The 56995-nt window shown below is 54.0% G+C and carries 57 protein-coding genes and 1 tRNA gene (1 of these 58 running past the window's edge); 38 read left to right on the top strand and 20 right to left on the bottom strand.

Translation table 11 applies throughout. From position 1 onward, the window contains the following. On the bottom strand, window positions 1-704 hold the 5' portion of the coding sequence (gene nupC / locus ACQG03_RS15265; protein WP_022648934.1) for a nucleoside permease NupC. 484 nt of this gene lie to the left of the window's left edge; 704 of the gene's 1188 nt are visible here — the first part of the coding sequence; its start codon is at window positions 702-704; its stop codon lies beyond the left edge, outside the window. 345 nt (window positions 705-1049) lie between these two features. Between nupC and ACQG03_RS15260 the strand changes: the two genes are divergently transcribed. After that, on the top strand, window positions 1050-2288 hold the full coding sequence (locus ACQG03_RS15260) for an Nramp family divalent metal transporter (RefSeq protein ID WP_023300656.1): 1239 nt from the start codon (window positions 1050-1052) through the stop codon (window positions 2286-2288). 33 nt (window positions 2289-2321) lie between these two features. On the opposite strand, the gene ypeC is transcribed toward ACQG03_RS15260, so the two are convergent. Further along, on the bottom strand, window positions 2322-2669 hold the full coding sequence (gene ypeC, locus ACQG03_RS15255) for a DUF2502 domain-containing protein YpeC (protein ID WP_022648932.1): 348 nt from the start codon (window positions 2667-2669) through the stop codon (window positions 2322-2324). Window positions 2670-2795: 126 nt separating this feature from the next. Further along, complete coding sequence (mgrA, locus tag ACQG03_RS15250) at window positions 2796-3794, bottom strand: L-glyceraldehyde 3-phosphate reductase (protein WP_045308677.1); 999 nt, start codon at window positions 3792-3794, stop codon at window positions 2796-2798. 186 nt (window positions 3795-3980) lie between these two features. On the opposite strand from mgrA, the gene ipdC reads away from it, so the two are divergent. Further along, window positions 3981-5639, top strand: a complete 1659-nt coding sequence (ipdC, locus tag ACQG03_RS15245) for an indolepyruvate decarboxylase (RefSeq protein ID WP_022648930.1) — start codon at window positions 3981-3983, stop codon at window positions 5637-5639. On the opposite strand, the gene ACQG03_RS15240 is transcribed toward ipdC, so the two are convergent. After that, the gene (locus ACQG03_RS15240; protein ID WP_063147677.1) at window positions 5640-6875 is read right to left on the bottom strand and encodes an ion channel protein; all 1236 of its coding nucleotides are present in this window, start codon (window positions 6873-6875) and stop codon (window positions 5640-5642) included. Between the two features lie 205 nt (window positions 6876-7080). Between ACQG03_RS15240 and glk the strand changes: the two genes are divergently transcribed. After that, on the top strand, window positions 7081-8046 hold the full coding sequence (glk, locus tag ACQG03_RS15235) for a glucokinase (RefSeq protein ID WP_022648928.1): 966 nt from the start codon (window positions 7081-7083) through the stop codon (window positions 8044-8046). A 35-nt stretch (window positions 8047-8081) separates the two neighbouring features. Here glk and ACQG03_RS15230 read toward each other — a convergent pair whose 3' ends face one another. Together ACQG03_RS15230 and ACQG03_RS15225 are read right to left on the bottom strand one after the other, a co-directional pair. Then, window positions 8082-8813: a LytR/AlgR family response regulator transcription factor gene (locus ACQG03_RS15230; protein ID WP_032623833.1), complete on the bottom strand. Its 732-nt coding sequence runs from the start codon at window positions 8811-8813 to the stop codon at window positions 8082-8084. A 13-nt stretch (window positions 8814-8826) separates the two neighbouring features. Beyond that, window positions 8827-10524: a sensor histidine kinase gene (locus tag ACQG03_RS15225; protein ID WP_022648926.1), complete on the bottom strand. Its 1698-nt coding sequence runs from the start codon at window positions 10522-10524 to the stop codon at window positions 8827-8829. A 29-nt stretch (window positions 10525-10553) separates the two neighbouring features. On the opposite strand from ACQG03_RS15225, the gene ACQG03_RS15220 reads away from it, so the two are divergent. Together ACQG03_RS15220 and alaC are read left to right on the top strand one after the other, a co-directional pair. Continuing rightward, window positions 10554-10727 carry a hypothetical protein gene (locus ACQG03_RS15220; RefSeq protein ID WP_159426948.1) on the top strand — a complete coding sequence of 58 codons (174 nt, stop codon included), beginning with the start codon at window positions 10554-10556 and terminating at the stop codon, window positions 10725-10727. A 183-nt stretch (window positions 10728-10910) separates the two neighbouring features. Then, window positions 10911-12146: an alanine transaminase gene (gene alaC, locus ACQG03_RS15215; protein WP_023300650.1), complete on the top strand. Its 1236-nt coding sequence runs from the start codon at window positions 10911-10913 to the stop codon at window positions 12144-12146. Window positions 12147-12203: 57 nt separating this feature from the next. Here the strand turns inward: alaC and ypdK are convergent, their stop codons facing one another. From ypdK to ACQG03_RS15195, 4 genes are all read right to left on the bottom strand, one after another. Then, complete coding sequence (gene ypdK / locus ACQG03_RS15210; protein ID WP_099458937.1) at window positions 12204-12275, bottom strand: membrane protein YpdK; 72 nt, start codon at window positions 12273-12275, stop codon at window positions 12204-12206. Between the two features lie 359 nt (window positions 12276-12634). Further along, window positions 12635-13555 carry a kdo(2)-lipid IV(A) palmitoleoyltransferase gene (lpxP, locus tag ACQG03_RS15205; protein WP_168713920.1) on the bottom strand — a complete coding sequence of 307 codons (921 nt, stop codon included), beginning with the start codon at window positions 13553-13555 and terminating at the stop codon, window positions 12635-12637. Window positions 13556-13803: 248 nt separating this feature from the next. Next, window positions 13804-13875, bottom strand: a tRNA-Arg gene (locus ACQG03_RS15200). Between the two features lie 75 nt (window positions 13876-13950). Further along, on the bottom strand, window positions 13951-14880 hold the full coding sequence (locus ACQG03_RS15195; RefSeq protein ID WP_022648872.1) for a formate/nitrite transporter family protein: 930 nt from the start codon (window positions 14878-14880) through the stop codon (window positions 13951-13953). Between the two features lie 314 nt (window positions 14881-15194). On the opposite strand from ACQG03_RS15195, the gene mlaA reads away from it, so the two are divergent. After that, window positions 15195-15947, top strand: coding sequence for a phospholipid-binding lipoprotein MlaA (gene mlaA, locus ACQG03_RS15190; RefSeq protein ID WP_022648871.1), 753 nt, complete (start codon window positions 15195-15197; stop codon window positions 15945-15947). A gap of 44 nt (window positions 15948-15991) precedes the next feature. On the opposite strand, the gene fadL is transcribed toward mlaA, so the two are convergent. Beyond that, window positions 15992-17275: a long-chain fatty acid transporter FadL gene (gene fadL / locus ACQG03_RS15185; RefSeq protein WP_022648870.1), complete on the bottom strand. Its 1284-nt coding sequence runs from the start codon at window positions 17273-17275 to the stop codon at window positions 15992-15994. A gap of 372 nt (window positions 17276-17647) precedes the next feature. On the opposite strand from fadL, the gene ACQG03_RS15180 reads away from it, so the two are divergent. The 4 genes from ACQG03_RS15180 to sixA all read left to right on the top strand — a co-directional run bounded on the left by ACQG03_RS15180 (window position 17648) and on the right by sixA (window position 22322). Beyond that, a complete protein-coding gene (locus ACQG03_RS15180; protein WP_022648869.1) occupies window positions 17648-17932 on the top strand; it encodes a YfcZ/YiiS family protein in 285 nt (94 codons plus the stop codon). Between the two features lie 237 nt (window positions 17933-18169). Continuing rightward, a complete protein-coding gene (gene fadI / locus ACQG03_RS15175; RefSeq protein ID WP_023300649.1) occupies window positions 18170-19480 on the top strand; it encodes an acetyl-CoA C-acyltransferase FadI in 1311 nt (436 codons plus the stop codon). After that, window positions 19480-21627 (top strand): fatty acid oxidation complex subunit alpha FadJ, encoded by a 2148-nt coding sequence (gene fadJ, locus ACQG03_RS15170; RefSeq protein ID WP_058677690.1) that lies wholly within the window; start codon window positions 19480-19482, stop codon window positions 21625-21627. Before fadI ends, fadJ begins: the two co-directional genes overlap by 1 nt. A gap of 209 nt (window positions 21628-21836) precedes the next feature. Beyond that, a complete protein-coding gene (gene sixA / locus ACQG03_RS15165) occupies window positions 21837-22322 on the top strand; it encodes a phosphohistidine phosphatase SixA (RefSeq protein WP_003861375.1) in 486 nt (161 codons plus the stop codon). A 46-nt stretch (window positions 22323-22368) separates the two neighbouring features. Here the strand turns inward: sixA and smrB are convergent, their stop codons facing one another. Then, window positions 22369-22920, bottom strand: coding sequence for an endonuclease SmrB (gene smrB / locus ACQG03_RS15160; RefSeq protein WP_022648866.1), 552 nt, complete (start codon window positions 22918-22920; stop codon window positions 22369-22371). A 145-nt stretch (window positions 22921-23065) separates the two neighbouring features. Here smrB and prmB point away from each other — a divergent pair, with 145 nt between their 5' ends. The 6 genes from prmB to ACQG03_RS15130 are packed head-to-tail and all read left to right on the top strand — an operon-like array spanning window position 23066 to window position 27614. After that, the gene (prmB, locus tag ACQG03_RS15155) at window positions 23066-23998 is read left to right on the top strand and encodes a 50S ribosomal protein L3 N(5)-glutamine methyltransferase (RefSeq protein WP_063163605.1); all 933 of its coding nucleotides are present in this window, start codon (window positions 23066-23068) and stop codon (window positions 23996-23998) included. 60 nt (window positions 23999-24058) lie between these two features. Then, complete coding sequence (gene aroC / locus ACQG03_RS15150) at window positions 24059-25144, top strand: chorismate synthase (protein ID WP_023306656.1); 1086 nt, start codon at window positions 24059-24061, stop codon at window positions 25142-25144. Window positions 25145-25146: 2 nt separating this feature from the next. Further along, a complete protein-coding gene (gene mepA / locus ACQG03_RS15145) occupies window positions 25147-25971 on the top strand; it encodes a penicillin-insensitive murein endopeptidase (RefSeq protein ID WP_003861385.1) in 825 nt (274 codons plus the stop codon). Continuing rightward, window positions 25971-26780, top strand: coding sequence for a sulfite exporter TauE/SafE family protein (locus ACQG03_RS15140; RefSeq protein ID WP_022648863.1), 810 nt, complete (start codon window positions 25971-25973; stop codon window positions 26778-26780). Before mepA ends, ACQG03_RS15140 begins: the two co-directional genes overlap by 1 nt. After that, complete coding sequence (locus ACQG03_RS15135) at window positions 26780-27325, top strand: elongation factor P hydroxylase (protein WP_023300646.1); 546 nt, start codon at window positions 26780-26782, stop codon at window positions 27323-27325. The genes ACQG03_RS15140 and ACQG03_RS15135 overlap by 1 nt, the downstream gene beginning before the upstream one ends. A 13-nt stretch (window positions 27326-27338) precedes the next feature. Next, window positions 27339-27614: a YfcL family protein gene (locus ACQG03_RS15130; RefSeq protein ID WP_022648861.1), complete on the top strand. Its 276-nt coding sequence runs from the start codon at window positions 27339-27341 to the stop codon at window positions 27612-27614. Between the two features lie 65 nt (window positions 27615-27679). Here the strand turns inward: ACQG03_RS15130 and mnmC are convergent, their stop codons facing one another. Next, the gene (mnmC, locus tag ACQG03_RS15125) at window positions 27680-29677 is read right to left on the bottom strand and encodes a bifunctional tRNA (5-methylaminomethyl-2-thiouridine)(34)-methyltransferase MnmD/FAD-dependent 5-carboxymethylaminomethyl-2-thiouridine(34) oxidoreductase MnmC (protein WP_023300645.1); all 1998 of its coding nucleotides are present in this window, start codon (window positions 29675-29677) and stop codon (window positions 27680-27682) included. 158 nt (window positions 29678-29835) lie between these two features. Between mnmC and fabB the strand changes: the two genes are divergently transcribed. Both fabB and ACQG03_RS15115 read left to right on the top strand, forming a co-directional pair. After that, entirely contained in the window at window positions 29836-31053 is a 1218-nt protein-coding gene (gene fabB / locus ACQG03_RS15120; RefSeq protein ID WP_022648859.1) for a beta-ketoacyl-ACP synthase I, read from the top strand. 68 nt (window positions 31054-31121) lie between these two features. Then, entirely contained in the window at window positions 31122-32300 is a 1179-nt protein-coding gene (locus ACQG03_RS15115; RefSeq protein ID WP_063146674.1) for an MFS transporter, read from the top strand. Between the two features lie 84 nt (window positions 32301-32384). Here the strand turns inward: ACQG03_RS15115 and flk are convergent, their stop codons facing one another. Continuing rightward, window positions 32385-33389, bottom strand: coding sequence for a flagella biosynthesis regulator Flk (flk, locus tag ACQG03_RS15110; RefSeq protein WP_048965796.1), 1005 nt, complete (start codon window positions 33387-33389; stop codon window positions 32385-32387). 111 nt (window positions 33390-33500) lie between these two features. Between flk and pdxB the strand changes: the two genes are divergently transcribed. The 15 genes from pdxB (at window position 33501) to hisP (ending at window position 47593) form a co-directional block, all read left to right on the top strand. Further along, window positions 33501-34637: a 4-phosphoerythronate dehydrogenase PdxB gene (gene pdxB / locus ACQG03_RS15105; RefSeq protein ID WP_022648856.1), complete on the top strand. Its 1137-nt coding sequence runs from the start codon at window positions 33501-33503 to the stop codon at window positions 34635-34637. Between the two features lie 67 nt (window positions 34638-34704). After that, window positions 34705-35718, top strand: coding sequence for an aspartate-semialdehyde dehydrogenase (locus ACQG03_RS15100; RefSeq protein ID WP_023306649.1), 1014 nt, complete (start codon window positions 34705-34707; stop codon window positions 35716-35718). Beyond that, the gene (truA, locus tag ACQG03_RS15095) at window positions 35718-36530 is read left to right on the top strand and encodes a tRNA pseudouridine(38-40) synthase TruA (protein WP_001286071.1); all 813 of its coding nucleotides are present in this window, start codon (window positions 35718-35720) and stop codon (window positions 36528-36530) included. Before ACQG03_RS15100 ends, truA begins: the two co-directional genes overlap by 1 nt. Before the next feature lie 28 nt (window positions 36531-36558). Further along, entirely contained in the window at window positions 36559-37218 is a 660-nt protein-coding gene (locus tag ACQG03_RS15090; protein WP_006811410.1) for a DedA family protein, read from the top strand. 154 nt (window positions 37219-37372) lie between these two features. After that, window positions 37373-38278: an acetyl-CoA carboxylase, carboxyltransferase subunit beta gene (gene accD / locus ACQG03_RS15085; RefSeq protein WP_022648854.1), complete on the top strand. Its 906-nt coding sequence runs from the start codon at window positions 37373-37375 to the stop codon at window positions 38276-38278. 70 nt (window positions 38279-38348) lie between these two features. After that, on the top strand, window positions 38349-39617 hold the full coding sequence (folC, locus tag ACQG03_RS15080) for a bifunctional tetrahydrofolate synthase/dihydrofolate synthase (protein WP_063163606.1): 1269 nt from the start codon (window positions 38349-38351) through the stop codon (window positions 39615-39617). Further along, a complete protein-coding gene (dedD, locus tag ACQG03_RS15075) occupies window positions 39607-40293 on the top strand; it encodes a cell division protein DedD (RefSeq protein WP_023300639.1) in 687 nt (228 codons plus the stop codon). The genes folC and dedD overlap by 11 nt, the downstream gene beginning before the upstream one ends. 253 nt (window positions 40294-40546) lie before the next feature. Further along, on the top strand, window positions 40547-41035 hold the full coding sequence (cvpA, locus tag ACQG03_RS15070; protein WP_000262116.1) for a colicin V production protein: 489 nt from the start codon (window positions 40547-40549) through the stop codon (window positions 41033-41035). Window positions 41036-41068: 33 nt separating this feature from the next. After that, a complete protein-coding gene (gene purF / locus ACQG03_RS15065) occupies window positions 41069-42586 on the top strand; it encodes an amidophosphoribosyltransferase (RefSeq protein ID WP_008502595.1) in 1518 nt (505 codons plus the stop codon). Between the two features lie 89 nt (window positions 42587-42675). Continuing rightward, window positions 42676-43245, top strand: coding sequence for a UbiX family flavin prenyltransferase (locus ACQG03_RS15060; RefSeq protein ID WP_015572254.1), 570 nt, complete (start codon window positions 42676-42678; stop codon window positions 43243-43245). Window positions 43246-43535: 290 nt separating this feature from the next. Next, window positions 43536-44318, top strand: coding sequence for a lysine/arginine/ornithine ABC transporter substrate-binding protein ArgT (gene argT, locus ACQG03_RS15055; RefSeq protein ID WP_015572255.1), 783 nt, complete (start codon window positions 43536-43538; stop codon window positions 44316-44318). A gap of 224 nt (window positions 44319-44542) precedes the next feature. Continuing rightward, window positions 44543-45325, top strand: coding sequence for a histidine ABC transporter substrate-binding protein HisJ (hisJ, locus tag ACQG03_RS15050; protein ID WP_003861421.1), 783 nt, complete (start codon window positions 44543-44545; stop codon window positions 45323-45325). Window positions 45326-45413: 88 nt separating this feature from the next. Further along, the gene (locus tag ACQG03_RS15045) at window positions 45414-46100 is read left to right on the top strand and encodes a histidine ABC transporter permease HisQ (protein WP_006811404.1); all 687 of its coding nucleotides are present in this window, start codon (window positions 45414-45416) and stop codon (window positions 46098-46100) included. Continuing rightward, window positions 46097-46810 (top strand): ABC transporter permease, encoded by a 714-nt coding sequence (locus ACQG03_RS15040; protein WP_003861424.1) that lies wholly within the window; start codon window positions 46097-46099, stop codon window positions 46808-46810. Before ACQG03_RS15045 ends, ACQG03_RS15040 begins: the two co-directional genes overlap by 4 nt. Before the next feature lie 9 nt (window positions 46811-46819). Beyond that, window positions 46820-47593 (top strand): histidine ABC transporter ATP-binding protein HisP, encoded by a 774-nt coding sequence (hisP, locus tag ACQG03_RS15035; RefSeq protein WP_003861426.1) that lies wholly within the window; start codon window positions 46820-46822, stop codon window positions 47591-47593. A gap of 140 nt (window positions 47594-47733) precedes the next feature. On the opposite strand, the gene ACQG03_RS15030 is transcribed toward hisP, so the two are convergent. Both ACQG03_RS15030 and ACQG03_RS15025 read right to left on the bottom strand, forming a co-directional pair. Beyond that, on the bottom strand, window positions 47734-48243 hold the full coding sequence (locus ACQG03_RS15030; RefSeq protein ID WP_063163607.1) for a GNAT family N-acetyltransferase: 510 nt from the start codon (window positions 48241-48243) through the stop codon (window positions 47734-47736). 83 nt (window positions 48244-48326) lie between these two features. Continuing rightward, complete coding sequence (locus ACQG03_RS15025; RefSeq protein ID WP_022648846.1) at window positions 48327-48587, bottom strand: helix-turn-helix domain-containing protein; 261 nt, start codon at window positions 48585-48587, stop codon at window positions 48327-48329. A 122-nt stretch (window positions 48588-48709) separates the two neighbouring features. Here ACQG03_RS15025 and ACQG03_RS15020 point away from each other — a divergent pair, with 122 nt between their 5' ends. Next, the gene (locus ACQG03_RS15020; protein ID WP_022648845.1) at window positions 48710-48955 is read left to right on the top strand and encodes a helix-turn-helix transcriptional regulator; all 246 of its coding nucleotides are present in this window, start codon (window positions 48710-48712) and stop codon (window positions 48953-48955) included. Between the two features lie 74 nt (window positions 48956-49029). Continuing rightward, a complete protein-coding gene (locus ACQG03_RS15015; RefSeq protein ID WP_426726154.1) occupies window positions 49030-51756 on the top strand; it encodes an HD domain-containing protein in 2727 nt (908 codons plus the stop codon). A 61-nt stretch (window positions 51757-51817) separates the two neighbouring features. On the opposite strand, the gene ACQG03_RS15010 is transcribed toward ACQG03_RS15015, so the two are convergent. The 3 genes from ACQG03_RS15010 to yfcG all read right to left on the bottom strand — a co-directional run bounded on the left by ACQG03_RS15010 (window position 51818) and on the right by yfcG (window position 53795). Continuing rightward, on the bottom strand, window positions 51818-52708 hold the full coding sequence (locus ACQG03_RS15010; RefSeq protein WP_063163609.1) for a TIGR01777 family oxidoreductase: 891 nt from the start codon (window positions 52706-52708) through the stop codon (window positions 51818-51820). Between the two features lie 13 nt (window positions 52709-52721). Next, a complete protein-coding gene (folX, locus tag ACQG03_RS15005; RefSeq protein ID WP_003861432.1) occupies window positions 52722-53090 on the bottom strand; it encodes a dihydroneopterin triphosphate 2'-epimerase in 369 nt (122 codons plus the stop codon). A gap of 75 nt (window positions 53091-53165) precedes the next feature. Beyond that, window positions 53166-53795 (bottom strand): GSH-dependent disulfide bond oxidoreductase, encoded by a 630-nt coding sequence (yfcG, locus tag ACQG03_RS15000; RefSeq protein ID WP_063163610.1) that lies wholly within the window; start codon window positions 53793-53795, stop codon window positions 53166-53168. Window positions 53796-53935: 140 nt separating this feature from the next. Between yfcG and yfcF the strand changes: the two genes are divergently transcribed. Genes yfcF through yfcD form a run of 3 tightly spaced genes read left to right on the top strand, consistent with a single transcriptional unit; the run spans window position 53936 to window position 55810 of the window. Further along, a complete protein-coding gene (yfcF, locus tag ACQG03_RS14995; RefSeq protein WP_023300634.1) occupies window positions 53936-54580 on the top strand; it encodes a glutathione transferase in 645 nt (214 codons plus the stop codon). A gap of 56 nt (window positions 54581-54636) precedes the next feature. Next, a complete protein-coding gene (gene yfcE / locus ACQG03_RS14990; RefSeq protein ID WP_023300633.1) occupies window positions 54637-55188 on the top strand; it encodes a phosphodiesterase in 552 nt (183 codons plus the stop codon). A gap of 55 nt (window positions 55189-55243) precedes the next feature. Continuing rightward, on the top strand, window positions 55244-55810 hold the full coding sequence (yfcD, locus tag ACQG03_RS14985) for an NUDIX hydrolase YfcD (RefSeq protein ID WP_063163611.1): 567 nt from the start codon (window positions 55244-55246) through the stop codon (window positions 55808-55810). 3 nt (window positions 55811-55813) lie between these two features. On the opposite strand, the gene ACQG03_RS14980 is transcribed toward yfcD, so the two are convergent. Beyond that, entirely contained in the window at window positions 55814-56833 is a 1020-nt protein-coding gene (locus ACQG03_RS14980; RefSeq protein ID WP_003861441.1) for a LacI family DNA-binding transcriptional regulator, read from the bottom strand. Window positions 56834-56995 lie beyond the last annotated feature (162 nt).

Genomic DNA, 56995 nt, shown 5'->3' with positions numbered 1-56995 from the left:
AAGCTCTGTCCCTCGTGAAGGTTTGACATCTGAATGTTCTCTTCGCTGGCATCCACGCGGTACGGGTTAATCAGCGAAAGAACAATAAAGGTGCTGAACATATTCAGAACCAGCGCTGCAACCACGTATTTAGGTTCCAGCATAGTCATATACGCGCCCACGATAGACATGGAAACGGTAGACATTGCTGTCGCCGCCATGGTGTACATGCGGTTACGGGACATCTTGCCGAGGATATCTTTATACGCAATGAAGTTCTCAGACTGACCCAGGATCAGCGAGCTGACTGCGTTAAAGGATTCCAGCTTGCCCATGCCATTAACTTTCGATAACAGGAAGCCGATTGCACGGATAACCACCGGCAGAACACGAATGTGCTGGAGGATCCCGATCAGGGCAGAGATGAAGACGATAGGGCAGAGCACTTTCAGGAAGAAGAAGGCCAAACCCTGATCGTTCATGTTGCCAAAGACAAAGTTAGTCCCGTCGTTGGCAAATCCGAGCAGTTTTTCGAACATTTCGGAGAAGCCTTTCACGAAGCCGAGGCCTACGTTGGAGTTCAGGAAGAACCACGCAAGTAAAACTTCAATGACCAGCAGCTGGACAACATAGCGAATACGAATATTTTTGCGGTCAGTGCTGACCAGCAATGCGAGTGCAGTAACGACAACGAGTGCCAGGACAAAATGAAGGACGCGGTCCATATTTGCTCCAAATATGAGGCAGGTTTAATTTCCGTGCACATTCTATGTAACAAGCACAAAGAAAACGAGATCAAGCCCACACTATAGTTACATCCTGTGACGAGTCTCAAAAATAGTGATCAACAATACATTTTTGTTATGTTAGGTAAATGAGTGAAAAGTTAAGTTTGTGTGCTACGCTTCACAAATGTCTGCGCATTTTCACATTCTGTGACCTTGCTCCACCTGCCTGTCCATTGTCCCTGGCTATCAGAGTAATCATGTTAACCATTACAAATGAATTTGATAATCATTCTCATTTTGATAGCATAAAACATAGCACAGGCTATATTTCCAGAGGCAGAAATGACGAATAGTCGCGTAGAGAGTAGCAGCGGCAGGGCGGCACGCAAGCTGCGGTTCGCATTAATGGGACCTGCATTCATTGCCGCGATTGGCTACATCGATCCGGGTAATTTTGCGACCAATATTCAGGCCGGGGCCAGTTTCGGCTATAAGCTGCTGTGGGTTGTGGTGTGGGCCAACCTGATGGCGATGCTGATTCAGATGCTTTCCGCGAAGCTGGGTATTGCCACCGGGAAAAACCTGGCGGAGCAAATCCGCGATCACTATCCGCGTCCGGCGGTATGGTTTTACTGGGTCCAGGCGGAAATTATCGCCATGGCCACCGATCTCGCCGAGTTTATCGGGGCGGCGATCGGCTTTAAGCTTATTCTGGGCGTCTCCCTGCTACAGGGCGCCGTGCTGACCGGTATCGCCACGTTCCTTATTTTGATGCTCCAGAGGCGGGGACAAAAACCGCTGGAGAAAGTCATCGGCGGCCTGCTGCTGTTCGTCGCTGCCGCCTATATTGTTGAGTTGATTTTCTCCCAGCCGAATCTGGTGCAGTTGACGAAAGGGATGGTGATCCCGTCGTTACCCACCTCTGAAGCCGTATTTCTGGCCGCCGGGGTGCTGGGGGCGACCATTATGCCGCACGTAATTTATCTGCACTCTTCTTTAACCCAAAATCTACACGGCGGGACGAGTAAAGAGCGCTACTCCGCCTCGAAATGGGATGTGGCAATTGCGATGACCATTGCCGGATTTGTGAATCTGGCGATGATGGCGACTGCCGCCGCCGCGTTTCACTTTAACGGGCATACCGGGGTTGCCGATCTCGACCAGGCGTACCTGACGCTGGAGCCGTTGCTGAGCCATGCCGCTGCCACTATTTTTGGTTTAAGCCTGGTTGCTGCGGGACTTTCCTCTACGGTTGTGGGGACACTGGCCGGGCAGGTGGTGATGCAGGGGTTCGTACGTTTCCATATTCCACTGTGGGTTCGCCGTTCGGTAACGATGCTGCCTTCCTTTATTGTAATTCTGATGGGGCTGGATCCGACCCGCATTCTGGTGATGAGTCAGGTGCTGCTGAGTTTCGGTATTGCGCTGGCGCTGGTGCCGCTACTGATATTCACCAGCAACAAATCGCTGATGGGCGATCTGGTGAATTCGACGTGGGTGAAACGCGCCGGGTGGGCCATTGTGGTCGTGGTGGTGGCGTTAAACATGTGGTTGCTGATAGGCACAGCCGCAGGCCTGTAAAAGAAAAAGGAGCCGTGAGGCTCCTTTTAGCTGTTAATGGTGATGGCCGTGACCATGGCCTCTGCCTTTTCCGTGACCCCTGCCGCCACGGCGGTCGTCACGATCGTTCCAGCCTTCGCGGTAGCCGCGCTCGTAGGCCTTACGCTTATCCCAGCCACGGTGATAGCCGTTATCGTGTTTCCACCAGCGGTTTTTACGCCACTCATAATGTCGGTGCCAGTAGTCACGGTCGCGCCAGTAGCCACCGTCCCAGTATCTGCCGTAGTCATCACGATCGCCAATTTGTAATTTAATCGATGGCAACAGGGTGATTTCGCCCGCATTGGCGACCAGCGGGGCCGAAGCCAGTAGTACCGCTGCAAGAATCAGTGACCTGAACATACTCTTCTCCTTCACGATCGGGGCCGCTGTGCGACCTGTTAACGCAATTTTACGAGTTGGTAAACATTCGTTTCATCGCCTCAACTCCTAAATCATGAACGAGAGCACTTTTTGCTAAAAGTGTTTTTAATCTGAACTGGACAGGATCGCTTCTATCGTCTTCAGCTCTTCTGCGGAGAAATGACGATTTTCAAGCATGCCTGCAGCATCTTCAATTTGTCCGGTTTTGCTTGCGCCGATGAGCACGGATGTCACCGCATCGTGGCGCAGGATCCAGGCCAGTGCCATTTGCGAAAGCTTTTGCCCCCGTTTTTCCGCCAGCGCATTCAGCTTGCGTACCTTTTCCAGCTTTTTGTCGGTGACCTGTTCCGGATTAAGGAACTTACTGCCGCTTGCTGCGCGAGAATCTGCCGGGATGCCGTTCAGATAGCGATCGGTCAACTGTCCGCCCGCCAGGGGAGAGAAGGGGATACATCCCACCCCATTTTGCTGCAACACGTCCAGCAACCCCTCTTCAGGCGCACGTTCAAACATGGAGTACTTCGGCTGGTGGATTAGACAGGGCGTGCCCAGATCCTCCAGTATTTCAATCGCCTGCCGCGCCAGTTCCGCCGGGTAGTTGGACAGGCCGATGTACAGTGCTTTGCCCTGGCGCACCACATGGTCAAGCGCTTTCATCGTTTCACGCAGCGGCGTTTGTGGATCGGGGCGGTGATGATAGAAGATATCAACGTACTCCAGCCCCATACGCCTGAGGCTCTGGTCCAGGCTGGAAATCAGATATTTACGCGAGCCCCAGTCGCCGTAAGGCCCGTCCCACATGGTGTAGCCCGCTTTGGTGGAGATGATTAGCTCATCGCGCCAGGGCAGGAAATCCTCCTGCAGGATGCGCCCGAAGTTGCGTTCGGCTGAACCAGGAGGTGGGCCGTAATTATTGGCAAGGTCAAAATGTGTAATACCCAAATCGAAGGCGCGCTGTAAAAGTTGACGGCTGTTTTCGAGCAGCGTCGCGTCGCCAAAATTATGCCAAAGCCCCAGCGAGATGGCGGGAAGCTTGAGGCCGCTTTGTCCACAGCGGCGATATTGCATTGTCTGGTAACGATTTTTGTCAGGTTGATAACCCATGAGCGAGACCTCTGGCGCTGGAAAGAAAAATCAGTGTATGCGTTTACACTAACCTGAAGAAAATGAGCATAGCTCAGCTTTTTTCGTAAAGCATTCTTTCCAGCCCCTGATTGTAGCCAATTCTGGACACCCTTCACGCTTATTTAATACTCAGAGTGAGGTCAACGTCAGAAGGACACCTATAATATGCGTACCCCCTATTGCGTCGCCGATTACCTGCTGGACCGACTAACAGATTGCGGTGCCGATCATCTGTTTGGCGTGCCGGGCGACTATAACCTGCAGTTTCTCGACCATGTGATAGACAGCCCGGACATCTGCTGGGTGGGCTGTGCCAACGAGCTGAACGCGTCTTACGCCGCAGACGGCTATGCCCGCTGTAAGGGATTTGCCGCACTCCTGACGACTTTCGGCGTTGGGGAGTTAAGCGCCATGAACGGTGTGGCGGGCAGCTTTGCCGAACATGTCCCCGTGCTCCATATTGTGGGGGCTCCGGGTATGGCGGCGCAGCAGCGAGGAGAGTTACTGCACCACACCTTAGGCGACGGCGAGTTCCGCCATTTCTACCACATGAGCGAACCCATCACCGTTGCACAGGCGGTGCTTACCGAACAAAACGCCTGCTATGAAATTGACAGAGTTCTGACCACCATGCTGCGGGAGCGCCGTCCGGGCTACCTGATGCTGCCCGCCGATGTGGCGAAAAAAGCCGCTACGCCCCCTGTAAGCGCTCTCACTCTTAACTCCGCACCGGCCGATTCAGCCTGCATGCAAGCGTTCCGTGAGGCTGCCGAAAAGCGTTTGTCAACGAGCAAACGCACCGCGCTGTTAGCGGACTTCCTGGTGCTGCGCCACGGTTTGCGCGCGGCCCTTCAGACGTGGGTGAAAGAGGTGCCGATGGCACACGCCACCATGCTGATGGGCAAGGGCATTTTTGACGAACGACAGAGCGGTTTTTATGGCACCTACAGCGGATCGGCGAGCGCCGCGGCGGTCAAAGAGGCAATCGAGGGGGCTGATACAGTGCTGTGCATTGGCACGCGCTTTACCGATACGCTCACAGCCGGGTTTACCCACCAGCTGACGCCAGATCAGACGATAGAGGTTCAGCCCCACGCGTCCCGCGTCGGCGACGTCTGGTTTACGGGTATCCCGATGAGGGAGGCCATTGAAACGCTGACAGCGCTGTGCAAAACGCATGTACGTGATACGCGAGCGCCATCGGATCACAGCAGCTCTTCTTTCCCCACTATCGAAGGGGCGCTGACTCAGGAGAGCTTCTGGCGTACCCTGCAAACGTTTATTCGCCCCGGAGACATTATTCTGGCTGACCAGGGGACGTCTGCTTTCGGCGCTATCGATTTGCGTTTACCGGCAGACGTGAACTTTATCGTCCAGCCGCTTTGGGGATCGATCGGCTACACGCTCGCGGCGGCGTTTGGCGCGCAAACAGCGTGTCCGAACCGACGCGTGATTGTCCTGACGGGTGACGGTGCCGCGCAGTTGACCATTCAGGAGCTGGGATCGATGCTGCGCGACAAGCAGCGCCCGATTATTCTGGTGCTTAACAACGAGGGATACACGGTTGAGAGAGCCATCCACGGGCCGGAGCAGCGCTATAACGATATTGCCCTCTGGAACTGGACGCAGATCCCGCAGGCGCTGAGCCTGGCGCCAGAGGCAGAATGCTGGCGCGTCAGCGAAGCGGAAACACTGGCGGAGGTGCTGGATAAAGTAGCACACCACGAGCGACTATCGCTGATCGAGGTGATGCTGCCGAAAGCCGATATTCCGCCGCTGCTAAGCGCGCTGACCAAAGCGCTGGAGGCGCGCAATAACGCCTGATTACCTGTCGTTTCGCCATGCCATCAACATCGGTTTGCCCGCCAGCAGGAGCCAGGCGGGCAACATCACGATACAAAGGAGCGGCAGAAGCGTGGTATCCGGCACCACAACGGCCGCCATAAACAGACTCAGCCATGCATCGCGCGTTACCACCAGTACCAGCCCCAGAATGGAGCAGGAGACGGTAATCGCCGCAGGGACAGCGTCGACGTGCTCATGCAGCATCAGCCCCAGCGCGACGCCAACAAATACCGCCGGGAAGATCCGTCCTCCCCGGAAACCACAGGCCGCAGCGATCACCAGCGCCGCCAGTTTTACCACCGCGAACAGCAGATAATCGGAGACGCTAAAGACCTGGCTGAAGGCCAGCTGCTGCATCTCGTCCAGACCCTTAAACAGCGTAACCGTCCCGCCGATAGCGCCTAAAACGCCCAGAATAAATCCGCCCATACCCAGAATCAGCACCGGATGCTTCAGCCTGTGCATCAGACGATGCAGGCGCGGAAGACACCACACTGCGATCATTCCCAGCGCAATGGCTATCGCGACGACGACGGCACCGCTGACAATATCGGTGAGTTGCATCTGGCCATAGTGGGGGATGGGGAGTGAAAAATGAGGATGGAAAAACAGGCTGGTCGTGAGGGCCCCTGCTGCGGCGGCCATCAATGGCGCAAAGAGTTTATCCCACAGCGGCACATCATTGTCGCTGCTGAGCGTTTGCGAAAAGATGAGCGCAGCCGCTATTGGGGTACCAAACAGTGCCCCGATGGTACCGGCGGAAGCCAGAATCGTCCAGTCCAGCGCGCCAACGCGCGGGAAAAGACGCGCTCCCAGAAAGACCGCCAGCGCGATATTAACCGCCATAATGGGATGTTCAGGCCCGAGACTTACGCCGCCCGCAAGACCGATAATCAGCGCGATAACAAGCCCCGGCAGAGCAGAGGGAGATACTGGCGCACCAATCAAGGGTTCCAGTGCCGGGTCCGGCCCGGCATGGCCCGGGCTATAGCGGATCACCAGACCTACGGCAATTCCGGTCAGGGTCAGCATCATCATGATCCACCCTGGCGAGTCAGTGCTGATGCCAAGTTTAACCGGCAGCGCGGTCCATAAAATCGTTTGCAGCACTGCCGCTACTTTCATGACGACGATGAGCACCAGGCTCGACGCTACGCCAATAATTAGCGCCGGGACAGCCAATAACAGCATGGTTCTGGCTCGCGGATGGAGCATGATGATTTCCTTGTACAAAACGGCTTAACGTTACTTTGCACAATCAGCATTGTGGCAATAGTGCAAAAGGTGCTGAAACGGTAAAGTTATTATGTGACGAAGATCGATAATCCATGGGCAGTCACCTTCTGGTCGTTGTTGTTATCACGCCTTGAATTTACAGTGTCCCAAAGATTTATTCTGACTTTAGCGGAGCAGTAGAAGAATGACAAAGTATGCTTTGGTAGGTGATGTAGGCGGCACCAACGCGCGCCTTGCCCTGTGCGATGTAAACAGCGGTGAAATTTCTCAGGCGAAAACCTATTCAGGGCTGGATTACCCAAGCCTGGAAGCGGTAGTTCGCGTCTATCTTGAAGAGCATAAAGTGAGCGTTGAAGACGGTTGTATCGCCATCGCCTGTCCGATCACCGGCGACTGGGTGGCGATGACCAACCACACGTGGGCCTTTTCAATTGCCGAAATGCGGAAAAACCTCGGTTTCTCGCACCTTGAAATTATCAACGATTTCACTGCGGTTTCCATGGCTATCCCAATGCTTAAACCTGAGCATCTGATTCAGTTCGGCGGTACGGCCCCGGTTGAAGGCAAACCCATTGCTGTTTACGGCGCTGGAACCGGTCTGGGGGTGGCGCACCTGGTTCACGTCGACAAACGCTGGGTCAGCCTGCCGGGTGAGGGCGGTCACGTGGATTTTGCGCCAAACAGCGAAGAAGAGGGCATTATTCTTGAGGAGCTACGCGCCGAAATTGGTCACGTGTCGGCCGAGCGCGTGCTTTCTGGTCCGGGTCTGGTGAACCTGTATCGGGCGATTGTAAAATCAGACGGACGTCTGCCGGAAAATCTGCAGCCTAAAGATGTGACCGAACGCGCGCTGGCCGACAGCTGTATTGACTGCCGTCGTGCTTTGTCGTTGTTCTGCGTCATTATGGGGCGTTTCGGCGGCAACCTGGCCCTGAATCTCGGCACCTTTGGCGGGGTCTATATTGCGGGCGGGATCGTGCCGCGCTTCCTCGATTTCTTTACCGCCTCCGGTTTCCGTGGTGGCTTTGAAGACAAAGGCCGCTTCAAAAGTTACGTGCAGGACATTCCGGTTTACCTGATTGTCCACGACAATCCGGGCTTGCTTGGCTCCGGGGCGCATCTGCGTCAGGTACTTGGCCAGATCCTCTGACATCCGTCTCCCTCTCCTGCGGGAGAGGGAACGCGCTACAGGTGCATGAGCTGGCGGAACGCTTTCACTCTGCTGCGGCTTACCGGCACCTGAAAATCCAGATCCTTCAGACGCAAAATATAGGTGTTATTAAACCAGGGTTCGATCTCGCGGATCTTGTTCAGGTTGACGCAGAACGAGCGGTGGCAGCGGAAGAAGTGCGCTGCCGGGAGTTTGTTGCAAAATTCGGTGATGTTCATCGCCATTACGTAGGCCTCACGCCGCGTATAGACAAACGTCATTTTTTCGTGCGCTTCAGCATAGTAAATATCGTCGACAGGCGTGACGATGATCCGTTCGTCCTTCACCAGATTAATGGTGTCGTTTTCACGCGCTACCGGACTGGCACTGGTGGGCAGCGACTGCTGCTGCCATGCGGCTTCCAGCTTATGCAGCATGCTGATAATACGCGACTCCTGATACGGCTTGAGAATATAGTCAAACGCCTCCAGCTCGAAGGCTTCCACGGCATGCTCTTTCCACGCGGTGACAAACACAATAAACGGCTTGTGGGCGAACTGATTGATATTTTGCGCCAGCAGAACGCCGTCCAGAGACGGAATATTAATATCGAGAAAAATCGCGTCGACCCGGTTATGCTGCAAAAATTTCAGCACGTCCAGACCATCCTCAAAACAGCCAACAATCTCCATCTGGCTGTGGGTTTTGATAAGCCAGCTCAACTCTTGCTGAGCCAGAATTTCATCTTCTACGATGATGACTTTCATCTGTTACTCCGGCCTACGGCAACAAGGATATGGGGGCATTAACGGGCGTTCGTTCGTTCGGAACATAAAAAGCAATCTCGGTGCCCGGCTCAAGGCGGTGAATGTGCAGCCCGTCACCGTACAGCAGCTTGACCCGGTGGTGCACGTTCAGCAGCCCGATTTTATTTCCCGGCATTTCGTTTGATTCGACGCGCTCGATCACTTTTGGATCGATGCCGTGTCCGGTATCGCGCACGGCGATTCGCACGCGGTTACCGCTTTCCGTCACGCTAATCGTGACCACGCCTTTTCCTTTACACGGCTGAATGCCGTGAACAATGGCGTTTTCCACCAGCGGCTGGATCAGCAGGCTTGGGATCACGCAGTTGACCTCTTCATCAATATCGTAAATGACCGTCAGCTTATCGCCAAAGCGTGCCTGCTCAATCGCGATGTAATCCTTGATTTGATACAGCTCTTTTTTGATGTCGATCTGCTCGTCGTCTTTTAACTCAATGTTGTAGCGCAGATAGCGCGACAGATTAAAAATCAGCTGCCGCGCGGTATCCGGATTAAGACGAATGGAAGAGGATATAGCGTTCAGCGCGTTAAACAGGAAATGGGGATTGATCTTGCTTTGCAGGGCACGCAGCTCTGCCTTATTTGCCATCTCGCGCAACTGCTCCGCACGCGAAACTTCGAGTTGGGTGGAGATAATCTGCGACAGGCCAATCGCCATCTCCTGGAGCGAGGAGGTGATTTGGTGCGCATGGCAGTAGTAAATTTTCAGCGTCCCCGTGACCACGCCTTTTTCCCACAGCGGGATCACCAGCATTGAGTGGATCTCTGGCGTCCGGTGGGCTTCATCATTGTTTTTAATGATGATTTTTCCGTAGTTAATCGCCTGTCTGGTGGTCGGGCTGATGGTATCGTCGCTGTCGCGATAATTGTGCTCACCGACGCCAACATAGGCCAGCACGTGGTCAATATTGGTGATGGCGACCGCATCGGCGTGAATATCCCGGCGGATGATATCGCAAACCTGACGTAAAGATTCGGTGTTAACGTGTCGGAAAAGCGGCAGCGTTTTGTTGGCAATATCCAGTGCCAGCTTCGCCTGACGCGCGGCGCTGGCCTCTTTTTCGCCTTCCACGCTTTGCACCAGCAGCACGATAAAGCCTATACAGACGCTCCCGAGGATCATCGGAATACCGATCTTCGAGACGATATCCAGCCCCAGCGCAGTGGTCGGTGCCCAGACGACGACCAGGATCATGGTCAGCGTTTCGCAGACCATCCCCGCGATAATCCCCGCACGCCAGTGCTGTTTTTTCGGGATTTTGCGGTTAATCCAGCCGGAGAGTACCCCGGCAATAATGCTGGTGATAAAGCAGGGGACTGCCGTCACGCCGCCAATATCAATCAGGTATCGATGGGTGCCGGCGATAATGCCTGTGATAATCCCGACCCAGGGACCAAAGAGGATCCCGCCTGACATTACGGCGATGATGCGCACGTTCACCAGCGAGCCTTCTACCGGCACGCCGGACCAGGTGCTGAACAGGGCAAACATCGAAAAGATAAACGTAACGGCCAGCAGCTCTTTTGGCGAGTGGGCAGATTTATGCAACAGTTCGCGAAACAAGCGGATGCGGATAAGGAAAAAGAGACAGATCAGCATTAATGCCGCGCGGTCGAACACCGCCAGGAGCATATTGAAGATTTCGTGCACGGTCAGGCCTGGGAAAACGGGAAAAATCTATGATAGAAAACATAGGGCCAGATGACCAGCTATCCATCAGATTTATCAAATGGGGAAAAACCATAATTCTCAAAGGGGATTGCTGGCTTTTGACTGAAAGTCGCTGCTTTTTCGTTTGGGGAGAAGCGTCAGGTAACGATACTGAAAATATTGTGTTAAATCGCAGCGCTTAAAACTGCCTGTTCACGATAAGAGTTCCGCTTTTCACTACAATCGCATTCCCGTTTTAGCGCAATATATTGTTTTGCCGTTATCCCCTCGACAGCGTCTTTTTCTTCAGGTTATTTTCTAAGCATGCCACACGGGTGGCAGCGTCGCTCGGACGGTCCGGGCGCTAACGTGACTCTGAGGAATCTATGGCTGAATTCAGTCCTGAACGCCGTTTTACGCGTATCGATCGTCTCCCCCCTTATGTTTTCAATATCACTGCTGAACTGAAAATGGCTGCGCGTCGGCGCGGTGAAGACATTATCGATTTCAGTATGGGTAACCCTGACGGCCCAACGCCGCCGCATATCGTTGAGAAACTCTGCACAGTTGCCCAGCGTCCCGATACCCATGGGTATTCAACCTCACGCGGCATTCCACGCTTGCGTCGGGCTATCTCCCGCTGGTATCAGGATCGTTATCAGGTGGATATCGACCCTGAAAGCGAAGCGATTGTGACCATTGGCTCCAAAGAGGGGCTGGCCCACCTGATGCTGGCGACGCTCGATCACGGCGATACCGTCCTGGTGCCGAATCCGAGCTACCCAATTCATATTTATGGGGCGGTGATTGCTGGCGCGCAGGTGCGTTCTGTTCCACTGGTGGAAGGCGTCGACTTCTTCAACGAGCTGGAACGGGCGATTCGTGAAAGCTATCCGAAGCCGAAAATGATGATCCTCGGTTTCCCGTCCAACCCAACGGCACAATGCGTCGAACTCGAATTCTTTGAGAAAGTGGTCGCGCTGGCTAAGCGTTACGACGTGCTGGTGGTACACGATCTCGCCTATGCTGATATCGTTTATGATGGCTGGAAAGCGCCGTCAATTATGCAGGTACCGGGTGCCCGTGATGTGGCGGTTGAGTTTTTCACCCTGTCGAAAAGCTACAACATGGCGGGCTGGCGAATTGGATTTATGGTGGGAAACAAAACGCTGGTGAGCGCCCTGGCGCGTATTAAAAGTTACCATGACTATGGTACGTTTACGCCATTGCAGGTCGCGGCCATCGCGGCGCTGGAAGGGGATCAGCAGTGCGTGCTTGATATTGCCGCCCAGTACAAGCGCCGCCGTGATGTGCTGGTAAAAGGGCTTCACGAAGCGGGCTGGATGGTTGAAATGCCTAAAGCTTCCATGTACGTCTGGGCGAAAATCCCCGAGCCGTATGCGGCGATGGGATCTCTGGAATTTGCCAAAAAACTGCTTCAGGACGCGAAGGTTTGCGTTTCTCCAGGCATTGGCTTTGGTGACTACGGTGACACGCATGTGCGTTTCGCGCTGATCGAAAACAGCGACCGTATCCGTCAGGCTGTGCGGGGGATTAAAAGCATGTTCCGCGCGGATGGCCTGCTTGCAGTTAAGAGCGTCGTGGAACAACCCGAGTCGTAACGGACACCAAAAAAACAGGCGCCAACGGCGCCTGTTTTTTTGACTGCATTTTCTTAACTAGATCATCAGAGCAAACGTTCCGGCCCAAACTAAAACAATAACCGAAATGCCCATAAAGAAATATTTCACGTTTCATCGCTCCGCGTATCTTCCGGTACGCATTAAAAAAACAGAGTCCAACTGAGTATAGAGAGTTGAAATCATGCGAAAGGGGAAATCGGAATTATCCCGTTACGTCGCTAACTTCAGCTCTGAATTCTGTGCTTTCCTGTCGCCAGACGGCGCTAATGTACGCCTAAATTTCAGGAGTGACAAGAGGCATTTTTTTAAATAATTTCCGATACTTACGAGTGTCGTGGAACGGCGACAGTTTGATTTCGGTACGCAATAAATGCCTGTTGAGCGACGGTCGAAAAAAGCCGTTACGCACTGCGATTACAGGTGCTTGAAAAGGTTAGTTTCTTAGCGAAACTAACCTTCGAAAGGGGTTAGATATAAAGCGAGGCTTCGCCCAGAGGGCGGGTTTTAAAGCGGCGGTGCATCCACAGATACTGCTCAGGTGCTCGCATAATCTCAAACTCAATCACCTTATTGATAAAGGTCGCGGCTTCACTCTCATCCTCAGGATAGTTCGCCATCTCCGGTGAGATATGCAGACGATAGCCTGACTTATCCGCTTTTCTGACCATGGTCACCGTTAACATCGAGGCGCCAGAGAGACGTGAAATCACAAAGGTACCGTTCGTCGTAGCGACATCTTTAACCGCAAAGAAAGGGGCAAAGCTGCTGCCTTTAGGGCCGTAGTCCTGGTCCGGGGCAAACCAGACGGCTTCACCTTTTTTCAGGGCGCCAACCATACCGCGCAGATTGTTACGGCTGATCATCGCCTTATTTGAACGCATGCGGCCCCGCGTTTGTACCCATTCCATCAGTGCGCTGTTATGCGGGCGATAGGTTGCCATCATCGGCTGACAAAGACCCATAACGCGGCCGCCCAGCTCAAGCGACATAAAATGCACACCCACAACCATCACGCCGCGTTTTTGCATCTGGGCATGTTTGAGGTTATCCAGACCTTCAACGTCAAACCATTTACGGACACGCTCGTCTGGCCAGAACCAGGCCATACCGGTTTCAAGCAGCGCCATACCGATAGATTTAAAGTTTTCAGCGATCAGCGTTTCACGCTGCTGCGCGTTGTAATGCGGAAAGCAAAGTTCAAGATTTTTTCGGGCAATGGACTCGCGACGCTTAAGAAAGTGACGCGATGCGCTGCCGAGCTTCGAACCCAGGAAGCGAATCACGGGATAAGGAAGCTGGACTAGCAGCCAAAGTACGCCAAGGCCGAACCATGTAAACCAGTAGCGCGGGTGCAAAAACGCCCGCTGAAATTTGGATTGAGACAAAATAGTGGAACCTTTGTAAAGCCTGTGAAGGTAGCGCAGACTTCGCGATACCACGTGCCATTGAGACCGTAGGACGAGGTCATGGTTGCAGGCTTTACCGTTCTTTACGACGTTGCCTGGCCATTGCTGACTTGGGTGGGCGGCTTAATGTAGCACCGTTATACATTATGAGCTATTACTCGTTTTTGCTTAAAAAAGCGGCAATTGCAAAGCGGATTGATAAATCAGGGATTATAGGGGGAAATTAAAAGTGTCCCCTGCAGGAATCGAACCTGCAACTAGCCCTTAGGAGGGGCTCGTTATATCCATTTAACTAAGGGGACGAAGCGGCAAGAGTATAGCGTTATTTACACTTCTCGTTAAGCGCATTGCCGCCTGACTGGTCAAAGAGTCACCGTTCACGCCGATTTTTCGGCAGTTTTATCCTTTTTTTCCTGAGCCTTAAGTTCGGCCTTACGCTTGTTGGACATGTCGTTACGGATTTGCGCATGGCTCAGCAGTGCAAAGATAAAGGTTCCGCCACAAATGTTGCCTGCGAGAGTAGGCAGGGCGAACGGCCAGAAAAAGTCGCTCCAGTGGAGTGTGCCGTTAAATACCAGATAAAGGATTTCAACGGTCCCGACAACAATGTGCGTAGTATCGGCGAGTGCGATAAGCCAGGTCATCAGGATAATCACCACGATTTTCGCGCTGCCCGCTGACGGGAACATCCAGACCATAGTGGCGATGATCCAGCCGGAGATAATGGCATTAGAGAACATTTCAACCGGCGTATTTTTCATTACGTCCATGCCAATCTTCACAAATGCGTCGCGGGTCGGTTCATCAAAAATTGGCATATACTCGAAGGCCCAGGCTGCAACGCCCGTACCGATCAGGTTCCCTAGCAGCACGACGCTCCACAGGCGCATCAGTAAACCAAAATTACCAAGGGTCGGATTTTGCATGACGGGCAGTACGGCAGTGACGGTGTTCTCCGTGAAAAGCTGCTGTCGCGCCATAATGACGATAATAAAGCCGAACGTGTAGCCTAAATTCTCCAGCAAAAAACCGCCCGGCACGCCTTCCAGTTGAACGTGAAATATACCTTTGGCGAGCAGAGAGGCACCCATCGACAGACCGGCTGCGATGGCCGACCACAGCAGGGCCATTGCGTCACGCTCCATCTCCTTTTCGCCATCCTGGCGAATATGCTCATGAATGGCCATGGCACGCGACGGCAGGCGATCCTCATCGACTTCTATCTCTTCTCCCCGGTCTTTCTCCTCACTTTCAATCTCATGTTCCTCATTGTTCTCGCCAATTTTTTCTTCGTTAATATCTTTCATAACTGCTCCTTCGGGGTAATCGCTCATTTAAGCGTAGCGGCTTTTGGCGCCTTGCCCGTGGGGAAGCTCTTAAATTGCTAAAAATGGCAATAAAGGTGAGACATCTCTTTCAAAGCCAATATAAAATTGCCAGCGAAACGAATTCTTAAAGACAGGCTATGCTGAAATTAGCGTGATGACGCGAGCGGGTCGTCATTGTCCTCGTAGACATCGGTAAGCGTGCTGTTACAATCACTTGCACGTTTCAGGCGGAGCCTCACAGGCTCCGTCACAGATGGCATTCAACGATAGCCATATTGAACAGGGAGAAATATATGAAGCTTCGGCTGTCGGCGCTTGCGCTGGGCGTAACGATGCTTGTGGGCTGCGCCAGCTCTGGCGAGCAAACGGGACGCTCCGATCCTCTCGAAGGATTTAACCGTTCAATGTACAACTTTAACTATAATGTGCTGGATCCATATCTGGTTCGTCCGGTTGCCGTGGCATGGCGTGACTACGTTCCGCAGCCAGCGCGTAACGGGCTGAGCAACTTTACCAGTAACCTGGAAGAGCCAGCGGTGATGGTGAACTACTTCCTCCAGGGCGACCCGTATCAGGGGATGGTGCATTTCACCCGTTTCTTCCTGAACTCTCTGCTGGGTATGGGCGGCTTAATAGATGTCGCAGGCATGGCGAACCCGAAATTACAGCGTGAACAGCCGCATCGTTTCGGCAGCACACTGGGGCATTATGGCGTAGGTTATGGGCCGTATGTGCACCTGCCATTCTACGGCAGCTTTACCGTGCGTGATGATGGCGGCGATATGGTGGATACGCTGTATCCGGTGCTGTCATGGCTCACCTGGCCGCTGTCGATTGGTAAATGGACCGTGGAAGGGATTGAGACGCGTGCGCAACTGCTGGACTCTGACGGTCTGCTGCGTCAGTCTTCCGATCCGTACATCATGGTCCGCGAGGCCTATTTCCAGAACCATGACTTTATTGCCAACGGCGGTAAGCTGAAGCCGGAAGATAATCCGAACGCGAAAGCCATCGAGAACGAATTAAAAGATATCGATTCGGAATAAATAAAAAAGGTGAGCGATGCTCACCTTTTTTAATCGTGTTGGGATTAGAACGCGTAGTTGAAGTTGGTACCAAACAGCCAGGCTTTACCTTCAGAGGTAAACTCGTAAGGGCCTTCCTGGAAGGTCACTTTCTGTCCATGCATGTACGACACACCCGCGTCGATAGAGGCATTCTCGTTGAACGCGTAGGTTGCACCCGCACTTACCCAGAAACGGTCCTGATCCGGAATGGAGATAGAACGCTTATCTGCCGGTACCGGGCTGTCATCAAATGCCACGCCGGTACGGAACGTCCAGTTGTCATCCATATAATAGGTCGTACCAAGTGCGATACGGTAAGCATCGTGGAAGCTTTCGTCTTTATAGAACAGCGTCTGGCCGTTGCTGCCGGTGGCTTTCAGCTCCTGGAACTGGCTCCAGCTGGTATACGCGAGGCTATAGTGAATAGCCCACTGCGGCGCAACGCGGTTATAACCTGACACTTCCCACATTTCTGGCAGATGCAGTGACAGTGAACCCGGTACGGTTTGATTCGAGGTACCCCATGGAATGGTGGTGCCTGCGCCCGGTACCATACCGTTGACTGGGCTCAGGATGCCGCTTTTGTAATCGCCATCGAAGTCAATCTTCACTTCTGAGCGGTAGGTCAGACCCCAGCGGTTGTTTTTATCCAGTTCATACAGGATACCGGCGTTCCAGCCGTAACCCCACTCGTCACCTTTCAGGCTGGCAATTTTATTGCTGTTTTTCGGCAGCGCAGCAGTTTGCTCCCCGGAGTAACGCTCGATTTTTGCATCAGCGTAGACAGCATCAAAGCCCAGACCAAAGCTCCAGTTATCGTTCAGACGATATGCGCCGCTCAGGTTAAGGTTCAGGGTCGTCAGGTCGGTTTTACCGCCGTATTCCCCGGCCGGGTAGTTGTTATTGAACTCCGTTGCCAGGCCATAGTTTGAGGTGACAGAGGCACCCCAACCAAACTGTTCATTGATTGGCGCAACAAAGTGCAGGTTAGGCACCCACGCCGTTGGTGCAATGTTATCCGCCTTCAGATCTGCGCCGGTATACTGAGATTTGCCAGAAATGTTGACATCAGGATCGATGTAAACCGCACCGGCAGAGAAGGTAGGGCGATCAAACATCATGATAAGCGCCGGGTTACGGCTTGCGTTGCCTGCGTCATCGGCAATCGCACCTTCCCCGGAATACGCACGGCCAAGGCCAGAGGAAGAAAATTCGTTTAACTGGAAGCCCGCTGACCAGGCGGACGTTGAGACGATTGCCACTGCAACTGCTAAAGCAGTTTGTTTGAACAGGGTTTTCTGGCTCATGACCATAACCTCATTGAGTTATTTTTATTCAATAATTGTTACATACCGTAACAGGAGCGCGAAGTGTAGGGTCTGAGGTATGACATACAAATCAGACCAGTGGCGAGAGTATAGGTCTGACCAGCTGGGATGTTGCAAGTTTGTTTATTAATATTTTCAAACATGTTTCATGAAACGAGATCTGGTTGGCAAAATTGTGACCAGTACGATTCATCCGAAAGGGTGAATTTTGTTTTAGATCATTTTTTAGTGTGATATTGCTCACTTATCCGGTTTTGCGCCATTAACGGCTGGAGGGGGCTCGTCCGGGGGCGTAAAATAGTCGCATCGTGTTTATCTCGCGCGCTGCGCGAATACAGAGGAAATTGAGCTATGAGTAAATGCAGTGCTGATGAAACCCCGGTTTGCTGCTGTATGGATGTTGGCACCATTATGGACAACACCGATTGCACCGCCTCTTACAGCCGCGTATTCCCTAACCGCGCTGAAGCGGAAGAGACGCTGGCCGCGCTGAGCAAGCGTGCGCGTGAAGTCGAATCCGATCCATGTGAAATCAAATCTACCTTCACGGAAGTGGAAGGCGGCGTACAGCTGGATATCGACTTTGTGTTCGCCTGCGAGGCAGAAACGCTGATCTTCCAGCTGGGCCTGCGTTAATTCCTGCGGTCTGGTGCCCTCACCTCAACCCTCTCCCACGGGAGAGGGCGCAAACACTAAAAACGGTAACCCACGGGTTACCGTTTTGCTTTTACCCTGGGCATTTTCTTTTTCTTCTCTGTGCCTTAGCTCGCAATTTTTCGCTTCCCCGATTGGCTCAATGTAAAAAAATAGTTAAGACTATTATCAGGTCAGACCACTTAACGTGCGCGCAAAATTTTTTTACAGGGGAGTGTTATGAGTCAGGCATTACCACTTATCACCCGACACGGTGACCGCATTGCCATTGTCAGCGGGTTACGTACGCCGTTTGCACGTCAGGCAACCGCGTTTCACGGTATACCGGCTGTCGATCTGGGAAAAATGGTGGTGGGGGAGATGCTGGCTCGCAGCGAGATCCCGCCAGAGGTTATTGAGCAACTGGTTTTCGGCCAGGTGGTACAGATGCCGGAAGCACCCAATATCGCGCGTGAAATCGTGCTGGGTACCGGCATGAATGTTCATACCGACGCCTACAGCGTCAGCCGCGCCTGCGCCACAAGTTTCCAGGCGGTGGCGAACGTGGCGGAAAGCCTGATGGCGGGGACCATTCGCGCGGGGATCGCCGGCGGCGCGGATTCCTCCTCCGTGCTGCCCATCGGCGTCAGCAAACAGCTGGCCCGCATCCTCGTGGATGCCAACAAAGCTCGCACTACCGGTGCAAAGCTTAAACTTTTCTCGCGTTTACGCCTGCGCGACCTCATGCCCGTGCCACCTGCTGTTGCTGAATACTCCACCGGCCTGCGCATGGGCGATACAGCCGAGCAGATGGCAAAAACCTACGGTATTACCCGCGAACAGCAGGATGCGCTGGCGCATCGCTCGCATCAGCTGGCAGCGAAAGCCTGGTCGGAGGGCAAACTGACCAACGAAGTGATGACCGCCTATGTACCGCCTTACCGGGAACCGCTCGCGGAAGATAACAACATTCGCGGCACCTCAACCTTGGCAGATTACGCAAAACTGCGCCCGGCCTTTGACCGTAAACATGGCACCGTTACGGCGGCCAACAGTACGCCGCTGACGGACGGTGCCGCCGCCGTGATCCTGATGACGGAATCCCGGGCGAAAGAGCTGGGCATCACACCGCTGGGCTATTTGCGCAGCTATGCCTTTACCGCCATCGATGTCTGGCAGGACATGCTGCTCGGACCGGCCTGGTCCACGCCGCTGGCGCTGGAGCGCGCGGGGCTAACGCTCTCCGATCTCACGCTAATTGATATGCACGAAGCCTTTGCCGCACAAACGCTGGCAAACGTGCAGCTTATGGCGAGCGAACGTTTTGCCCGCGACGTGCTGGGCCGCGCACATGCCACAGGCGAAGTGGATCAAAGTAAATTCAATGTGCTGGGTGGCTCCATTGCTTACGGTCATCCGTTTGCAGCGACCGGGGCGAGAATGATCACCCAGACGTTGCACGAACTGCGTCGCCGTGGCGGCGGCTTTGGTCTCGTTACCGCCTGTGCGGCGGGCGGCCTGGGCGCAGCAATGGTTCTGGAGGCTGAATAATGGAAACGACATCTGCATTTAACCTTGCTGTTCGCCTTGATAACGTGGCCGTTATCACCATTGATGTGCCCGACGAAAAAATGAATACCCTGAAGGCGGAGTTCGGCGTTCAGGTGCGTGCGATGCTCAGACAGATCCGCGAAAACAAAGCGATACGTGGCCTGGTATTTATCTCGGCAAAGCCGGATAACTTTATTGCCGGGGCCGATATCAACATGATTGCCCGGGCGACAAGCGCTCAGGAAGCAGAAGATCTGGCGCGTCAGGGGCAGCAAGTGATGGCGGAGATCCATGCGCTGTCGATACCCGTTGTCGCTGCGATCCACGGGGCTTGCCTGGGCGGCGGGCTTGAGCTGGCGCTGGCCTGCCACAGTCGCATCTGTACCGACGATGCGAAAACCGTACTCGGACTGCCTGAAGTACAGCTTGGATTGCTGCCCGGTTCAGGTGGCACGCAGCGCTTGCCGCGGCTGGTGGGCGTCAGTACTGCGCTGGAGATGATTTTAACCGGTAAACAGCTGCGCGCCCGTCAGGCGTTAAAGGCGGGTCTGGTTGATGAGGTCGTTCCGCACGCAATCTTGCTTGAGGCTGCCGTTGAGCGGGCGCTGAAAGGTCGTCAGGCGAAACGCCCCCTGCCGGTGCGTGAGCGTATCCTCGCCGGGCCGCTGGGGCGCACGCTGCTGTTTAATATGGTGGGTAAAAAAACCGAGCAAAAAACCAGAGGGAATTATCCGGCAGCGACGCGCATTCTGAAGGTGATTGAAACCGGTTTATCCCAGGGCAGCAGCAGCGGTTATGCCGCGGAAGCGAAAGCGTTTGGCGAGCTGGCGATGACGCCGCAGTCGCAGGCGCTGCGCGGCATTTTCTTTGCCAGCACGGAGGTTAAAAAAGATCCGGGCAGTGAAGCTGAACCGGCTCCGCTGCGCGCCGTTGGGGTTCTGGGTGGTGGGCTGATGGGCGGCGGCATCGCGTTTGTCACCGCCAGCAAAGGCAAATTGCCCGTACGTATCAAAGATATCAACCCAAAGGGTATCAACCACGCGTTGCAGTACAGCTGGCAGAACCTTGATCGCAAAGTGAAACGCCGCCATATCAAGGCCAGCGATCGCGATAAAACCCTCGCGATGATCACTGGCGCCACCGACTACAGTGGGTTTGCACACCGCGATCTGGTGATTGAAGCCGTGTTCGAAGATCTGGCCCTTAAGCAGCAGATGGTAGCGGACGTTGAACAGCATTGCGCGCCGCACACCATTTTCGCGTCAAACACCTCGTCTTTGCCGATCGGCGACATCGCGGCGAAAGCCATGCGCCCGGAGCAGGTGATAGGGCTGCACTATTTCAGTCCTGTCGAAAAAATGCCGCTGGTGGAGGTTATCCCTCATGCCACAACCAGCCCGCAAACTATTGCCACCGTGGTGAAGCTGGCGAAAAAACAGGGCAAAACTCCTGTTGTGGTCGCGGACAAAGCCGGCTTCTACGTCAACCGCATTCTGGCGCCGTATATTAACGAAGCGATGCGGTTGCTGACGGAAGGGGAGAAAATTGAGCACGTCGATGACGCCCTGGTGAAGTTTGGTTTCCCCGTCGGCCCAATCCAACTTTTGGATGAGGTAGGAATTGATACGGGGACTAAAATTATCCCTGTGCTGGAAGCGGCTTATGGCGATCGTTTTGCGCCGCCTGCAAACTTTGTTTCCGCAATTTTGAAGGACGATCGCAAAGGCAGAAAAAATGAACGCGGTTTCTATCTTTACGCCGCGAAAGGGCGTAAAAGCAAGAAACAGGTCGACCCTTCGGTTTATGCGCTTATTCCTGTCACGGGTCAGGGAAAACTGTCGGCGGTTCAGTGTGCTGAGCGCTGCGTGATGATGATGCTCAATGAAGCGGCGCGCTGCTTTGGTGAGCAGGTGATCAAAAGCGCGCGCGACGGCGACATCGGTGCCGTGTTTGGTATCGGTTTTCCGCCATTCCTTGGCGGCCCGTTCCGGTATATGGATACCCTCGGGGCGGGTGAAGTGGTTGCGATCCTGCAACGTCTGGCCTCGCAATACGGTCCACGGTTTACACCTTGTGACGAATTATTGCAGATGGCGGAACGGCGTCAGACATTCTGGCCCGCAAGGGAAACTGATTGCGTAAACTGAAGTCAAAGAAGGGTAAATCCTGAGGTGATGGAACCTGTTCTGGCGAAATTGTAAACAGAGATTGACTATACTTACGCCATTGAGGTAAAAAACAGCGTTTCATTCACCGAATGGATCAGGCACAATGCCCGGCCATCGGGTTTTCTACCTCAGAGCATTAATCGCGGGTAGTTAACGCCGGTGATTCTGGTTAACAAAAGCGGTGCAATATGCAAGTTTTTATCATGCGTCACGGCGACGCGGCACTCGATGCCGCCAGTGACTCAGTACGTCCTTTAACCGTCTGTGGCTGCGACGAATCCCGTCAGATGGCGACATGGCTTAAAGGTCAAAAAGTGGACATTGAACGCGTTCTGGTGAGTCCGTTCCTGCGGGCAGAACAGACGCTGGATGTGGTAGGGGAGTGTATGAACCTGCCATCCAGTGTGGATGTTCTCCCTGAACTCACGCCGTGTGGCGATGTTGGCCTTGTCAGTGCTTACCTTCAGGCGCTGTGCAACGAAGGTGTCGCTTCCGCACTGGTCATTTCCCACCTGCCGCTGGTCGGCTATCTGGTATCTGAGCTGTGCCCGGGCGAAACGCCACCAATGTTCACAACGTCCGCCATTGCCAACGTCACCCTCGACGAAACCGGCAAAGGGGTCTTTAACTGGCAAATGAGTCCGTGCAACCTGAAGATGGCTAAAGCCATCTGACGTGACGTGCGATATGGCGGGGTGCCGCGTGCCTCCCGCCATCCTGTCAGGGCAACTCTGGCGGCTGCCACTCCTCAACTTCAATCAACACCAGCAATGCGGCATCTCCGCCGTACTCTTTTGGTGCCTGATGAAAAGCCATTACGTGCGGATGCTGAGCCAGCCACAGCGGCGTCTGTTGTTTGAGAATATGTTTGCCGTGACCGTGCATCACGCAGGCGCAAAAAACATGCTCGCGTCGGCACGCCGCGATCAACGCCCCCAGCTCCTGCTTCGCCTGCATCTGGGTCAACCCATGCAGATCGAGGAACAGCTCCGGCGAGTAATCTCCCCGGCGTAATTTTTTCAGTTCAAAATGGCTAACGTCTTCGCGCACGTATTTCACCGCGCCCTGCGTATTTAGCAGCGGCTGAAACTCATCTGAAAAATAGTGGCTGTTATCGGCCTGCTCCTGAAGCAACCGTTTGACCGGAACCTCGCTGATTTTTTTACGCTGCGGGCGATGGACAATGGTGTCGTGCGTGATTTTACGCGTCCCGGTCATCAGCTGACGGAAGAGAGCCTGATCCTCCTCGCTGAGCGATGTTTTCTTTTTCATTCGTCATTCTCATCTCGTATTTCCGATAGTGTACCCGACTAAACGCATTTTTTAACCTCAAGCGACACGCGTCATTGCTGATTTATCGCCGTCTTCATGGCAAACTAGCCGCCGAAAATTATGCGAGCATGCCCTGGAGGAAAGAGTGGATAAAATTTTTGTCGATGAAGCAGTAAACGAGCTGCATACCATACAGGACATGTTGCGCTGGTCGGTTAGCCGCTTCAGCGCCGCCAATATCTGGTACGGTCACGGCACCGATAACCCGTGGGATGAGGCCGTCCAGCTGGTGCTGCCGTCACTCTATCTGCCGCTGGATATTCCGGAAGACATGCGCACCGCGCGCCTGACCTCCAGTGAAAAACACCGCATCGTTGAGCGCGTGATCCGTCGCGTGAACGAGCGTATTCCGGTGGCTTACCTGACCAACAAAGCCTGGTTCTGCGGCCATGAGTTCTATGTTGATGAGCGTGTGCTGGTGCCACGTTCGCCGATTGGCGAGCTGATCAACAACCACTTTGACGGCCTGATTAACCATCAGCCGCAGCACATACTTGATATGTGCACCGGCAGCGGCTGCATCGCGATTGCCTGCGCGTACGCCTTCCCGGAAGCGGAAGTGGACGCCGTCGATATCTCCACCGACGCGCTGGCCGTCACCGAACACAACATTGAAGAGCACGGGCTGATCCATCACGTCACGCCTATCCGCTCTGACCTGTTCCGCGACCTGCCGACGCTGCAATACGACCTGATCGTCACCAATCCACCGTACGTGGATGCCGAAGACATGTCCGATCTGCCGAACGAGTACCGTCACGAGCCGGAGCTGGGCCTGGCGTCAGGCTCTGACGGGCTGAAGCTGACCCGCCGCATCCTGGCCTGCGCGCCGGATTATCTGACCGAGGATGGCGTTCTGATTTGTGAAGTGGGTAACAGCATGGTACATCTGATAGAGCAGTACCCGGATGTGCCGTTCACCTGGCTTGAGTTCGACAACGGCGGTGACGGCGTCTTTATGCTGACCAAAACGCAACTGCTTGATGCACGCGAATACTTCAGCATTTACAAAGATTAATCCAGCGGGCTTCGGCCCGTTTCACAACGCTCAAACACAAACAACAACATCGGAGCCGTGATGGCAGGAAACAGTATTGGACAGGTATTCCGTGTGACCACCTTTGGCGAGTCGCACGGTCTGGCACTGGGTTGTATCGTTGATGGCGTCCCGCCAGGCATCGAACTGACCGAAGCCGATTTACAGCATGACCTTGACCGTCGTCGTCCGGGTACCTCTCGCTACACCACGCAGCGTCGCGAGCCGGACCAGGTCAAAATTCTCTCCGGCGTTTTTGAAGGCCGTACCACCGGGACCAGCATTGGTCTGCTGATTGAAAACACCGATCAGCGCTCCCAGGACTACGGCGCGATTAAAGACGTCTTCCGTCCGGGCCACGCCGACTATACCTACGAACAAAAATATGGCTTTCGCGACTATCGCGGCGGCGGACGTTCTTCCGCGCGTGAAACCGCGATGCGCGTGGCGGCAGGTGCGATTGCCAAAAAATATCTCCAGCAGAAATTCGGCATCGTTATCCGCGGCTGTCTGACCCAGATGGGCGACATTCCGCTGGCAATCAAAGACTGGGATCAGGTAGAACTTAACCCGTTCTTCTGCGCCGATGCCGACAAGCTGGACGCGCTGGACGAGCTGATGCGTGGCCTGAAAAAAGAGGGCGACTCCATTGGTGCGAAAGTCACCGTGGTGGCCGACGGTGTGCCGGCTGGCTGGGGCGAGCCGGTATTTGACCGCCTCGACGCTGACATCGCCCACGCGCTGATGAGCATCAACGCGGTGAAAGGCGTTGAAATCGGCGACGGTTTTGACGTGGTTAAGCTTCGCGGCAGCCAAAACCGCGACGAAATCACGAAGGCGGGTTTCCAGAGCAACCATGCGGGCGGCATTCTGGGCGGCATCAGCAGCGGGCAGCAAATTATTGCCAATATCGCGCTGAAGCCAACGTCCAGCATTACCGTGCCGGGCCACACGATTAACCGCTCAGGCGATGAAGTAGAGATGATCACCAAAGGACGGCACGATCCATGCGTGGGTATCCGCGCGGTACCGATCGCAGAAGCGATGCTGGCGATCGTGCTGATGGATCACTTCCTGCGCCAGCGCGCGCAGAATGCGGATGTGACGACCACCATTCCACGCTGGTAACTATGAAAAAAACCGCAATCGCTCTGCTGGCGCTGCTGGCCAGTGGAGCAAGCCTGGCCGCCACGCCGTGGCAGAAAATCACCCACCCGGTAGCGGGAAGCGCGCAGTCCATTGGCGCTTTCTCCAACGGGTGTATCGTCGGCGCGCAGGAACTTCCGCTGCAGTCGGACACCTATCAGGTGATGCGCACCGACCAGCGCCGTTACTTCGGCCATCCTGACCTGGTACTGTTTATTCAGCGTCTTGGCAACCAGGTGCATAACCTGGGGCTGGGGACGATGCTGATTGGCGATATGGGGATGCCTGCAGGTGGTCGCTTCAACGGCGGTCACGCCAGCCACCAGACCGGACTGGATGTGGACATCTTCCTGCAACTGCCGAAAACGCGCTGGAGCTCAGCGCAGCTGCTGAAACCGCAGGCGCTGGATCTGGTCTCGGCCGACGGTAAACGGGTCGTAGCCTCGCGCTGGTCGCCGGAAATTTCCAGCATGATTAAGCTGGCGGCAGAGGATAACGACGTCACACGGATCTTTGTTAACCCGGCCATCAAGCAGCAGCTTTGCCTGGATGCGGGAACGGATCGCGACTGGCTGCGTAAAGTGCGCCCGTGGTTCCAGCACCGGGCGCATATGCATGTTCGCCTGCGCTGCCCGGCGAACAGCCTGGAATGTGAAGATCAGCCGCTGCCACCGCCTGGCGATGGTTGTGGTTACGAACTGCAAAGCTGGTTTGAACCGGCCAAGCCTGGAACCTCTAAGCCTGAGAAGAAGACACCGCCTCCGTTGCCGCCTTCCTGCCAGGCGCTACTGGATGAGCATGTACTTTAATGGATAATTTCGTCGATCTGTTTATGGTGTCACCGCTGCTGCTGGCGGTGCTCTTTTTTGTTGCGATGTTAGCCGGATTTATCGATGCCCTGGCGGGCGGTGGCGGGTTGCTCACCGTTCCGGCGCTGCTGGCGGCAGGCATGAGCCCTGCCCAGGCGCTTGCCACCAACAAACTCCAGGCATGCGGCGGTTCGCTCTCCTCATCGCTCTACTTTGTTCGGCGCAAAGTGGTGAATCTTGCCGATCAGAAGCTCAATATCCTGATGACGTTTATTGGCTCGACGGCGGGCGCGCTGCTGGTCCAGCACGTACAGTCCGACATTCTGCGCCAGATCCTGCCGATTCTGGTTATCTGTATTGGCCTCTATTTCTTACTGATGCCAAAGCTCGGCGAGGAAGACCGGGCGCGGCGACTGCACGGCCTGCCGTTTGCGCTGATTGCCGGTGGCTGCGTCGGTTTTTACGACGGCTTCTTTGGTCCGGGAGCAGGCTCGTTTTACGCGCTGGCATTCGTGACGCTGGCCGGGTTCAACCTCGCCAAATCCACCGCCCACGCCAAAGTCCTCAACGCAACCTCCAACGTTGGCGGTCTGCTGCTGTTTATCATTGGCGGCAAGGTTATCTGGGCTACCGGATTTGTGATGATGGCGGGGCAGTTTTTGGGCGCGCGCGCAGGCTCGCGTCTGGTATTAAGCAAAGGGCAAAAGCTGATCCGCCCGATGATTGTTGTTGTCTCGGCGGTGATGAGCGCCAAACTTCTTTATGACAGCCATGGACAGGAGATCCTCACCTGGTTGGGGATGAACTAATGAACAGTACGCATAAATACGAACAGCTGATTGAGATCTTCGACAGCTGTTTTGCTGATGATTTTAATACCCGTCTGATTAAAGGCGACGACGAACCGATCTATCTTCCTGCTGATGACCAGGTTTCATACAACCGCATCGTCTTTGCCCATGGCTTTTACGCCAGCGGTTTGCACGAGATTTCGCACTGGTGCATCGCGGGGAAAGCGCGTCGCGAGCTGGTGGACTTTGGTTACTGGTACTGCCCGGACGGGCGCGACGCCGCCACCCAGGGGCAGTTCGAAGATGTGGAGGTGAAACCGCAGGCGCTGGAGTGGCTGTTCTGCGTGGCAGCGGGTTTCCCGTTCAACGTCAGCTGTGACAACCTTGAAGGCGACTTCGAGCCAGACCGTATCGTCTTCCAGCGCCGCGTGCATGCGCAGGTGATGGAATATCTTGAGAAAGGCATCCCGGAACGTCCGGCACGCCTGATCGAGGCTTTACAAAATTATTACCATACGCCGGAGATCACGGCGGAATGCTTCCCGTGGCCGGAAGATTTATAACAGAGGAAAGAAGATGATCGCAGAATTTGAATCACGCATTCTGGCGTTAATTGATGACATGGTGGAACACGCCAGCGATGATGAGCTGTTCGCCAGCGGTTATCTGCGTGGTCACCTGACGCTGGCGGTAGCCGCGCTGGAAGCCGGGGACGATCACTCTGCCGACGCCGTTCACGCGGAAGTTACTCGCAGCCTTGAAAAAGCCATTCTGGCCGGGGAACTGTCTCCACGCGACCAGTCTTTAGTGCTGGGCATGTGGGACAATTTGTTCCAGCAGGCTAAACGCTAAGTTGCCGCCTTCTCTTCCCTCTCCCTTTTGGGGAGAGGGCCAGGGTGAGGACACCAGACCGCACCCTACTTAACCCTTTTCCCCTTCAGCAATTTCCGCACCCACAGTCGGTTCGGATTAAGCCCCGCGAGCGTAACCCTGTCCAGCGGAACCGGCTCATCGCTCATTTGCGCGGCTAGCACTTCAGCCAGCAATGGCGCGGAGCATAATCCCCGCGAGCCTAAGCCACCCAACATAAACAGTTCCGGATAAACGGGCGCACTTACCGCCGTTTCTTTGTTGTCTGCAAGATCCTGATAGACTTCAAGCGTGGCGTCATAGTCCGGCACGTTTCCCGCCATCGGCAGGTGATCGCGGGTCGCGCAGCGTACGCCGCAGCGCGCCTGACCCTCACTGACATCAACCTCTTTCGCCCACGACGCATTCGGGAAACAGTCGAGCAGGCGCTGGCGGTTTTGCTGCTGATCCGCTTCGCTGTACTGCATATCTGTTTCACCGCGATGATAGCTGGCACCGATGCAGTGATGGCCGTTGGACGGATTTTGCGGCGTCGCGTAGCCGTCGTAACACAGCACCTGACGCAGTTTGCTCAGTTCGGGCGCAGTGGGGATATGGCTCACCTGGCCGCCGACTGGATAAACCGGCAATGACGCTGTCTGGGTAAACTGAGTGATGTGATGTCCGTTGGCCAGTACAACGCTGGCATGCTGCGACGCTTTGCCGTCAGCAAAACGCAGTTCCCAGTGCGCAGTGCGACTTAGCGATTGAACCTTGTGGGCATAATGCACTGTCAACCCACGCGACTGCCCGAGGGCTATCGCCGCAGAAGTCAGTTCAGCCGGACACAGCCAGCCGCCGAGTGGATACTGAATTCCGCCGCAGCCGGTGTCGACGCCAGCGGTCTCAGCAACCTGCTGAGCCGTCACTGCATGGGCGATGGTTTCCGGCAGCCCCAGCGACAGCATTTGGGTGATTTTCTGTTGGCTCTTCTCATCCCAGCCCAACTGCGTCACACCGCACCAGTCGTGGTCGAACGCAACCGGCAGGCTATCGTAAAGGCGACGAGCAAACGTAAACGCAGCCGGGAAGAACTGGAACAGTGCGGGATCGTGTGAACTTAATAAGGGATAAAGCGCGCCCTGACGGTTGCCTGATGCACCCATCGCCGGTGCCTCGTCAGCGCAGTAGAGCGTCACCTGCCAGCCACGGTGCAGCAGCGCCAGTGAGAGCAGGGCGCTGGCAATACCTCCGCCCACAATGGCGACCTCACGCGACGCACTGGGGCGGCGAGCAAACCAGGGTGCCTGTGCCGGGATCGCCAGATCCTGCTCCATCACCCCCACCAGCATGTCGCGCTTGCGGCCAAAGCCTTTGGTTTTCCGCATGGTAAACCCCGCCTCCTGCAACCCACGGCGGACAAAGCCCGCCGAGGTGAAGGTGGCAAGCGTCGCGCCCGGGCGTGCCAGACGTGCCATGGCGCTGAACAGGTGCGGGCTCCACATGTCCGGGTTTTTGGCGGGCGCAAAACCGTCCAGGAACCAGGCGTCCACTTTCTGATGCATTGAGTCATCGAGCTTATCGGTCAGGTCGTTAATGTCGCCAAGCCACAGGTCGAGCGTGACGCGTCCGTCGTCCAGAATCAGACGATGACAGCCGCCGATAGCCGGTGGCCACTGGGCCTGAAGCTGTTCCGCCCAGTGGGCAAGCTCCGGCCAGCGCTGATGGGCAAGCCGCAGATCGTGCGCGGTAAGCGGAAATTTTTCGAAACTGATGAAATGTAATCTTTGTAAGGTAGCTTCGGGGTGTGCAGCGCGAAACTGGTCGAAGGCCTGCCAGAGGGTCAGAAAATTCAGCCCGGTGCCGAAACCGCTCTCCGCGACGACAAACAGGCTGCGCGGATGCTCAGGGAAGCGGGTGCTGAGATGATTTCCTTCGAGGAAGACATAGCGCGTCTCTTCCAGTCCGTTATCATTAGAAAAGTAGACGTCATCAAAATCTCGGGAAACAGGTGTACCCTCAGCGTTGAATTCGAGGTTGGCAGGTTGTATGGCGTTTTGTTTCACGTAAGTTACTCGTCCGACAGGCAGTGGCACGATCTTAGCGATGTGAGCCCATCGGTGCAAATTTCCACAGAAAATCGCTGATCGGACTTGTTCGGCGTACAAGTGTACGCTATTGTGCGACTCGAAACTTTTTATAGTGCGACTTACAGAGGTATTGAATGAAACGTGCAGTGATTACTGGCCTGGGCATCGTTTCCAGCATCGGTAATAACCAGCAGGAAGTCCTGGCATCTCTGCGTGAAGGACGCTCCGGGATCACTTTCTCTGAAGAGTTTAAAGATTCTGGAATGCGTAGCCACGTATGGGGTAACGTTAAACTGGATACCACCGGTTTAATTGACCGTAAAGTGGTTCGTTTCATGAACGATGCCTCTATCTACGCCTATCTTTCCATGCAGGAAGCGATCAAGGATTCTGGTCTGAGCGAAGACGCTTACCAGAACAACCCACGCGTGGGCCTGATTGCAGGCTCCGGCGGTTCCTCTAAAGCTCAGGTGTTCGGTGCTGACGCCATGCGCAGCCCGCGCGGCCTGAAAGCGGTCGGTCCATATGTTGTGACCAAAGCCATGGGTTCAGCGGTTTCCGCGTGCCTGGCAACGCCGTTCAAAATCCACGGTGTGAACTACTCCATCAGCTCTGCATGTGCGACCTCCGCACACTGTATCGGTAATGCGGTTGAGCAGATCCAGCTGGGCAAACAGGACATCGTATTTGCTGGCGGCGGCGAAGAGCTGGGCTGGGAAATGGCCTGTGAGTTCGACGCGATGGGCGCACTGTCCACCAAATACAACGAAACGCCAGACAAAGCATCCCGTACCTATGATGCACACCGCGACGGTTTTGTTATCGCTGGCGGCGGCGGTATGGTTGTGGTTGAAGAGCTGGAACACGCGCTGGCGCGTGGCGCGCACATCTACGCTGAGATCGTGGGCTACGGCGCAACGTCTGACGGCGCTGACATGGTTGCTCCATCCGGCGAAGGCGCGGTGCGCTGCATGAAGATGGCGATGCACGGCGTTGATACCCCAATCGACTACCTGAACTCTCACGGCACCTCTACGCCGGTAGGCGACGTGAAAGAGCTGGGTGCGATCCGTGAAGTGTTCGGCGACAACAGTCCGGCTATCTCTGCAACCAAAGCCATGACCGGTCACTCTCTGGGTGCGGCGGGTGTGCAGGAAGCGATCTACTCTCTGCTGATGCTGGAAAACGGTTTTATCGCGCCAAGCATCAACATCGACGAGATGGACGAGCAGGCGGCAGGCCTGAACATCGTGACCGAAACCACCGAACGTGAGCTGACGACCGTTATGTCCAACAGCTTCGGTTTCGGCGGCACCAACGCCACGCTGGTGATGCGTAAGCTGAAAGCGTAAGCGTTTGAAGATATAGTAGAAGGGAGCCACGCGGCTCCCTTTTTTTATGCCTGAACACGGAGTTATGCATGAAGGCTGTTACCCCTGAGAAGAGCGCTCCTTCCGGGAACCTTTCCCTTTTCCGCATCGCCTTTGCGGTGTTTCTGACCTACATGACCGTTGGTCTGCCGCTGCCGGTGATCCCCTTGTTCGTTCACCAGGAGCTGGGCTATGGCAACACCATGGTCGGTATTGCGGTGGGCATTCAGTTTTTAGCGACGGTATTAACCCGGGGCTACGCCGGTCGCCTCGCGGATCAGCACGGCGCAAAACGCTCGGCGTTGCAGGGCATGTTTGCCTGCGGGCTGGCGGGGGGAGCCTGGCTGCTGGCGGCGCTGTTGCCGATAGATGCAGCGTATAAATTCGCGCTGCTGGTGGCAGGGCGCCTGATCCTCGGCTTTGGCGAAAGCCAGCTGCTGACCGGCACCCTGACCTGGGGAATGGGGCTGGTGGGACCTGCGCGTTCCGGAAAAGTGATGTCCTGGAACGGGATGGCGATTTACGGCGCGCTGGCGGCAGGCGCACCACTGGGGCTGCTGATCCACAGCCAGTTTGGTTTTGCGGTGCTGGCAGGCACCACCATGGTATTACCGCTGCTGGCGTGGGCGTTTAACGGTTCGGTGCGTAAGGTGCCCGCCCATAAAGGCGAGCGTCCTTCGCTGTGGAGCGTGGTGGGGCAAATCTGGCAACCGGGGCTTGGGCTGGCGCTTCAGGGAGTGGGCTTTGCGGTTATCGGTACCTTCGTCTCCCTCTATTTCATGAGCCGCGGCTGGGCGATGGCGGGCTTTACGCTGACGGCCTTTGGCGGCGCGTTTGTATTGATGCGCGTGCTGTTTGGCTGGATGCCGGATCGCTTTGGCGGCGTGAAGGTGGCGGTGGCGTCACTGGTCATTGAGACCGTGGGTCTGGTACTGCTCTGGCAGGCGCCGTCCGCATCCGTTGCGCTGCTGGGTGCGGCGTTAACCGGCTGCGGCTGTTCGCTGATCTTCCCGGCGCTGGGCGTTGAAGTGGTGAAGCGCGTCGCTCCGCAGGTGCGCGGCACGGCGCTAGGCGGCTATGCGGCGTTTCAGGATATCTCTTACGGCATCACCGGGCCGCTGGCGGGGCTGCTTGCAACGTCGTTTGGCTATCCTTCCGTATTTCTCGCCGGTGCGGTGTCAGCGGTGGTGGGGATTGTGGTGACGCTGGTGACGTTTCGCAGGTCGTAGTTTTTGCCCGGTGGCGCTCCGCTTACCGGGCCTACAACCGCGCGAACCGTAGGCCGGGTAAGGCGTAGCCGCCACCCGGCAGTTTTAAGCAACCAGCCAGAAAATCGCCAGCGCAATCAGCAACGCGATAAACATCAATCCCGGACGGGCAGAAAGCGTCTTGAACGTGTCAACAACGGGGGCAAACAGCGGGTTGTAGATCGGCTGTATGTTTCTTACCTCCGGTACACCGCCTTCCCGCTCGGCGCGGCGAATGAAGATCTGATTCAGTAAATCCTGTACCTGCGCGGTGGTCAGCACGGTTTGCGGTGTCGCCTGCCAGCTCTGCTGGGCGTAATCCCGGATCATATCGAACTCGTGCGGTTCCAGCGGTTGTTTCAGTGCCGCCTGTACGCTGTGCAGGGTCGGAGCGCTCTGGGTGCTGAGCGTCTGACGCGCCTGGAGCCAGGTGACCAGATGGGTAAACTGTTTTGCCGGGATCATCTCGCCCGCTTTCACACCGGAAAGTTCCAGCATGGATTGCCAGATAAGCTTTGTCGGTTCGCCGGTGGCGGCAGCCAGCTTAGTGACCATCTGCTTGAGCGTATTATGCTCCGCAGGCTGTAATGGCCGCTCTGTAGACGGGCGCTGTTGCGGCTGCGGGATAGAAAGCTGATTGCTTTGCAGCAGGGTCAACACGGTTTTCAGCTGTTCCGGCGAAAGCTGGCTCAGGGCGGTATGACCGTACTGTTGACGGATAAAATCACTCACTGCCTGACGATTATTCCCCTGGCCCAACAGCTCGGTCAGCTGCGAGATAATCTGGCGGGTAGTATGTTGCTGCTGTGCGCTGGTAAGACGCTGGTTCAGGTTTTGTTCGGCGGCAGGGAAATGGCGCGACTGTAGCGGCGCATCGTTTCTGACGCCCAAATCGTGCTTAACGCCGGCCCATACCTCTGCGTTTTGCTGTGAGGTCAACGCAATAAGACGCGTGATAAGACGCTCCAGTACGGTGCGTTGCTGCGTGGAGAGCGGTTGTTCGCCTGGCGTGTTGGGCGTTACGGGGCCTTCACCCGGAGGGCGCGGAGGCGTACCTGAAATGGGCTGCATCGTCAAAAATCCTTAAAGTCAAACTCTGCGTAACCGGGCGGAGATATATGCCCGGCGGCGAGATTATGGCACACTTGGCAGGTTTACTTCCTCTCAAACAGGTACTCAGACGTGAAAATCCTCGTTGATGAAAATATGCCTTACGCCCGTGAGCTGTTCAGCCGCCTGGGTGAGGTTAAGGCTGTCCCTGGTCGCCCGATTCCGGTCAGCGAACTGGACGATGCAGACGCCCTGATGGTGCGCTCGGTGACCAAAGTAAATGAGGCGCTGCTCACCGGCAAAGGGGTTAAATTTGTCGGGACGGCAACGGCCGGGACCGATCATGTGGATGACCAGTGGCTTAAGCTGGCGGGGATTGGTTTTTCCGCGGCGCCAGGCTGTAACGCCATTGCCGTCGTGGAATATGTATTCTCCTCGCTATTGATGCTGGCCGAGCGCGATGGTTTTGCGCTGAAAGACCGCACCGTCGGGATTGTGGGTGTGGGCAACGTGGGCGGACGTCTGCAAAAGCGTCTGGAAGCCTGGGGCATCCGCACTCTGCTGTGCGATCCGCCGCGTAAGGATAACGGCGATGAGGGCGATTTCCGCACGCTGGATGAGCTGGTCGACGAGTGCGATGTCATCACCTTCCATACGCCGCTCTTTAAAGAAGGGCCGTACAAGACTCTGCACCTGGCCGACGAAAAGCTGATCCGCCGTCTGAAGGCTGGCACTATTCTGATAAATGCCTGCCGGGGACCGGTGGTGGATAACGCGGCGCTGCTGACATGTCTCGACGAGGGACAAGATCTTAGCGTCGTACTGGACGTCTGGGAGCCAGAGCCGGATCTCAACGTCGCATTGCTGAATAAGGTGGACGTGGGTACCGCGCATATCGCGGGTTATACCCTTGAAGGCAAAGCGCGTGGCACAACCCAGGTGTTTGAGGCTTACAGCGCCTTTATCGGCCATCCGCAGCAGGTCGCGCTGGATACGCTGCTGCCCGCCCCGGAATTTGGTCGCATTACCCTTCATGGACCGCTGGATGAGGCAACGCTGAAAAGACTGGTGCATTTGGTGTATGATGTGCGCCGCGATGACGCGCTGCTGCGTAAAGTGGCGGGTATTCCGGGTGAGTTTGACAAGCTGCGCAAAAATTACCTTGAGCGCCGCGAGTGGTCCTCCCTGTATGTGATGTGCGATGACGCCCCCGCGGCGGCGCTGTTGCATCAGCTGGGATTTAACGCCGTTCACCACCCGGCACGTTAATGTCTTCTTAATGCTCCCTGTCGGATATTCCGGCAGGGACGCTTTTTTATTTCTGGAGTAAACCACCATGTCTGAAGGCTGGAACATTGCCATTTTGGGTGCCACTGGCGCCGTGGGCGAAGCCCTGCTTGAAACCCTTGCTGAGCGTCAGTTCCCGGTGGGCGACATTTACGCGCTGGCGCGTACCGACAGCGCAGGAGAACATCTGCGTTTCGGCGGGAAATCCGTGATGGTGCAGGATGCCGCCGCGTTTGACTGGACACAGGCTCAGCTGGCGTTTTTTGCCGCAGGTGCGGAAGCCACGGCATCCTACATTGAAGAAGCGACCAATTCAGGATGTCTGGTGATCGACCTGAGCGGCCTGTTCTCCCTGGAGCCGGATGTGCCGCTGGTGGTGCCGGACGTCAACCCGTTTGTGCTGGCTGACTACCGCAACCGCAATATCATTGCAGTACCGAACAGCCTCACCAGCCAGCTGCTGACCGCGCTGAAGCCGCTGATCGACGACGGTGGCCTGTCGCGTATTTCCGTGACCAGCCTGCTGTCAGCCTCCGCTAACGGCAAAAAAGCCGTAGACGCACTGGCAGGGCAGAGCGCGAAGCTGCTGAACGGTATCCCGATCGACGAAGATGATTTCTTTGGCCGCCAGCTGGCGTTCAACATGCTGCCGCTGCTGCCGGATCGTGAAGGTTCGGTGCGGGAAGAGCGTCGTATCGTCGATGAAGCACGCAAAATTCTGCAGGATGACGGTCTGATGATCTCCGCGAACGTCGTGCAGTCTCCGGTCTTTTACGGCCACGCGCAGATGGTCGGGTTTGAAGCCCTGCGTCCGCTGGCGGCTGAAGAAGCCCGCGACGCGTTTGGCCGCGGAGAGGACCTTGTCCTGTCCGAAGAGAGTGAATTCCCGACGCAGGTGGGCGACGCTACCGGCAGCGCGCATCTCTCTGTGGGCTGCGTGCGTAACGATTACGGTATGCCTGAGCAGGTGCAGTTCTGGTCCGTTGCCGACAACGTGCGTTTTGGCGGCGCGCTGATGGCGGTCAAAATCGCGGAAAAACTGGTGCAGGAGTATCTGTACTGATGTCAGATGTGGAACAAAAGCCGGTCCACAGAATTGCCCTCGGCATTGAATACGATGGCAGTAAATACTATGGCTGGCAGCGGCAGAATGAGGTGCGCAGCGTCCAGGAGAAGCTGGAGAAAGCGCTCTCTCAGGTGGCGAATGAACCGATAAGCGTCTTCTGTGCGGGCCGCACCGATGCCGGCGTTCACGGCACGGGACAGGTAGTGCATTTTGACACCACCGCCGTGCGCAAAGACGCGGCCTGGACGCTGGGTGTAAATGCGAATTTGCCTGGTGACATTGCCGTGCGTTGGGTGAAAGCTGTGCCGGATGATTTTCACGCGCGTTTCAGCGCGACGGCGCGGCGCTACCGTTATGTCATCTACAACCAGCGCCTGCGCCCGGCGGTGTTAAGCCAGGGCGTGACGCATTTTTATGAACCGCTGGATGCAGAACGTATGCAGCGTGCGGCGCAGTGTCTGATTGGAGAGAATGATTTTACGTCGTTTCGTGCGGTGCAGTGTCAGTCCCGTACGCCGTGGCGTAACGTCATGCACATTAACGTCAGTCGTTATGGCGCGTATGTGGTGGTGGATATCAAAGCCAATGCCTTTGTACATCATATGGTGCGGAATATTGTAGGCAGCCTGATGGAAGTGGGCGCCGGACACCAGCCGGAGAGCTGGATTGCAGAACTGCTGGCAGCGAAGGACAGAACGCTTGCGGCAGCAACGGCGAAAGCGGAAGGTCTGTATCTGGTTTCGGTGGATTACCCGGACCGGTTCGACCTGCCAAAACCGCCAATGGGCCCGCTGTTTTTAGCGGACTAAACAAAGGCGCAATTAGGGCTTAGACAATATGGACGTAATACGTTTTCTGATTGATTTCATCCTGCACATTGATGTTCACCTGGCGGAGCTGGTCGCGCAGTACGGCGTCTGGGTATACGCCATTCTGTTCCTCATTCTGTTCTGTGAAACCGGCCTTGTGGTTACGCCGTTCCTGCCGGGAGATTCACTGCTGTTCGTGGCGGGCGCGTTATCCGCACTGCCAACGAATGACCTGAATGTCCACCTGATGGTCGTCCTGATGATCATCGCCGCGATTATTGGTGATGCGGTCAACTACACTATCGGGCGGGTGTTTGGCGAGCGGTTGTTCAGTAATCCGGACTCGAAGATTTTCCGCCGCAGTTATTTAGATAAGACCCATGCGTTCTATGAGCGCCATGGCGGTAAAACCATTATCCTTGCCCGTTTTGTGCCTATTGTGCGCACATTTGCACCGTTTGTGGCGGGAATGGGTCACATGTCCTATCGTCATTTTGCCATGTACAACGTGGTGGGCGCCCTGCTGTGGGTACTGCTGTTTACCTATGCGGGCTACCTGTTTGGCGATCTGCCGGTGGTTCAGGAAAACCTTAAGTTACTGATTGTAGCGATTATTGTGCTTTCCGTTCTGCCGGGTGTGATCGAAATTATTCGTCACAAACGCGCGGCGGCAAAACAAGCGAAGTAAATGCACGCTGGCGGTTCGACCACTTTTTTATCCAAAGTTTCGGGCTGTTATGTTTTAATGTGCAACATTCATGGTCTGTTGGAGGCAAAAATGGCATTATTCGCCTCTTACAGCAAAACTGGCATACGACCAGGTTCAGGCAGAAAGGTTATCAATGAGCTGGATTGAACGAATTAAAAGCAACATTACCCCAACGCGTAAAGCGAGCATTCCTGAAGGGGTATGGACGAAGTGTGATAGCTGCGGCCAGGTTCTGTATCGCGCAGAGCTGGAACGCAATCTTGAGGTGTGTCCGAAGTGTGACCACCATATGCGTATGTCGGCGCGCAACCGCCTGCATAGCCTGCTGGACGAAGGTTCTCTGGTAGAACTGGGCAGCGAACTGGAGCCAAAAGATGTGCTTAAGTTCCGCGACTCCAAAAAATACAAAGATCGTCTGGCCTCTGCACAGAAAGAGACCGGCGAGAAAGACGCGCTGATCGTCATGAAAGGCACCCTGCATGAGATGCCGGTGGTTGCCGCCGCGTTTGAGTTCGCCTTTATGGGCGGCTCAATGGGCTCTGTGGTTGGTGCGCGTTTCGTGCGTGCCGTTGAGCAGGCGCTGGAAGACAACTGCCCGCTGATCTGCTTCTCTGCCTCCGGTGGCGCACGAATGCAGGAAGCGCTGATGTCCCTGATGCAGATGGCGAAAACCTCTGCCGCGCTGGCGAAAATGCAGGAGCGCGGTCTGCCGTACATCTCGGTACTGACCGACCCAACCATGGGCGGCGTTTCTGCAAGCTTCGCGATGCTGGGCGACCTGAACATCGCTGAGCCAAAAGCGCTGATCGGCTTTGCCGGTCCTCGCGTTATCGAGCAGACCGTACGTGAGAAACTGCCGCCGGGCTTCCAGCGCAGTGAGTTCCTCATTGAGAAGGGTGCTATCGACATGATCGTCCGCCGCCCGGAGATGCGCCTCAAACTGGCAAGCGTCCTGGCGAAGCTGATGAATCTGCCGTCGCCGAGCCCGGACGAGCCGCGCGAAGGCGTGGTGGTACCGGATCAGGAACCCGAGGCCTGATAACTGAAAAGGGCAGGGCCAAATGGCGCTGCCCTTTTGCTTTCTAAACCGTTAATGACAACCGGGCATCATGGAAAATAAAAGCATTCCTCAAGCCACGTCGCCCCTGGCCGCGTGGCTTTCTTATCTGGAAAACCTGCACAGTAAAACTATCGACATGGGCCTTGAGCGCGTAAGCCAGGTTGCCGCGCGCCTTGACGTGCTGAAACCTGCGCCTTTCGTGTTTACCGTGGCCGGCACTAACGGTAAAGGCACCACCTGCCGCACGCTGGAATCTGTCCTGATGGCCGCCGGTTATAAGGTAGGCGTTTACAGCTCGCCGCATCTGGTGCGCTACACCGAGCGCGTGCGGGTGCAAAACACCGAGCTGGCCGAATCGGCCCATACGGCGTCGTTTGCCGCTATCGAAGCCGCGCGCGGCGATACCTCATTAACCTATTTCGAATACGGCACCCTGTCGGCGCTGTGGCTGTTTAAGCAGGCGCAGCTGGACGTGGTGATCCTGGAAGTGGGGCTGGGCGGGCGTCTGGATGCCACAAATATGGTAGATGCGGATGTCGCCGTCATCACCAGCATCGCGCTGGATCACACCGACTGGCTGGGGCCCGACCGCGAAAGCATTGGTCGTGAGAAGGCCGGTATTTTCCGGGCCAATAAGCCTGCCGTGGTTGGCGAACCGGACATGCCGCATACCATCGCTGAAGTGGCGAAAGAGAAGGGGGCTCGACTGCTGCGTCGCGGCGTGGACTGGCAGTATGAGGTGCAGGACAACGGCTGGCGCTTTAGCGACGCACAGGGCGTACTGGAGAATCTGCCGCTGCCGCAGGTGCCACAGCCTAACGCGGCGACTGCGCTGGCAGCCCTGCGCGCCAGCGGATTAGCGGTAAGCGAGCAGGCAATCCGCGATGGCATTCAGAACGCACTGTTACCGGGACGTTTTCAGATTGTGAGTGAGTCACCGCGTCTGATTCTGGATGTTGCACATAACCCGCATGCGGCGGCGTACCTCGCAGGACGTCTCAAATCGTTACCAAAAACCGGGCGCGTGCTGGCGGTTATCGGTATGCTTCATGATAAAGATATCGGCGGCACGCTGGCCTGCATGGAGAGTGTGGTCGATAGCTGGTATTGTGCTCCTCTGGAAGGGCCGCGCGGCGCGACTGCTGAGCAGTTGATGGAACATCTCGGCAAAGGCGAAATCTACAGCAGTGTGGTTTCGGCCTGGCGTGCCGCGATGGCGGAGGCTAAACCAGAAGATACCGTGCTGGTGTGTGGGTCATTCCACACGGTGGCACATGTCATGGAAGTGATGGACGCGGGGAGAACCGGTGGCGAGTAAGTTTCAGAACCGTTTAACAGGAACCATTGTGCTGGTCGCGCTCGGGGTGATTATTCTCCCGGGATTGCTCGACGGGCAGAAAAAGCATTACCAGGATGAATTTGCGGCCATTCCGCTGGTACCCAAACCGGGCGATCGCGACGAGCCCGATATGCTGCCAGCGGCAACGCAGGCGCTGCCAGCCCAGCCGCCTGAAGGCGCAGCGGAAGAGGTGCGCGCAGGTGATGCAGCCGCACCGTCTCTTGACCCGTCGCGTCTGGCGACGAACAATAACATCGAGATTGATCCGGTGCCGGTAGAACAGCCTAAGCCTGTTGAGAAGCCGAAACCGGTGGAGAAGCCGCAGCCGAAACCGCAGCGGGATAAAGCGGCCGAGCAACTGGCAGCCGCTTCAGAAACGCCACCGCCGGCGAAACAGGACGCGGCCCCTACCGGCAAAGCCTATGTCGTTCAGCTCGGTGCATTGAAAAATGCAGATAAGGTCAATGAGATTGTGAGTAAACTGCGCGGCGCGGGATACCGTGTTTATACTTCACCCACCACGCCGGTACAGGGTAAAATTACCCGTATCCTCGTGGGGCCGGATGCGTCTAAAGATAAGCTCAAAGGTTCGCTTGGCGAGCTGAAGCAAATCTCCGGCCTGAGCGGTGTGGTGATGAACTACAGCGCAAACTGATAAGGCTCCCCTCACCCCGGCCCTCTCCCCAAAGGGGAGAGGGTGCAAATAATTCCCTCTCCCCTTTGGGGAGAGGGTTAGGGTGAGGGGGAGAAAGCAGACGTCCACAGAGACGTCAGGCGGAGGGGCGTTGAGCATTTTTTCAGCGCCTTTTTTATTTACGCGTGGGAAGGAAATCCCTACGCAAACGTTTTCTTTTTCTGTTAGAATTCGCCCCGAACTGGATGACAGGGCGTTTAATCGTGGGACACATATGGTCTGGATTGATTACGCCATCATTGCGGTGATTGGTTTTTCCTGTCTGGTTAGCCTGATCCGTGGCTTTGTTCGTGAAGCGTTATCGCTGGTAACCTGGGGTTGTGCTTTCTTTGTTGCCAGTCATTACTACACTTACCTGTCTGTCTGGTTCACGGGCTTTGAAGATGAACTGGTCCGAAACGGAATCGCCATCGCGGTGCTGTTTATCGCGACGCTGATTGTCGGCGCTATCGTCAATTACGTGATAGGTCAGCTGGTCGAGAAAACCGGTCTGTCAGGAACGGACAGGGTGCTCGGCATCTGTTTCGGCGCGTTGCGAGGCGTGCTGATTGTGGCCGCGATCCTGTTCTTCCTGGATACCTTTACCGGGTTTTCCAAAAGTGAAGACTGGCAAAAATCGCAGCTCATTCCGGAGTTCAGCTTCATCATCAGATGGTTCTTTGACTATCTGCAAAGCTCGTCGAGTTTCTTGCCCAGGGCATAAACCCTGAGATGTGGCTTAACGAGGAAAAGACGAATGTGCGGTATTGTCGGTATCGCCGGTTTCATGCCGGTAAACCAGTCGATTTATGACGCGTTAACGGTGCTTCAGCACCGTGGGCAGGATGCTGCGGGTATCATCACCATTGATGCAAACAACTGCTTCCGTTTACGCAAGGCGAACGGCCTGGTAAACGATGTGTTTGAAGCCCGCCATATGCAGCGTCTGCAAGGTAATATGGGGATCGGTCACGTTCGTTATCCTACTGCTGGCAGTTCCAGCGCCTCTGAGGCTCAGCCTTTTTACGTTAACTCCCCGTATGGCATCACGCTTGCCCACAATGGCAATCTGACCAATGCCCACGAGCTGCGTAAAAAGCTGTTTGAAGAGAAACGTCGCCACATTAACACCACGTCTGATTCTGAAATCCTGCTCAATATCTTTGCCAGCGAGCTGGATAACTTCCGCCATTATCCGCTGGAAGCAGACAACATTTTTGCCGCCGTTGCCGCGACTAATCGCCAGATCCGTGGCGCGTACGCTTGCGTGGCGATGATTATCGGTCACGGCATGGTGGCCTTCCGCGATCCAAATGGCATTCGCCCGCTGGTGCTCGGCAAACGTGACCTCGGCGATGGCCGTTCCGAGTACATGGTTGCCTCCGAAAGCGTGGCGCTGGACACGCTGGGCTTCGAATTCCTGCGTGATGTCGCGCCAGGCGAAGCGGTCTACATCACCGAGAAGGGCCAGCTGTTTACCCGCCAGTGCGCCGACAATCCGGTGAGCAACCCGTGCCTGTTCGAATACGTTTACTTCGCGCGTCCGGACTCGTTCATCGACAAAATTTCCGTTTACAGCGCGCGCGTCAACATGGGGACGAAGCTGGGCGAGAAGATTGCCCGCGAGTGGGACGATCTCGACATCGACGTCGTGATCCCAATCCCTGAAACCTCCTGTGATATCGCGCTGGAAATTGCCCGTATTCTGGACAAGCCGTACCGTCAGGGCTTCGTGAAAAACCGCTACGTTGGCCGCACCTTTATCATGCCGGGCCAGCAGCTGCGTCGTAAGTCCGTACGTCGTAAGCTGAACGCTAACCGTGCCGAGTTCCGCGACAAGAACGTGCTGCTGGTGGACGACTCCATTGTGCGCGGCACGACGTCTGAGCAGATCATCGAGATGGCGCGTGAGGCCGGGGCGAAGAAAGTATATCTCGCCTCCGCAGCGCCGGAAATTCGCTTCCCGAACGTGTATGGCATTGATATGCCAACCGCTAATGAGCTGATTGCGCATGGCCGAGAAGTGGATGAGATTCGCCAGATCATCGGGGCCGATGGCCTGATTTTCCAGGATCTGAACGATCTGATCGATGCGGTGCGCGCCGAGAACCCGGATATTCAGCAGTTCGAATGCTCGGTATTCAATGGGATCTACGTGACAAAAGACGTAGACCAGCAGTATCTCGACTACCTTGATTCTCTGCGTAACGACGATGCGAAAGCCGTCCAGCTGCAAAACGATCTCGAAAGCTTAGAGATGCACAACGAAGGTTAATGCTCCGGCAAGTGAGGGGGCTCGCCCTCACTTGCAACTCCCCGTAAAATCCTGCACAGTCAGCCCTGAAATCAGCAAGGGCAAAAATCATGAAACGACTCATTGTAGGGATCAGCGGTGCCAGCGGCGCGATTTATGGCGTCCGGCTGTTACAGGTGCTGCGTGACGTTGCTGGCGTAGAAACCCATCTGGTGATGAGCCAGGCGGCGCGTCAGACCCTCTCTCTTGAAACCGATCTCTCTCTGCGCGACGTTCAGGCGCTGGCTGATGTTGTCCACGATGCCCGCGATATCGCCGCCAGCATCTCTTCGGGCTCGTTTAAAACGGCCGGCATGGTTATTTTGCCCTGTTCGATTAAAACCCTCTCCGGTATCGTAAACAGCTATACCGACACGCTGGTGACGCGTGCGGCGGACGTGGTGCTGAAAGAGCGTCGTCCTCTGGTGCTCTGCGTGCGGGAAACGCCGCTACACCTGGGACATCTGCGTTTAATGACGCAGGCAGCCGAACTGGGAGCTGTGATAATGCCGCCGGTCCCCGCGTTCTATCATCGTCCACAAACGCTGGACGATGTCATCAACCAGACCGTTAACCGCGTGCTGGATCAGTTCGATATAGACCTGCCGGAAGATCTCTTTACCCGCTGGCAGGGGGCGTGAAGCTGTGCACAAGCAAGGTGCATGAAATGACTGTTTGCCCTGTTTCAGGGCAAAACTGCAACCGCGATCATATCCTCGACATTTAATTCGCTTTTTCCCTTTTTCTCTTTCCGGTTCGTTCGGCAGACCTGCTATCTTTCACCATTAAGGCAGTATCGCAACGTTTTATTAACATATTTAACGTCGTAGTTTTAACCCGACGACAATGTGGCATAAGACCTGCAAGAGCAGCCTGCAACACAACACACAACATAAACCATAATAAAATCACGGTTCTTGAGGGTAAATGTATGAAGAAGACGGTTCTGGCTCTGTCTTTGCTCGTGGGCTTGAGTGCAGCAGCAAGTAGCTATGCAGCGCTACCACAGACAGTTCGTATCGGTACAGACGCAACCTACGCGCCATTCTCCTCCAAGGATGCGAAAGGCGACTTCGTGGGGTTTGATATCGATCTGGGAAATGAGATGTGCAAACGTATGGAAGTGAAATGCACATGGGTGGGCAGTGACTTTGACGCGCTGATCCCGTCGCTGAAAGCCAAGAAAATTGATGCCATTATCTCTTCTCTCTCCATCACGGAAAAACGTCAGCAGGAGATCGCCTTCTCAGAGAAGCTCTACGCTGCCGACTCACGTTTGATTGCCGCGAAAGGCTCGCCAATCCAGCCGACCATCGACTCGCTGAAAGGCAAACATGTTGGCGTGCTTCAGGGCTCGACCCAGGAAGGTTACGCCAATGCTAACTGGCGCGAGAAAGGCGTCGATGTGGTCGCTTACCAGAACCAGGATCTGATCTACTCTGACCTGGCGGCAGGCCGTCTGGATGCCGCGTTTCAGGATGAAGTCGCCGCGAGCGAAGGCTTCCTGAAACAGCCTGCGGGTAAAGAGTACGCCTTTGCCGGCCCGTCGGTGAAAGACAAAAAATACTTTGGCGACGGCACCGGTATTGGCCTGCGTAAGGATGATACCGAGTTGAAAGCCGCCTTCGACAAAGCGTTTAATGAGCTGCGTAAAGACGGTACCTACGACAAACTGGCGAAGAAATACTTTGATTTCAACGTCTACGGTGATTAATACCTGAATGAGATGCACTGATGTGGTGCATCTTTAGGGGAAGTGTTCCAGTATGGTGCAAGCAATGCACCATATTGGACCGCCGTGTGCATAGTTAAGCATTTTAAATGCAAAAATTCCCGTTCAGAGGCATTAATCTTTGCCTGAGTGAGGGGATTAATGGCACATTAACGGCACCCCGTAGTCGTAAAATCTCGTATTTAGACAGTTTGTTGAGGACAGATATGAAAAAACTGGTGTTGTCACTTTCTCTGGTACTGGCCTTTTCCAGCGCCACCGCAGCATTCGCAGCCATTCCGCAGAAAATTCGTATTGGGACTGACCCAACCTACGCGCCTTTCGAATCGAAAAATGCGAAGGGGGAACTGGTCGGTTTTGACATCGATCTGGCTAACGAGCTGTGCAAACGCATTAAAGCGCAATGTACCTACGTTGAAAACCCGCTGGACGCGCTAATCCCGTCCCTGAAAGCGAAAAAAATTGACGTGATCATGTCCTCCCTGTCTATCACCGAAAAACGTCAGCAGGAGATTGCCTTCACGGACAAACTCTACGCGGCTGACTCACGTCTGGTGGTGGCGAAATCCTCTGACATTCAGCCAACCCTTGAATCTCTGAAGGGCAAACGCGTGGGCGTGTTGCAGGGTACGACGCAGGAAACCTACGGTAACGAGCACTGGGCGCCAAAGGGGATTGAAATTGTCTCTTACCAGGGTCAGGAAAACATCTACGCAGACCTGACGGCAGGCCGTATTGACGCGGCATTCCAGGATGAAGTGGCGGCAAGCGAAGGCTTCCTGAAACAGCCTGTGGGTAAAGATTACAAGTTCGGGGGTCCGTCCATTAAGGACGAAAAACTCTTTGGCGTTGGTACCGGTATGGGCCTGCGGAAAGAAGACAACGAACTGCGTGAAGCCCTGAACAAAGCGTTCGCCGAGATGCGCGCGGACGGCACTTACGACAAGCTGGCGAAAAAGTACTTCGATTTTAATGTTTACGGCGGCTAATCGCCCCGTCTGATAACGTGCGGCCCCTCCCGTTGCGGGAGGGGAAAAGACACGGTTCTACCACTCACGAGACGACAGGGCACGCGGTATGCTGTACGGATTTTCTGGCGTTATTTTACAGGGCGCGCTTGTCACCCTTGAGCTGGCTATCAGCTCCGTGGTGCTGGCGGTGCTGATAGGCCTGGCGGGCGCGGGGGCAAAGTTATCCGCCAACAGACCGCTGGCGCTGATATTTGAAGGCTATACCACGCTGATTCGCGGCGTGCCTGACCTGGTGCTGATGCTGCTGATCTTTTATGGCCTGCAAATCGCACTTAACGGCGTCACGGATGCCATCGGCATGGATCAGATCGATATCGACCCGATGGTGGCCGGTATTATTACCCTTGGTTTTATCTACGGTGCTTATTTCACTGAGACCTTTCGCGGCGCTTACATGGCTGTGCCGAAAGGGCACATTGAAGCGGCGACCGCCTACGGTTTTACCTCCTCACAAACGTTTCGCCGGATCATGTTCCCGGCCATGATGCGCTACGCGCTGCCGGGCATCGGTAACAACTGGCAGGTTATTCTCAAGGCAACGGCGCTGGTCTCCCTGCTGGGTCTGGAAGATGTGGTGAAGGCCACGCAGCTGGCGGGTAAAAGTACCTGGGAACCGTTCTATTTTGCGGTGGTCTGCGGCGTAATCTATCTGGTCTTTACGACCGTCTCCAATGGTGTGCTGCTTCTGCTCGAACGTCGCTACTCCGTGGGTGTGAAGAGGGCTGACCTGTGATTGAGATTATTCAGGAGTACTGGAAATCCCTGCTGTGGACGGATGGCTACCGCTTTACTGGCGTGGCGATCACGCTGTGGCTGCTGATCTCCTCGGTGGTCATGGGCGGCATTCTGGCGGTGTTCCTCGCCATTGGCCGCGTGTCGAACAATAAATTTATCCAGTTTCCGATCTGGCTGTTCACCTACGTGTTTCGCGGTACGCCGCTGTACGTGCAACTGCTGGTGTTCTATTCCGGAATGTACACGCTGGAGATCGTGAAAGGCACCGAGATGCTGAACGCGTTCTTCCGCAGCGGTCTGAACTGTACGGTGCTGGCGCTGACCCTCAATACCTGCGCCTATACCACCGAAATCTTCGCCGGGGCCATTCGTTCCGTGCCGCACGGTGAGATTGAGGCGGCGCGCGCGTATGGCTTTTCCTCCGTAAAGCTCTACCGCTGTATTATTTTGCCTTCAGCGCTGCGCATTGCGCTGCCGGCGTACAGCAACGAAGTGATTTTAATGCTGCATTCGACGGCACTGGCGTTTACCGCCACGGTGCCGGATCTGTTAAAGATTGCCCGCGATATTAACTCTGCCACCTACCAGCCGTTTACGGCGTTTGGCATTGCGGCAGTGCTCTATTTGATCATTTCTTACGTCCTGATCAGCCTGTTCCGTAAGGCTGAAAAACGCTGGTTGCAGCATATAAAACCGTCGACGCACTGAGAATTTATGATGGCTGAGAACAAATTAAACGTAATTGATTTGCACAAGCGCTACGGCGAACATGAAGTGCTGAAAGGGGTGTCGCTGGAGGCTAACGCGGGCGACGTGATCAGTATTATCGGCTCATCAGGTTCGGGTAAAAGTACCTTCCTGCGCTGCATCAACTTCCTCGAAAAGCCGAGCGAAGGATCGATTGTGGTGAGCGGACAGAACATCAACATGGTCCGTGATAAAGACGGTCAGCTTAAGGTGGCGGATAAAAACCAGCTGCGCCTGCTGCGCACACGCCTGACCATGGTATTCCAGCACTTTAATCTCTGGAGCCACATGACGGTGCTGGAGAACGTGATGGAAGCGCCGGTTCAGGTGCTCGGCTTAAGCAAGCAGGAAGCCCGCGAGCGTGCGGTGAAATACCTGGCGAAAGTGGGTATCGACGAGCGGCAGCAGATCAAATATCCGGTGCACCTGTCAGGGGGACAGCAGCAGCGTGTTTCCATCGCCCGCGCGCTGGCGATGGAGCCGGAAGTATTACTGTTTGACGAACCGACTTCCGCGCTGGATCCTGAACTCGTTGGCGAAGTGCTGCGCATCATGCAGAAGCTGGCGGAAGAGGGCAAAACGATGGTGGTGGTGACGCACGAGATGGGCTTTGCCCGTAACGTTTCTAACCACGTTATCTTCCTGCATCAGGGCAAGATTGAGGAGCAGGGTCATCCGGACGAGGTGCTGGCGAACCCGCAAAGCCCGCGTTTGCAGCAGTTCCTGAAAGGCTCGTTGAAGTAGGTTTGGCCTTTCTCCCTCTCCCTGTGGGAGAGGGCCGGGGTGAGGGCATCAGGCCGCAGAGCCGCCCAATTGCCCGGTGGCGCTTCGCTTTCCGGACCTACAAAAACCGTAGGCCGGGCAAACGCAGTGCCGCCCGGCATTCAGACCGCACCACACTCCAGCCGATACACCCAGTCGTCATACCGTACGCCGTCAATCTCATACGCCTTTTCCAGCACCTGCGTACGCACAAACCCCGCTTTCTCCAGTACCCGCACAGATCCGCCGTTGTCCGCCAGCACGTACGCGTTAATCGCTTTTACGCTGGTCTGGCTAAACGCATACTCACATACCGCGCGCAGCGCCTCGCTGGCGATGCCTTTTCCCTGTGCGGCAGGCACAACCGTGTAGCCGATATCCGCCTCTTCACGGTTCTCAGGGCTGATTTGCAGGCCGATATCGCCCAGCGGCGTATCGTCATTCTGAAAACGAATCACGAAAACATGCTCCGCCATCAGACGTGCGGCAAACACGCGTCGGGTCTCTTTTTCGGGTGCAATAGCGGCCATATAGCGCATGATGTCGCGGTTTTCGCGCAGCGAGCGGAAGAACGCCCAGTCAGAGGGTTCGAAAGGGGTGAGGTGAAGCCGGGGAGTGGTGATGGTTGCCATTGTTACGCCATTCCGATGAAATTGGCTTATTACCTTAACACCGGAATGTAACTGGCGGACAGAATGGATTTTGGTGATGGAGGTTAGCGTTTGGTCCTCATTAACTGAGAACGATCAACATAGTTGCCATATTGATCGTAGTAGCGACTGGGCCAGATCGACGCCGCATCTTTTTCTAGTGCCTCCGCGATGATCTTTTCCCCCTTGGGCCACGGCCTGGAGAGCGCGTTTGCAAGAGTAGAAGAACTCAAACCAGCCTGGCGGGAAAGAGCTGCCAGTGAAAGTTTACGCTTATGGAGCATGGCGATGATATCCGCTGGGTGCATGTCCTGATCTCTATTCATATATTTTCCTTTATATATAATTTTGTTCAAATTGCAGACACAAATGCTAAGTAATACTTAGTGTAATTTCAATAACGGAATACCAGAATCATGACTCTACTTCCAGATTTTGAAGAGTTATCATGCTTCCCCATCGACTTAAAGCGGCTAGGCTGAAAGCCGGACTATCACAGCAAAAACTTGGGATCCTCGCGGGGATTGATGAAGCGACTGCTAGCGCACGTATGAACCAGTATGAAAAGGGGATCCACACGCCTGATTTCGTACTGGCGTGTAAATTGGCTGAGGTGCTGAATATCCCGGCTTGTTATTTTTATACTGTTGAGGATGATTTGGCTGAGTATATTTACACTTATCTTATTAAATAAATTTTAATTAGGAATCGAGTTATGAGAATAGAGCAGAGATTAAAGCAGCTTGCTGAAGGTAACCCTAATTACTCATTATTAGGGCGCAGTGGGAATTTGATAAAAAATTATTATCAAGAGCGCTTAATACAGTATCAAGAGATTTCCCTCATTACAGTTTACATGACGCATCACATTCATCCACAATAATTACACAAATAGAGAAAGTTATTTCTCCAAATATTTATAAATTGACCGCAACAGATTGTTGGTTGCTGTTAGAGTCTTGCTACTGGCATGATGCCGGTATGGTAATTACTAATGAAGAAAAAAAGGAACTCTTAAGAGATCCGTCATTTCATTTTTATCTTGAGGAGTTATCCCAAAATGAAAGTGAACTATCAAAACATGCAAAAGAAATATTACAACGTAAAAATGAAAATGATATCATAAAAGCACTTTCTATATCTAATTCTTTGACATTTGTTTTAGCTGATTATTTCAGGAAATTACACGCAGATAGATCTGGACACTTTGTAAAAGAACCATCAAAGATAAATGTATTTTCACCTAGAACTTCATTAATTCCACAAAGGCTGTTTAATTTTGTGGCGCAAATAGTTCAGTGCCATGGAAGAAATCCCGATGCCATTTTGGAGCTTGCAAAGTATAATGATGGAATGGATGCAGAAGATTATGCTCACCCTCGATATATAGCAGCTTTATTAAGAATAGGAGATCTATTGGATATTGATGATGGCAGGTTTTGCCCTACTTTATTAGCAAATATTGGGAATGTACCTGTTTCCTCTAAAAATCATCAAGAAAAACATGCATCAATAAAACACTTATTTATAAATAGCGAAGTAATTGAAATAAAAGCTGAGTGCGAACAATATGGAGCATATCACGCACAACAAGGTTGGTTTAATTATATACAAAATGAATTCGATTATCAGAAGAGGGTTTGGAATGAAATAGTTCCCGATAGTGATTTCAGGGCTTTGCCGACCATCGGTATACTTGAGTGTAGAATAAAAGACTATATAGCTATTGATGGCAAAGTACCAAAAATAACTTTAAATCCTAAACGAGTTTATGAATATATTACAGGCTCTCAGATATATAGTGAGAAATATCCTTTCGTTCGTGAATTGTTACAAAATTCTATTGATGCAACATATTATAAAGTTTGGGATGAGCTGATTTCTAATAGCAGTTTATCTCATGATGATGTAAAAGATCGAGAGTTTTTTATAAATGAATTAGAGAAATATAAAATAGAATTGTTAATTGAAGAATATGACAGTGAAGAAGGTGTGAAATTTAATAGTTTCATTATTAAAGATTTTGCCCTTGGCATGGATATTAATGATATAAGGAAGATTCTAGTAGTAGGATCGGAGTCAGTTGAATTAATAAAAAAATTAAATAGAACAATGCCAGATTGGGCAAAGCCGTCTGGATATTTCGGTATTGGCCTTCAGACAGTTTTTAAATTATGTGATGAGGTTGTAATTAAAACTAGGAAAAAGGAAAATCCTTGCTATGAAATAAAGGTTATAAATAATGCCGATAATGAATTCTTTGATATCTCAATAAAAGAATTGGATGATAGACGATTTGAAGGAACTGAAATCAAATCAATTTTTAAAAGCAAAAATGAGAATTTTATAAATTACAGAGGTCGCCGTATTGAAAACTATGAAGATCCATTGCTTTTAGAACAAAAAAACGATTTTTATCAAAATGTAATGCAGATGTTAACCTCAGATTTTAAAAAGTCCCATATTCCATTAATAATCAATAAAACTAAATTAGAAAGGAGAGTTGACGTTGAAAATAAAGAAGGTAATGTTTTTATGTCAGACTATTCTCTTGGTGCAGATTTTAGCATAAAAATAAACATGGAAGATTACATTTTTGCTAATCTAACCTTCAAATATAAAGGCGTTGAATTTGATACAAGTTTTAATGTTAAATGCTTGGTTGGCGAACTGGATATTTTCAAAAACAGTGCTGGATATTGGTTAACGATAGATAGAAAAAAAGGTCGAACAGACAGGCATAAAGAAATTGAAGAAATCATCACTTATATACTTGAGAATCATTCATCAAACTTGAGGGAAAATACTAAAGATGATAAGTTATCTGATTTTTATTTATATTCCGTGACTGGAAAGTCTATTAACTATGAATGGAAACAATATGAGATAAATGGGATAAAATTAGAGCAGTATATATCTGGTGAAAACGATCTGTTTGTTTATGAACACAAATATGGTTTTTTATATAATACTAAATTTAATGACATTGATTTGAATGTCATGCAAATACTGTCTGGTATTTTCAAAAAAGAATCATTATCTCTAGTTGTTGAAGAATATTATGGCGATTTGCCATTTGATCAATCTGAAAGCTATGATGAAGATGATGGTATTGGTTTTATATTCAAATTTAAAAATGATGGGTTAAAAACTTTTACCTGTCCGTCAGCATTATTAAGAAAAGAAATTGAGTTGAATGTTTCTGAACCACCTACGAGAAGATTAATTCCGTGCTATAACGAATATTACAGCGACATATCTATTTGTGAGGGAGATATACCATTAAATATTAATGTTGGCTCATCTTTCAATCGTTGGGTTGATAAGTTCATGTTCACGCCAATGATTTCTTCACCTTCAAGTGAGTTTGATTTGGAACAGCAGTTATCTTTACTTTTAAATTTTTATATATCATTAAATATATTAAGTTGTACTGAGGATAGTTTCAAGGCTAAATATAAAGAGTGTTGGCTTGAGTTGGGGTTTATTAATTAACATTAAAAACGAAATAAGCCTCAGTTAATTTACTATTAGCATTGAGGCTTAAATGATATTATTAGACTACATCCCCCAGCGCCTCTTCTAAATCATACCAGCGGAAGGCAAACCCGGCCGCTTCCAGCCGTTTTGGCAGCGCGCGCTGGCCGCCCAGCACCAGCACCGAAGATTCGCCCATCAACAGCCGAATCGCCGTCGCAGGCACGCGCAGTACCGCCGGGCGATGCAGGGCATGACCCAGGGCGTGAGCAAACTGTTCATTACGTACGGGGTAGGGAGATACCATGTTAAACGGCCCGCGCAGGTCGTTATCCAGCAGCCAGAGAATACCGTTGACCATATCGTCGATATGGATCCACGCCAGATACTGACGACCGTTGCCGATGGGCCCGCCAAGCCCCATTTTAAACGGCGGCAACATTTTACCGAGAATACCGCCTTTCGGAGCAAGCACCACGCCGGTGCGCAGCAGGCAGACGCGGGTGTTATCGCTCTGCGCCCCGCAGGCGATACGCTCCCACTGGGCGCAGAGTTTATGGGTAAACTCGTTGTGCGGCGGCTCTTCTTCGGTCACCACCACTTCACCAAGATCGCCATAGTAGCCTGTTGCAGAGCCGGAAATCAGCACCGAGGGCGGCATCTCGCTGTTACGAATCAGCTCAACCAGCTTTTCAGTCATGTTCCAGCGGCTGCTGCATAAACGCTGTTTTTGCTCTTCGGTCCAGCGTTTATCAGCGATAGGCTCGCCTGCGAGGTTGATGACGGCGTCAAAGCCGTTCAGATCCTGCCGTTCCGCCAGGCCTTTCCAGATCTCAACGCCGGTGCCCAGCACCTGGCGCGCTTTCTCCGGGCTGCGCGTGACCACGGTAATGTCGTGATGCAACGCCTGCAAACGTGGAATGAGATGGCGACCAATCAGCCCCGTACCGCCGGTGAGCAGGATCTTCATACAACCTCCAGGTTTACGCCTGCCGCTGCCAGCTTAACGTCATGGAGACGGAGTCGGCGTAGCGCAGGGCGTGAAGTTTATCGATCTCCACTTCAGCATAAGTGACCCAGTGGTGTTCGCGTGCGATGTCGAGCACATCCTGAGTTAATTTTTCCAGTAGCGCAAAACGGTTGTTCTCAACGTACTGGATGATGCTTTTGGTGATCGTGCGATAGTTCAGCGCGTCATTGATGTCTTCGCTGGCGCGCGCCTTGTCTGCCGGGTAATGGATCACGACATTCACCACGATATCCTGGCGATTCGCGATCTCCTCCTCTTTGATACCAATGAATGTGCGTAAGCGAAGGTTTTTTATACGAATAATAGCGTCATGCTGGGACATTGCAGGTCTTCTCCGTGTCAGTATTTTTACCTCATCATACATGAGGAGAACACCTGCACCCAACGGGGCACAGGCTCAAATCTGATGGATTTTTTGCATGGCGCGTTCGGTTGCCGGGCGGGTCCGGATGCGCTCAAACCAGTTGTTCACCGCCGGATAAGTGGCCAGGTCGATCCGGTGGCGTTCATGGGTGTTGATCCACGGCCAGCAGGCGATATCTGCGATGCTGTAATGCTCACCTCCCAGCCATGGTGATTTTTCCAGCCGACGGTTCAGGACCCCGTACAGGCGCTGGGTTTCGACCTGATATCGCTCAATGGCGTAAGGGATCGTCTGCGGCGCATAGGCGGTAAAGTGATGATTCTGCCCCAGCATCGGCCCCAGGCCGCTCGACTGCCAGAATAACCATTGCAGCGTGTGATGACGCTCGCGCAACTCACCGCTCAGGAGCTTGCCGGTTTTCTCTGCCAGATAGAGCAAAATCTCTCCAGACTCAAACAGGCTTAACGGTTTGCCGCCGTCAGAGGGCAGGTTATCAATGATGGCCGGAATTTTATTGTTGGGCGATATGGCCAGAAAAACGGGGCGGAACTGGTCGCCTTTACTGATATCAACGCGAATGATCCGGTAGTCCACGTCGGCTTCTTCAAGAAAAAGGGTGATCTTATGGCCATTAGGGGTGGGGGCATAATAGAGATCTATCATTCTCAACTCCTGTCAGTGCGAATAGTGTTGCCATGAAAAATCAGTATAGGTGCTTGTTGTAAATCGTGAGTTTTCATCAAGTGACAGCGAGGCAAAGAGATTATATGTTGAGTGAAAACCGATCAGCCGATGAGGATGTTATGAGCCAGCCTGTAATAACGTTGTGGTCCGATGCGAACTTTTTTTCTCCTTATGTCATGAGCGTTTATGTGGCGCTGGCAGAAAAGGGGCTAACTTTTAGTCTGAAAACCGTTGACCTGGACAGCGGCGAACATCTGAAGCCTCAGTGGCAGGGCTACGCGCTCACCCGCCGTGTTCCTGTGCTGGAGATTGACGGTTTTGAGTTGAGTGAATCCTCAGCGATTGACGAGTACCTTGAAGACCGCTTTGCCCCACCAGAGTGGGAACGCATCTATCCTCACGATCTGCAAAAGCGCGCCCGCGCCCGCCAGATCCAGGCGTGGCTGCGTAGCGACCTGGTGCCGATTCGCACAGAACGCTCCACGGACGTGGTGTTCGCTGGCGTCAAAAAGCCCGCCCTCAGCGAGGAAGGCTTATCCAGCGCCCGGAAGCTGATTGATACCGCGTCATCGCTGCTGTCACAGGGTAACCCAAACCTGTTTGGCGAGTGGTGTATTGCCGACACCGATCTGGCGCTGATGCTCAATCGCCTTATCCTCAACGGCGATGACGTCCCACAGCTACTGGTGGATTACGCCACATTCCAGTGGCAACGCGCGTCGGTACAGCGCTATCTGGCACTCTCTGCTAAGCGCGCGGGCTGATAAGACGGGGCGCTTGAGGTATGATAGGGGCAGTCTGAATTCCCGAGGAGTAACTGATGAAACTGATGTTTGCGTCGGATATTCATGGATCGCTGCCCGCGACCGAACGCGTGTTATCTCTGTTTGCCCAAAGCGGGGCGCAATGGCTGGTGATCCTGGGCGATGTGTTAAACCACGGCCCACGCAATGCGTTGCCGGAAGGGTATGCTCCCGCGCAGGTGGCGGAAAAACTTAATCATTTTGCCTCGCGCATTATCGCCGTTCGCGGCAACTGCGACAGCGAAGTTGACCAGATGCTGCTGCAATTTCCCATCACCGCTCCCTGGCAACAGGTGTTGATGGAAAACAGCCGTTTGTTCCTGACCCACGGGCACCTGTTCGGCCCGGATAACCTGCCGTCACTCGCCGCTGGCGATGTCCTGGTTTATGGTCATACTCATATTCCGGTGGCGGAAAAACGCGGGGCGTTTTACCACTTTAACCCCGGGTCTGTCAGCATTCCTAAAGGCGGTAACCCGGCAAGCTACGGCATGTATGAAGACGGGACATTAAGCGTTATCGCACTTAATGATCAGCAAGTTATTGCGCAGATAGCGATTAATCCGTAAGTTACACCACAACTGCAAACGCGCCGAAAGAGCGCTTAGACGAGAAGGTTTCCCGATGGTGGAGCAGAATCATTTGGCAAGTACTGAGTGGGTTGACATTGTCAGCGAAGAGAATGAAGTGATCGCGCAGGCCAGCCGCGAACAAATGCGTGCGGAGCGTCTGCGTCACCGCGCGACTTACATCGTTGTTCATGACGGCATGGGCAAGATTCTGGTCCAGCGTCGCACTGACACCAAAGATTTTCTTCCTGGTATGCTGGATGCCACAGCGGGTGGCGTCGTGCAGGCCGATGAAATAATGCTGGATTCCGCGCGTCGTGAAGCGGAAGAAGAGTTAGGTATCGCTGGCGTGCCGTTTGCCGAGCACGGACAGTTTTATTTCGAAGATGAGCATTGTCGCGTCTGGGGCGGGCTGTTTAGCTGCGTTTCCCACGGACCTTTCGCCTTGCAGGAAGAGGAAGTGAGCGAAGTGTGCTGGATGACGCCGGAAGAGATCACCGCGCGTTGCGACGAATTCACGCCGGATTCCCTTAAAGCACTGGCGCTGTGGATGACCCGCAACGCCAAAAACGAATCCGCTAAACCGGAAAATAAGGCGGAAAAAGAGGAAGAGGCTGAGTAAGCCTTAACAGCTTTCCCGCAGACACAGGCTGGACGCGATGGGTTTATGGTCGCGCCAGTCTCCGTCATTCAGACGTTCCAGTAACGCTTTCCCGGCTTCAATCCCAATCTTGCGATGCGGTACTGCCATCGTCGTCAGCGGCGGCTGACAGACGCGGCTGACGTCGCTGTCGCCAAAGCCCACGACCGCTAAATCGTCCGGCACCTTGATGCGCCGACGCTGGCACTCATACAGCGCGCCGCAGGCCAGTTCATCTGACACGCACACCAGCGCATCCAGCTCCGGCCACGCCAGCAGGAACTCTGGCAATTGTGCCGCACCGGTGGAGAAGTTCGGCGGCATGGCGGCATTAATCACTCTATTTGGCGCCAGGTGGTGGCGCAGCATCGCCTTGTACCAGCCCTGCAAATGTTGCTGAAAAATCCACTGCTCCTGGTTAGCGCACAGCAGGCCAATATTCTGGTAGCCGCGCTGAATCACCATTTCGGTAAGTTCATACATGGCGGCGACGTTATCAATCCCGATATTCATATCAATAGGATCGGCACGCATTGCACCCATTTCCATCACCGGGATAGAGGCGTTTTTTAGCCAGTGTCGCACGGTATCGGAGTGCTCGACGCTGAGCAGTATCGCCGCGGCGATGTTCGAAGCCAGCAGCGTTTCAAGCAATTTTTCTTCCTGTTCAAGACGATGCTGAGATTCCGCCAGCATGATCTGATATCCGGCTGGCTGGAGCACCTGCTGTAGCCCGGCGAACATCTCGGAACAGCCAGCTTCGGAAAGATTGGGTACAACCATCGCAATCGTCCATGACGATGCCGATGCCAGTGCGCTGGCGGCAAGATTGGGCATGTAACCCAGCTCCTGCACCGCGGCTTCAATTTTTTCACGCAGTTTATCGGAAACCTGTTCGGGCGTGCGGAGGGCACGGGAAACAGTCATCGTGCCTACGCCGGCAAGCTGCGCGACATCTGCGAGCGTTACTTTTCCGGTACTGCGCCGTTTTCGGGTTAAAGACATACATCTTCCTGCTGACAGGACGCGATTTAGTTTCATCCTTCATTTTACGTGACAGGCAGTATACGCCTTAAATCCCTTTTTTTGCTGTGATTTCGCACCAGGATAGCAATTTGATAGCGCTATCACAGTTCTGCATGTTAGTCGTTGGTAGCGCTATCTTTG

It is taken from the genome of Enterobacter cloacae complex sp. 342H5, assembly GCF_050030905.1.
GTDB classification, from domain to species: Bacteria; Pseudomonadota; Gammaproteobacteria; order Enterobacterales; family Enterobacteriaceae; genus Enterobacter; species Enterobacter intestinihominis.
Note: the sequence above shows the minus strand (reverse complement) of the source record. Positions and strands in the feature narration are given on the sequence as shown.

Coding starts and splice junctions, on each gene's coding strand:
- purF (WP_008502595.1), top strand. CDS start 41,069: ATGTGCGGTATTGTCGGTATCGCCGGTTTCATGCCGGTAAACCAGTCG.
- fabB (WP_022648859.1), top strand. CDS start 29,836: ATGAAACGTGCAGTGATTACTGGCCTGGGCATCGTTTCCAGCATCGGT.
- ACQG03_RS15100 (WP_023306649.1), top strand. CDS start 34,705: ATGTCTGAAGGCTGGAACATTGCCATTTTGGGTGCCACTGGCGCCGTG.
- smrB (WP_022648866.1), bottom strand. CDS start 22,920: ATGAAAAAGAAAACATCGCTCAGCGAGGAGGATCAGGCTCTCTTCCGT.
- yfcD (WP_063163611.1), top strand. CDS start 55,244: ATGGTGGAGCAGAATCATTTGGCAAGTACTGAGTGGGTTGACATTGTC.
- hisP (WP_003861426.1), top strand. CDS start 46,820: ATGGCTGAGAACAAATTAAACGTAATTGATTTGCACAAGCGCTACGGC.
- ACQG03_RS15020 (WP_022648845.1), top strand. CDS start 48,710: ATGCTTCCCCATCGACTTAAAGCGGCTAGGCTGAAAGCCGGACTATCA.
- flk (WP_048965796.1), bottom strand. CDS start 33,389: ATGCAGCCCATTTCAGGTACGCCTCCGCGCCCTCCGGGTGAAGGCCCC.
- mepA (WP_003861385.1), top strand. CDS start 25,147: ATGAAAAAAACCGCAATCGCTCTGCTGGCGCTGCTGGCCAGTGGAGCA.
- yfcE (WP_023300633.1), top strand. CDS start 54,637: ATGAAACTGATGTTTGCGTCGGATATTCATGGATCGCTGCCCGCGACC.
- ACQG03_RS15010 (WP_063163609.1), bottom strand. CDS start 52,708: ATGAAGATCCTGCTCACCGGCGGTACGGGGCTGATTGGTCGCCATCTC.
- mlaA (WP_022648871.1), top strand. CDS start 15,195: ATGAAGCTTCGGCTGTCGGCGCTTGCGCTGGGCGTAACGATGCTTGTG.
- glk (WP_022648928.1), top strand. CDS start 7,081: ATGACAAAGTATGCTTTGGTAGGTGATGTAGGCGGCACCAACGCGCGC.
- ACQG03_RS15060 (WP_015572254.1), top strand. CDS start 42,676: ATGAAACGACTCATTGTAGGGATCAGCGGTGCCAGCGGCGCGATTTAT.
- fadI (WP_023300649.1), top strand. CDS start 18,170: ATGAGTCAGGCATTACCACTTATCACCCGACACGGTGACCGCATTGCC.
- ACQG03_RS15045 (WP_006811404.1), top strand. CDS start 45,414: ATGCTGTACGGATTTTCTGGCGTTATTTTACAGGGCGCGCTTGTCACC.
- truA (WP_001286071.1), top strand. CDS start 35,718: ATGTCAGATGTGGAACAAAAGCCGGTCCACAGAATTGCCCTCGGCATT.
- aroC (WP_023306656.1), top strand. CDS start 24,059: ATGGCAGGAAACAGTATTGGACAGGTATTCCGTGTGACCACCTTTGGC.
- yfcF (WP_023300634.1), top strand. CDS start 53,936: ATGAGCCAGCCTGTAATAACGTTGTGGTCCGATGCGAACTTTTTTTCT.
- yfcG (WP_063163610.1), bottom strand. CDS start 53,795: ATGATAGATCTCTATTATGCCCCCACCCCTAATGGCCATAAGATCACC.
- ACQG03_RS15135 (WP_023300646.1), top strand. CDS start 26,780: ATGAACAGTACGCATAAATACGAACAGCTGATTGAGATCTTCGACAGC.
- ACQG03_RS15090 (WP_006811410.1), top strand. CDS start 36,559: ATGGACGTAATACGTTTTCTGATTGATTTCATCCTGCACATTGATGTT.
- ACQG03_RS15260 (WP_023300656.1), top strand. CDS start 1,050: ATGACGAATAGTCGCGTAGAGAGTAGCAGCGGCAGGGCGGCACGCAAG.
- fadJ (WP_058677690.1), top strand. CDS start 19,480: ATGGAAACGACATCTGCATTTAACCTTGCTGTTCGCCTTGATAACGTG.
- ipdC (WP_022648930.1), top strand. CDS start 3,981: ATGCGTACCCCCTATTGCGTCGCCGATTACCTGCTGGACCGACTAACA.
- sixA (WP_003861375.1), top strand. CDS start 21,837: ATGCAAGTTTTTATCATGCGTCACGGCGACGCGGCACTCGATGCCGCC.
- cvpA (WP_000262116.1), top strand. CDS start 40,547: ATGGTCTGGATTGATTACGCCATCATTGCGGTGATTGGTTTTTCCTGT.
- alaC (WP_023300650.1), top strand. CDS start 10,911: ATGGCTGAATTCAGTCCTGAACGCCGTTTTACGCGTATCGATCGTCTC.
- ACQG03_RS15195 (WP_022648872.1), bottom strand. CDS start 14,880: ATGAAAGATATTAACGAAGAAAAAATTGGCGAGAACAATGAGGAACAT.
- ACQG03_RS15130 (WP_022648861.1), top strand. CDS start 27,339: ATGATCGCAGAATTTGAATCACGCATTCTGGCGTTAATTGATGACATG.
- fadL (WP_022648870.1), bottom strand. CDS start 17,275: ATGAGCCAGAAAACCCTGTTCAAACAAACTGCTTTAGCAGTTGCAGTG.
- ACQG03_RS15030 (WP_063163607.1), bottom strand. CDS start 48,243: ATGGCAACCATCACCACTCCCCGGCTTCACCTCACCCCTTTCGAACCC.
- ACQG03_RS15140 (WP_022648863.1), top strand. CDS start 25,971: ATGGATAATTTCGTCGATCTGTTTATGGTGTCACCGCTGCTGCTGGCG.
- ACQG03_RS15115 (WP_063146674.1), top strand. CDS start 31,122: ATGAAGGCTGTTACCCCTGAGAAGAGCGCTCCTTCCGGGAACCTTTCC.
- ACQG03_RS14980 (WP_003861441.1), bottom strand. CDS start 56,833: ATGTCTTTAACCCGAAAACGGCGCAGTACCGGAAAAGTAACGCTCGCA.
- ACQG03_RS15230 (WP_032623833.1), bottom strand. CDS start 8,813: ATGAAAGTCATCATCGTAGAAGATGAAATTCTGGCTCAGCAAGAGTTG.
- folX (WP_003861432.1), bottom strand. CDS start 53,090: ATGTCCCAGCATGACGCTATTATTCGTATAAAAAACCTTCGCTTACGC.
- ypeC (WP_022648932.1), bottom strand. CDS start 2,669: ATGTTCAGGTCACTGATTCTTGCAGCGGTACTACTGGCTTCGGCCCCG.
- mgrA (WP_045308677.1), bottom strand. CDS start 3,794: ATGGGTTATCAACCTGACAAAAATCGTTACCAGACAATGCAATATCGC.
- ACQG03_RS15180 (WP_022648869.1), top strand. CDS start 17,648: ATGAGTAAATGCAGTGCTGATGAAACCCCGGTTTGCTGCTGTATGGAT.
- ACQG03_RS15240 (WP_063147677.1), bottom strand. CDS start 6,875: ATGCTCCATCCGCGAGCCAGAACCATGCTGTTATTGGCTGTCCCGGCG.
- argT (WP_015572255.1), top strand. CDS start 43,536: ATGAAGAAGACGGTTCTGGCTCTGTCTTTGCTCGTGGGCTTGAGTGCA.
- ACQG03_RS15220 (WP_159426948.1), top strand. CDS start 10,554: ATGATAGAAAACATAGGGCCAGATGACCAGCTATCCATCAGATTTATC.
- folC (WP_063163606.1), top strand. CDS start 38,349: ATGGAAAATAAAAGCATTCCTCAAGCCACGTCGCCCCTGGCCGCGTGG.
- accD (WP_022648854.1), top strand. CDS start 37,373: ATGAGCTGGATTGAACGAATTAAAAGCAACATTACCCCAACGCGTAAA.
- ACQG03_RS15025 (WP_022648846.1), bottom strand. CDS start 48,587: ATGAATAGAGATCAGGACATGCACCCAGCGGATATCATCGCCATGCTC.
- hisJ (WP_003861421.1), top strand. CDS start 44,543: ATGAAAAAACTGGTGTTGTCACTTTCTCTGGTACTGGCCTTTTCCAGC.